This is a genomic window from Marinifilum fragile JCM 15579, from assembly GCF_001310955.1.
In the GTDB taxonomy this organism is placed as follows: domain Bacteria; phylum Bacteroidota; class Bacteroidia; order Bacteroidales; family Marinifilaceae; genus Marinifilum; species Marinifilum fragile.
In genome coordinates this window covers 57,672-115,342 of sequence record NZ_BAZX01000005.1, presented here as the reverse complement: position 1 = coordinate 115,342, position 57,671 = coordinate 57,672, and the positions used below count along the sequence as shown (strand labels likewise).

General features: G+C 35.4%; 58 protein-coding genes and 1 pseudogene (2 of these 59 cut by a window edge). 23 read left to right on the top strand and 36 right to left on the bottom strand.

Going from position 1 to position 57,671, the window contains the following annotated elements; translation table 11 throughout:
- The 4 genes from JCM15579_RS06365 to nusB form a co-directional block, all read right to left on the bottom strand.
- Positions 1-112 carry the beginning of a CdaR family protein gene (locus JCM15579_RS06365; RefSeq protein WP_054717398.1) on the bottom strand. The gene continues 902 nt to the left of window position 1, outside the view, so only the first 112 of its 1,014 coding nucleotides appear in the window; the start codon lies at positions 110-112; its stop codon lies off the left edge, out of view.
- Positions 113-162: 50 nt separating this feature from the next.
- Positions 163-480, bottom strand: a complete 318-nt coding sequence (gene yajC / locus JCM15579_RS06360; RefSeq protein WP_245625849.1) for a preprotein translocase subunit YajC — start codon at positions 478-480, stop codon at positions 163-165.
- Between the two features lie 61 nt (positions 481-541).
- Positions 542-997: a DUF1573 domain-containing protein gene (locus JCM15579_RS06355; RefSeq protein ID WP_054717395.1), complete on the bottom strand. Its 456-nt coding sequence runs from the start codon at positions 995-997 to the stop codon at positions 542-544.
- A gap of 124 nt (positions 998-1,121) precedes the next feature.
- On the bottom strand, positions 1,122-2,072 hold the full coding sequence (gene nusB / locus JCM15579_RS06350; protein ID WP_054717391.1) for a transcription antitermination factor NusB: 951 nt from the start codon (positions 2,070-2,072) through the stop codon (positions 1,122-1,124).
- A 286-nt stretch (positions 2,073-2,358) separates the two neighbouring features.
- On the opposite strand from nusB, the gene JCM15579_RS06345 reads away from it, so the two are divergent.
- The 3 genes from JCM15579_RS06345 to JCM15579_RS06335 all read left to right on the top strand — a co-directional run bounded on the left by JCM15579_RS06345 (position 2,359) and on the right by JCM15579_RS06335 (position 5,791).
- Positions 2,359-2,754: a DUF3276 family protein gene (locus JCM15579_RS06345; RefSeq protein WP_054717387.1), complete on the top strand. Its 396-nt coding sequence runs from the start codon at positions 2,359-2,361 to the stop codon at positions 2,752-2,754.
- A gap of 319 nt (positions 2,755-3,073) precedes the next feature.
- Positions 3,074-5,578 (top strand): ferrous iron transport protein B, encoded by a 2,505-nt coding sequence (feoB, locus tag JCM15579_RS06340; protein ID WP_054717384.1) that lies wholly within the window; start codon positions 3,074-3,076, stop codon positions 5,576-5,578.
- 3 nt (positions 5,579-5,581) lie between these two features.
- A complete protein-coding gene (locus JCM15579_RS06335) occupies positions 5,582-5,791 on the top strand; it encodes a FeoB-associated Cys-rich membrane protein (protein ID WP_054717381.1) in 210 nt (69 codons plus the stop codon).
- Positions 5,792-5,908: 117 nt separating this feature from the next.
- On the opposite strand, the gene JCM15579_RS06330 is transcribed toward JCM15579_RS06335, so the two are convergent.
- Together JCM15579_RS06330 and arcC are read right to left on the bottom strand one after the other, a co-directional pair.
- A complete protein-coding gene (locus tag JCM15579_RS06330; RefSeq protein ID WP_054717378.1) occupies positions 5,909-6,910 on the bottom strand; it encodes an ornithine carbamoyltransferase in 1,002 nt (333 codons plus the stop codon).
- 92 nt (positions 6,911-7,002) lie between these two features.
- Complete coding sequence (gene arcC / locus JCM15579_RS06325; protein ID WP_054717376.1) at positions 7,003-7,959, bottom strand: carbamate kinase; 957 nt, start codon at positions 7,957-7,959, stop codon at positions 7,003-7,005.
- Between the two features lie 435 nt (positions 7,960-8,394).
- On the opposite strand from arcC, the gene JCM15579_RS06320 reads away from it, so the two are divergent.
- From JCM15579_RS06320 to JCM15579_RS20010, 7 genes are all read left to right on the top strand, one after another.
- Positions 8,395-9,075 carry a hypothetical protein gene (locus JCM15579_RS06320; RefSeq protein WP_054717373.1) on the top strand — a complete coding sequence of 227 codons (681 nt, stop codon included), beginning with the start codon at positions 8,395-8,397 and terminating at the stop codon, positions 9,073-9,075.
- 127 nt (positions 9,076-9,202) lie between these two features.
- The gene (locus JCM15579_RS06315; RefSeq protein WP_245625848.1) at positions 9,203-11,317 is read left to right on the top strand and encodes an FtsK/SpoIIIE family DNA translocase; all 2,115 of its coding nucleotides are present in this window, start codon (positions 9,203-9,205) and stop codon (positions 11,315-11,317) included.
- The gene (locus JCM15579_RS21380) at positions 11,307-11,597 is read left to right on the top strand and encodes a DNA translocase FtsK (protein ID WP_245625847.1); all 291 of its coding nucleotides are present in this window, start codon (positions 11,307-11,309) and stop codon (positions 11,595-11,597) included. The genes JCM15579_RS06315 and JCM15579_RS21380 overlap by 11 nt, the downstream gene beginning before the upstream one ends.
- A 108-nt stretch (positions 11,598-11,705) precedes the next feature.
- Entirely contained in the window at positions 11,706-12,347 is a 642-nt protein-coding gene (gene lolA1 / locus JCM15579_RS06310; RefSeq protein ID WP_054717370.1) for an outer membrane lipoprotein periplasmic chaperone LolA1, read from the top strand.
- A gap of 560 nt (positions 12,348-12,907) precedes the next feature.
- Positions 12,908-14,092: an Lnb N-terminal periplasmic domain-containing protein gene (locus JCM15579_RS06305; RefSeq protein ID WP_054717367.1), complete on the top strand. Its 1,185-nt coding sequence runs from the start codon at positions 12,908-12,910 to the stop codon at positions 14,090-14,092.
- On the top strand, positions 14,092-14,850 hold the full coding sequence (locus JCM15579_RS06300; RefSeq protein ID WP_054717363.1) for an acyl-[acyl-carrier-protein] thioesterase: 759 nt from the start codon (positions 14,092-14,094) through the stop codon (positions 14,848-14,850). Before JCM15579_RS06305 ends, JCM15579_RS06300 begins: the two co-directional genes overlap by 1 nt.
- A gap of 12 nt (positions 14,851-14,862) precedes the next feature.
- Positions 14,863-15,408, top strand: a complete 546-nt coding sequence (locus tag JCM15579_RS20010; protein ID WP_083464564.1) for a HupE/UreJ family protein — start codon at positions 14,863-14,865, stop codon at positions 15,406-15,408.
- Between the two features lie 89 nt (positions 15,409-15,497).
- On the opposite strand, the gene pyk is transcribed toward JCM15579_RS20010, so the two are convergent.
- Both pyk and aroQ read right to left on the bottom strand, forming a co-directional pair.
- Complete coding sequence (gene pyk, locus JCM15579_RS06285; RefSeq protein ID WP_054717352.1) at positions 15,498-16,913, bottom strand: pyruvate kinase; 1,416 nt, start codon at positions 16,911-16,913, stop codon at positions 15,498-15,500.
- A gap of 130 nt (positions 16,914-17,043) precedes the next feature.
- On the bottom strand, positions 17,044-17,469 hold the full coding sequence (aroQ, locus tag JCM15579_RS06280; RefSeq protein ID WP_054717349.1) for a type II 3-dehydroquinate dehydratase: 426 nt from the start codon (positions 17,467-17,469) through the stop codon (positions 17,044-17,046).
- A gap of 185 nt (positions 17,470-17,654) precedes the next feature.
- Here aroQ and xerD point away from each other — a divergent pair, with 185 nt between their 5' ends.
- Together xerD and JCM15579_RS22245 are read left to right on the top strand one after the other, a co-directional pair.
- Complete coding sequence (gene xerD, locus JCM15579_RS06275; RefSeq protein WP_054717346.1) at positions 17,655-18,560, top strand: site-specific tyrosine recombinase XerD; 906 nt, start codon at positions 17,655-17,657, stop codon at positions 18,558-18,560.
- Between the two features lie 410 nt (positions 18,561-18,970).
- Positions 18,971-20,627 (top strand): annotated as a pseudogene (locus tag JCM15579_RS22245) (phosphoenolpyruvate carboxykinase (ATP)).
- 38 nt (positions 20,628-20,665) lie between these two features.
- Here the strand turns inward: JCM15579_RS22245 and JCM15579_RS06265 are convergent.
- On the bottom strand, positions 20,666-21,391 hold the full coding sequence (locus tag JCM15579_RS06265) for an NRDE family protein (protein WP_054717342.1): 726 nt from the start codon (positions 21,389-21,391) through the stop codon (positions 20,666-20,668).
- Positions 21,379-21,900 (bottom strand): DinB family protein, encoded by a 522-nt coding sequence (locus tag JCM15579_RS06260; RefSeq protein ID WP_157471359.1) that lies wholly within the window; start codon positions 21,898-21,900, stop codon positions 21,379-21,381. Before JCM15579_RS06260 ends, JCM15579_RS06265 begins: the two co-directional genes overlap by 13 nt.
- Before the next feature lie 165 nt (positions 21,901-22,065).
- On the opposite strand from JCM15579_RS06260, the gene JCM15579_RS06255 reads away from it, so the two are divergent.
- On the top strand, positions 22,066-23,106 hold the full coding sequence (locus tag JCM15579_RS06255) for a hypothetical protein (RefSeq protein WP_054717336.1): 1,041 nt from the start codon (positions 22,066-22,068) through the stop codon (positions 23,104-23,106).
- Between the two features lie 51 nt (positions 23,107-23,157).
- Here JCM15579_RS06255 and JCM15579_RS06250 read toward each other — a convergent pair whose 3' ends face one another.
- The 9 genes from JCM15579_RS06250 to JCM15579_RS06210 form a co-directional block, all read right to left on the bottom strand.
- Positions 23,158-23,481, bottom strand: coding sequence for a hypothetical protein (locus JCM15579_RS06250; protein ID WP_054717333.1), 324 nt, complete (start codon positions 23,479-23,481; stop codon positions 23,158-23,160).
- Between the two features lie 119 nt (positions 23,482-23,600).
- A complete protein-coding gene (locus JCM15579_RS06245; RefSeq protein ID WP_054717330.1) occupies positions 23,601-24,542 on the bottom strand; it encodes an OmpP1/FadL family transporter in 942 nt (313 codons plus the stop codon).
- 332 nt (positions 24,543-24,874) lie between these two features.
- On the bottom strand, positions 24,875-25,489 hold the full coding sequence (locus JCM15579_RS06240; RefSeq protein WP_172677376.1) for a rhodanese-like domain-containing protein: 615 nt from the start codon (positions 25,487-25,489) through the stop codon (positions 24,875-24,877).
- Between the two features lie 31 nt (positions 25,490-25,520).
- A complete protein-coding gene (locus tag JCM15579_RS06235) occupies positions 25,521-26,111 on the bottom strand; it encodes a YeeE/YedE thiosulfate transporter family protein (protein ID WP_054717323.1) in 591 nt (196 codons plus the stop codon).
- 25 nt (positions 26,112-26,136) lie between these two features.
- On the bottom strand, positions 26,137-26,658 hold the full coding sequence (locus JCM15579_RS06230; protein WP_054717319.1) for a YeeE/YedE thiosulfate transporter family protein: 522 nt from the start codon (positions 26,656-26,658) through the stop codon (positions 26,137-26,139).
- 33 nt (positions 26,659-26,691) lie between these two features.
- Positions 26,692-27,633, bottom strand: coding sequence for an NrfD/PsrC family molybdoenzyme membrane anchor subunit (gene nrfD, locus JCM15579_RS06225; RefSeq protein ID WP_054717316.1), 942 nt, complete (start codon positions 27,631-27,633; stop codon positions 26,692-26,694).
- A gap of 12 nt (positions 27,634-27,645) precedes the next feature.
- Positions 27,646-28,179, bottom strand: a complete 534-nt coding sequence (locus tag JCM15579_RS06220) for a 4Fe-4S dicluster domain-containing protein (protein WP_054717313.1) — start codon at positions 28,177-28,179, stop codon at positions 27,646-27,648.
- A gap of 3 nt (positions 28,180-28,182) precedes the next feature.
- Positions 28,183-30,420, bottom strand: a complete 2,238-nt coding sequence (locus tag JCM15579_RS06215) for a molybdopterin-containing oxidoreductase family protein (RefSeq protein ID WP_054717298.1) — start codon at positions 30,418-30,420, stop codon at positions 28,183-28,185.
- 324 nt (positions 30,421-30,744) lie between these two features.
- Positions 30,745-31,323: a molybdenum cofactor guanylyltransferase gene (locus tag JCM15579_RS06210; RefSeq protein WP_054717295.1), complete on the bottom strand. Its 579-nt coding sequence runs from the start codon at positions 31,321-31,323 to the stop codon at positions 30,745-30,747.
- A gap of 117 nt (positions 31,324-31,440) precedes the next feature.
- On the opposite strand from JCM15579_RS06210, the gene msrA reads away from it, so the two are divergent.
- The gene (msrA, locus tag JCM15579_RS06205) at positions 31,441-32,058 is read left to right on the top strand and encodes a peptide-methionine (S)-S-oxide reductase MsrA (RefSeq protein ID WP_218186078.1); all 618 of its coding nucleotides are present in this window, start codon (positions 31,441-31,443) and stop codon (positions 32,056-32,058) included.
- A gap of 257 nt (positions 32,059-32,315) precedes the next feature.
- Complete coding sequence (locus tag JCM15579_RS06200) at positions 32,316-32,993, top strand: hypothetical protein (protein ID WP_054717292.1); 678 nt, start codon at positions 32,316-32,318, stop codon at positions 32,991-32,993.
- On the opposite strand, the gene JCM15579_RS06195 is transcribed toward JCM15579_RS06200, so the two are convergent.
- The 4 genes from JCM15579_RS06195 to JCM15579_RS06180 form a co-directional block, all read right to left on the bottom strand.
- Positions 32,951-34,027 carry an AMP-binding protein gene (locus JCM15579_RS06195; RefSeq protein ID WP_054717287.1) on the bottom strand — a complete coding sequence of 359 codons (1,077 nt, stop codon included), beginning with the start codon at positions 34,025-34,027 and terminating at the stop codon, positions 32,951-32,953. The genes JCM15579_RS06200 and JCM15579_RS06195 overlap by 43 nt on opposite strands.
- A complete protein-coding gene (locus tag JCM15579_RS06190) occupies positions 34,027-35,070 on the bottom strand; it encodes an o-succinylbenzoate synthase (RefSeq protein WP_054717285.1) in 1,044 nt (347 codons plus the stop codon). Before JCM15579_RS06190 ends, JCM15579_RS06195 begins: the two co-directional genes overlap by 1 nt.
- 189 nt (positions 35,071-35,259) lie before the next feature.
- A complete protein-coding gene (locus JCM15579_RS06185; RefSeq protein WP_054717282.1) occupies positions 35,260-36,162 on the bottom strand; it encodes a 1,4-dihydroxy-2-naphthoate polyprenyltransferase in 903 nt (300 codons plus the stop codon).
- Positions 36,163-36,320: 158 nt separating this feature from the next.
- Positions 36,321-36,692 carry a twin-arginine translocation signal domain-containing protein gene (locus JCM15579_RS06180; protein ID WP_054717278.1) on the bottom strand — a complete coding sequence of 124 codons (372 nt, stop codon included), beginning with the start codon at positions 36,690-36,692 and terminating at the stop codon, positions 36,321-36,323.
- A gap of 427 nt (positions 36,693-37,119) precedes the next feature.
- On the opposite strand from JCM15579_RS06180, the gene JCM15579_RS06175 reads away from it, so the two are divergent.
- From JCM15579_RS06175 to JCM15579_RS06155, 4 genes are all read left to right on the top strand, one after another.
- On the top strand, positions 37,120-37,695 hold the full coding sequence (locus tag JCM15579_RS06175; protein WP_054717275.1) for an HD domain-containing protein: 576 nt from the start codon (positions 37,120-37,122) through the stop codon (positions 37,693-37,695).
- Between the two features lie 531 nt (positions 37,696-38,226).
- Entirely contained in the window at positions 38,227-38,598 is a 372-nt protein-coding gene (locus JCM15579_RS06170; protein ID WP_054717273.1) for a lipocalin family protein, read from the top strand.
- 4 nt (positions 38,599-38,602) lie between these two features.
- Positions 38,603-41,695, top strand: coding sequence for an AsmA-like C-terminal region-containing protein (locus tag JCM15579_RS06165; protein WP_172677375.1), 3,093 nt, complete (start codon positions 38,603-38,605; stop codon positions 41,693-41,695).
- Positions 41,696-42,614: 919 nt separating this feature from the next.
- The gene (locus JCM15579_RS06155; protein ID WP_054717265.1) at positions 42,615-43,358 is read left to right on the top strand and encodes a hypothetical protein; all 744 of its coding nucleotides are present in this window, start codon (positions 42,615-42,617) and stop codon (positions 43,356-43,358) included.
- Positions 43,359-43,513: 155 nt separating this feature from the next.
- On the opposite strand, the gene JCM15579_RS06150 is transcribed toward JCM15579_RS06155, so the two are convergent.
- The 10 genes from JCM15579_RS06150 to JCM15579_RS06105 form a co-directional block, all read right to left on the bottom strand.
- Positions 43,514-43,687 (bottom strand): cold-shock protein, encoded by a 174-nt coding sequence (locus JCM15579_RS06150; protein WP_172677374.1) that lies wholly within the window; start codon positions 43,685-43,687, stop codon positions 43,514-43,516.
- A gap of 50 nt (positions 43,688-43,737) precedes the next feature.
- Positions 43,738-43,929 carry a cold-shock protein gene (locus JCM15579_RS06145; RefSeq protein ID WP_054717261.1) on the bottom strand — a complete coding sequence of 64 codons (192 nt, stop codon included), beginning with the start codon at positions 43,927-43,929 and terminating at the stop codon, positions 43,738-43,740.
- 54 nt (positions 43,930-43,983) lie between these two features.
- The gene (locus JCM15579_RS06140) at positions 43,984-44,175 is read right to left on the bottom strand and encodes a cold-shock protein (RefSeq protein WP_054717259.1); all 192 of its coding nucleotides are present in this window, start codon (positions 44,173-44,175) and stop codon (positions 43,984-43,986) included.
- Positions 44,176-44,203: 28 nt separating this feature from the next.
- Positions 44,204-45,361, bottom strand: coding sequence for a DEAD/DEAH box helicase (locus tag JCM15579_RS06135; protein ID WP_054717257.1), 1,158 nt, complete (start codon positions 45,359-45,361; stop codon positions 44,204-44,206).
- 764 nt (positions 45,362-46,125) lie between these two features.
- Positions 46,126-46,623, bottom strand: a complete 498-nt coding sequence (locus tag JCM15579_RS06130; RefSeq protein ID WP_054717255.1) for a GNAT family N-acetyltransferase — start codon at positions 46,621-46,623, stop codon at positions 46,126-46,128.
- A 227-nt stretch (positions 46,624-46,850) separates the two neighbouring features.
- A complete protein-coding gene (gene menB / locus JCM15579_RS06125) occupies positions 46,851-47,675 on the bottom strand; it encodes a 1,4-dihydroxy-2-naphthoyl-CoA synthase (RefSeq protein WP_054717253.1) in 825 nt (274 codons plus the stop codon).
- Entirely contained in the window at positions 47,672-49,414 is a 1,743-nt protein-coding gene (menD, locus tag JCM15579_RS06120; protein WP_218186077.1) for a 2-succinyl-5-enolpyruvyl-6-hydroxy-3-cyclohexene-1-carboxylic-acid synthase, read from the bottom strand. The genes menB and menD overlap by 4 nt, the downstream gene beginning before the upstream one ends.
- A 96-nt stretch (positions 49,415-49,510) precedes the next feature.
- Positions 49,511-50,614: a chorismate-binding protein gene (locus JCM15579_RS06115; RefSeq protein ID WP_054717251.1), complete on the bottom strand. Its 1,104-nt coding sequence runs from the start codon at positions 50,612-50,614 to the stop codon at positions 49,511-49,513.
- A 3-nt stretch (positions 50,615-50,617) separates the two neighbouring features.
- On the bottom strand, positions 50,618-51,034 hold the full coding sequence (locus JCM15579_RS06110) for a PaaI family thioesterase (RefSeq protein WP_054717249.1): 417 nt from the start codon (positions 51,032-51,034) through the stop codon (positions 50,618-50,620).
- 107 nt (positions 51,035-51,141) lie between these two features.
- Complete coding sequence (locus tag JCM15579_RS06105) at positions 51,142-51,333, bottom strand: cold-shock protein (RefSeq protein ID WP_054717246.1); 192 nt, start codon at positions 51,331-51,333, stop codon at positions 51,142-51,144.
- 544 nt (positions 51,334-51,877) lie between these two features.
- On the opposite strand from JCM15579_RS06105, the gene asnA reads away from it, so the two are divergent.
- Positions 51,878-52,915, top strand: a complete 1,038-nt coding sequence (gene asnA / locus JCM15579_RS06100; RefSeq protein WP_054717244.1) for an aspartate--ammonia ligase — start codon at positions 51,878-51,880, stop codon at positions 52,913-52,915.
- Positions 52,916-53,060: 145 nt separating this feature from the next.
- Here the strand turns inward: asnA and JCM15579_RS06095 are convergent, their stop codons facing one another.
- The gene (locus tag JCM15579_RS06095; protein ID WP_054717240.1) at positions 53,061-54,212 is read right to left on the bottom strand and encodes a S8 family serine peptidase; all 1,152 of its coding nucleotides are present in this window, start codon (positions 54,210-54,212) and stop codon (positions 53,061-53,063) included.
- Positions 54,213-54,485: 273 nt separating this feature from the next.
- Here JCM15579_RS06095 and JCM15579_RS06090 point away from each other — a divergent pair, with 273 nt between their 5' ends.
- The 3 genes from JCM15579_RS06090 (at position 54,486) to JCM15579_RS06080 (ending at position 55,760) form a co-directional block, all read left to right on the top strand.
- Complete coding sequence (locus tag JCM15579_RS06090) at positions 54,486-55,010, top strand: SRPBCC family protein (RefSeq protein WP_054717237.1); 525 nt, start codon at positions 54,486-54,488, stop codon at positions 55,008-55,010.
- Between the two features lie 6 nt (positions 55,011-55,016).
- Positions 55,017-55,232: a YgaP family membrane protein gene (locus JCM15579_RS06085; RefSeq protein ID WP_054717234.1), complete on the top strand. Its 216-nt coding sequence runs from the start codon at positions 55,017-55,019 to the stop codon at positions 55,230-55,232.
- A gap of 168 nt (positions 55,233-55,400) precedes the next feature.
- Positions 55,401-55,760 (top strand): DUF3795 domain-containing protein, encoded by a 360-nt coding sequence (locus tag JCM15579_RS06080; protein ID WP_054717231.1) that lies wholly within the window; start codon positions 55,401-55,403, stop codon positions 55,758-55,760.
- Positions 55,761-55,799: 39 nt separating this feature from the next.
- On the opposite strand, the gene JCM15579_RS06075 is transcribed toward JCM15579_RS06080, so the two are convergent.
- Together JCM15579_RS06075 and JCM15579_RS06070 are read right to left on the bottom strand one after the other, a co-directional pair.
- Complete coding sequence (locus tag JCM15579_RS06075) at positions 55,800-56,312, bottom strand: hypothetical protein (RefSeq protein WP_054717228.1); 513 nt, start codon at positions 56,310-56,312, stop codon at positions 55,800-55,802.
- A gap of 173 nt (positions 56,313-56,485) precedes the next feature.
- On the bottom strand, positions 56,486-57,671 hold the 3' portion of the coding sequence (locus JCM15579_RS06070; protein ID WP_054717225.1) for a sensor histidine kinase. The gene runs 164 nt beyond the window's last position; the window shows 1,186 of its 1,350 coding nt (coding positions 165-1,350); its start codon lies beyond the right edge, outside the window; it ends in the stop codon at positions 56,486-56,488.

Below are 57,671 nucleotides of genomic sequence, written 5' to 3'. Positions count from 1 at the left end.
AGAAAATTGTTGATAAACCAACAAAGAATAAATAAACCAATAGTTTTTTATTCGATGTTATTTTTTCTTTGTTAAAATATCCTTTTAGTTTCTGAAAATCGAGATTATTCAAGGTACTTAGTATTTAGAAAAGCTGTGCCTTAATCGGCACAGCCTGATAAATTATTTTTGAGCAACGTCACTCATGTCTTTAACAACCGCAGCTTTATCAACTTTCAAACGGTTTTGTCCTTCTACTTCCATAATAATTGCACGCTCCTGAATTTCCAGTACTTTTCCATAAATACCGCCAGTAGTAACAATTTTATCACCTTTCTTTAATTCATCACGGAATTTTCTTAATTCCTTCTGCTTTTTCATCTGAGGACGAATCATGAAGAAATAGAATACTACGACAATTAAAATCAAAGGAATAAAAGAAGTTAAACTTCCCTGACCTTCTGCAGGCTGAGCCATCAATAAGATGTTTAGCATATTCATTTCAATCCAAATTTAATGGTCTTTCGACCGATTTATTATAAAATTACAAATCATTTAATAACTATTCCACATTAGCTGTAAGAATCAGCTTTTTCTTTTTCTGTAAAGTATTACTGTAAATTGTAATTACTTTGTATTGCTTACCATGGCGCCCTTTAGAATTGAACTCAATGGTTATTTTCGATTCTTCTCCAACCTTAATAGGTTTCTTTGTCCATTTAAAATTGGCACATCCACAATCACTTTCTATACTTTTAATGATTAGGTTGCTTTCGCCGATATTTTTAAAATAGAAATCACAAACCCCAATTTCTCCTTCCGAAATCTCCCCAAATTTATGTATTTCTTTACTAAACTCAAACTTAGGATACTTACCTGATTTCACCGATTCTACAGAGTCCACACCAACAGGTTTATTTTCTTTAGATGAACCACCTGCACAGCCTAAAACAAACACAAAAATCAACAGTTGTGCTAAAACCACCCACTTCCTATTTCTAAATTTTAATGCATTCATACTTTAATTTTCGGATTTCGAAAGTACAAAAATTTCAATGAATCTATTCACATCAGTTCATATAAAACAAAAATGCGCATAATCCATTGATTAGCGCATTTTAATTATCTGTTAAAAGTTAAGATTATACTTCTCCAACTAATCCTCTACCAACTTTCTTAACTTTTCCATTTTCTTTTAATTCCTTAACCAACTTATCAAGTATACCATTAATAAAGTTGCTTGAATTTGAAGTACTATAAAATTTCGCAATTTCAAGATACTCATTAAAACTTACCTTTACCGGCACATTCGGAAATTCCTTTAACTCGGTAAGAGCCAACTCCATAATTAGAATATCCATAAAGGCTATTCGTTCCAAATCCCAGTTCTTGGTATTTTTCTGAATCATTTCCACATGTTCAGTGTGATTCACTACTGCTTTGCGGAACAATGTTTTCACGTAATCTTCATCTTCAGCATCTTTAAACAAAGACATAAGCGAAGTGTACTGATCATCATTCTCATTTAATCCTTTGATGGTTTTAATCACCATGCTAATGATAAACTCAATCTCATCGTTCCAATAAATACTTTTTTCTTCCATTAAAGAATAAAAGTCATCATCAGCCGCAACTAAAGTCAAGAAAAATTTCTCTACAAACTTTTTATCGTCTTGATAAGAATTTTTCTCAGCATTCATATAATTAATATACAAATCTGATTTCACCAACTTATCAAATAACAATCGAATATAGTCCTCCTGATCTGTCCAAGTAATTGTATTGGATTCAGCATAGCTATTCAACTGAATGTTTTCAGCCAATTGCTTAATTACTTTGTTGTCTATGAACCTGGTGTTAGGATTGAGATCCTCGTGAGTAGGGATAATTTTTGCTTTTGCAGTATCAATCTTTTTTTCTGAAACAAAAGCCAGCTCTACAATCAGCAGAAGCAAATAATGGTATAAATCGTAAGCTTTTCCAATGCTGAAAAACAATTCCTTTTCAGCTTTTGCAATTGTGCGATCTTGGTTTTTATAGTACGCATACAATAATTGCAATACTTTCACTCGAAGTAATCTTCTACTAATCATATCCTTAAAGAACTTTTACAAATTTGTCATTGTGGCTGCAAAATTAGACTTTTTTTATAACTCAACAAGTAATTTTAAAAAAAACAGTAAAAAGAATTAAAGATCAGACTACCCTTTACTTTACATATAACAAAATCCTGTAAGTCTATAAAAGCCAATTGAAAAGGTTTGCATACTGAATTTAAATTACTTTTTTACGATAATAAATTACTAACACATAGCAATTAGTACGCAGATTTTTTTATTTTTGAAGACTATAAACAGAATAAATTAAAATTTATTTGAAATGGAAGGTTACGACAATAAAGATGGATATGAAAAAAAGAATCGCGATGAAATTTTTTCGAATGCGGTTAGGGCAGGAAAAAGGACGTACTTTTTTGATGTAAAAGCAACAAGAAAAGACGACTATTATCTAACAATTACAGAAAGTAAAAAGCGCTACGACAAAGAAGGAAACTATTCTTTCGAGAAACACAAAGTATTTTTATATAAAGAAGATTTTGACAAATTTTCTGAAGGATTGTTAGAGGCTTTGGATTTTATCAAATCATCAAATATGGAAACCAACGAAGTAGAAGAATTGTTCGTAACCGAAGAACAAAATAAACGCTCAGAACTAATTGAAGGATTAGAAGCAGAAGCCTATTCAAACGTTGAATTTGAAGATTTATCGGAATAAATATCATTTTATAAAACTTAAAGCTGCTTTTAACGAGCAGCTTTTTTTGTTTCGTGCACACTAGCATTCAAAAATATCTCAAAACTGTTACATTTGCACTGGCATATTTTTATTAAGTCCAAATATATAGCCCAAAACTATTAAATGATTAATAAAAATCCCTATTAATAGGGATTGTAATTATTGAAAATTTCCTATACGTTTGACCAACATTTAGGAAAATTTGTGATGCATATAAATAGAAAAAAACATCACCTGATGAATACTAAATTACCTGACAAATCAGGGAACAACGAACAACACGGAAATTTAAGAACGAATGAAGCTATCTGAGTTAACAGATAATCAAAAAGGAATAATTACCAAAGTATTAGGACATGGTGCATTTCGAAAAAGAATTACCGAAATGGGCTTTGTTAAGGGGAAAAAAGTTACTGTTATAAAAAATGCCCCCCTAAAAGATCCTGTAGAGTATGAAATTATGGGGTATGAAGTTTCTCTGCGCAGAAGCGAAGCTGCATTAATTGAAGTAATTACTCAAAAAGAAGCAAATCACATAAAAATATCCGATTTTGAAGGAACAATTAGTGATGAAATTCTAAAAACCTCAGCAAAAGAAAAAGGCAAAAAAATAAATGTAGCTTTAGTTGGAAACCCTAATGCTGGAAAAACAACATTATTCAACTTTGCTTCCGGATCCAAAGAACATGTAGGAAACTATAGTGGGGTTACCGTTGACTCAAAACAAGCTCAAGTAAAGCAAAATGGCTATCTATTTGATGTGACAGATTTACCTGGAACCTATTCTCTTACTGCATATACTCCGGAAGAATTATTCGTTAGAAAATACATCATGAATGAAAGTCCTGATGTTGTGATCAATGTTGTAGATGCTTCAAACCTGGAAAGAAACCTATATCTAACGACTCAACTTATCGACATGGACATTAAGGTAATATTGGCCTTAAACATGTATGATGAACTGGAAAAAAAAGGGGCTACTTTCAATTACAAGGAACTTTCAAAAATGTTAGGAATTCCTATTGTCCCAACTGTAAGTTCAAAAGGTAAAGGAGTAAAAGAATTATTCGACAAAGCGATTGAAGTATATGAAGACAGAGATCCAATTGTTCGACACATTCATATCAATTACGGTAAAATTGTAGAAAGTGCAATTTTAAAAATACAAACTGTAATCAAGAAAGATCGAAAGTTATCTTCCAGCATGTCGCCTAGATATCTTTCGATAAAACTTTTAGAAAATGATGAAAGTGCTCGTCATATTATTCATGAAAGTGATCTTCATTTTGAAATAAAAGCAGTAGCCAAAGAACAAATTGCAAAGATTGAAAAAGAATTTGGTGAGGTCTGTGAAACGGTTATAACAGATTCTAAATATGGCTTTATTGATGGAGCATTGAAAGAGACTTACAAGGAAAGTCCTATCAAGAGAAGAAGAAATACCACATTGATTGATACATTTATCACTCATAAGTTATTTGGATTTCCAATCTTCCTAGGCTTTATGTTTTTAACATTCTATGCTACTTTCAACTTAGGAGAATACCCTATGAGTTGGATAGAAATGGGTGTAGAAGGATTAAGTAACCTACTGGATAATTTAATGGCAGAAGGTCCATTAAAAGATCTACTAATTGATGGAATTATTGGGGGTGTCGGAGGAGTAATTGTTTTTCTTCCTAACATTCTTATCCTATTCTTTTTTATTTCATTTATGGAGGATACGGGTTACATGGCACGTGCTGCTTTCATCATGGATAAATTGATGCACAAAATAGGGCTGCATGGAAAATCATTCATTCCTTTGGTTATGGGATTTGGATGTAATGTACCTGCAATGATGGCTACCAGAACACTTGAAAATAGAAGTGACAGAATCCTCACAATGATGATTATTCCATTCATGTCATGTAGTGCTCGATTGCCAGTATACATTCTAATCATTGGTACTTTTTTCCCTGAAAACGCAAGTGTAATGCTTTTCGGTATTTACATGTTAGGAATTATACTAGCAGTTTTATTTGCCAAGATTTTTAAAGCCAGCTTCTTTAAATCAAAAGACGCACCATTTGTAATGGAATTACCACCCTATCGAATACCGACTCTAAAGGCAACTACTAGACACATGTGGAGCAAGGGAGTACAGTATTTAAAGAAAATGGGTGGTGTTATTCTTGTGGCCTCAATAATAATCTGGGCATTGGGATATTTCCCATTGGAAGTAGATTACTCCAAAGATTACAATAGCTTAATCGCACAAAATGAAGTCAATACTAAAGAAAAGCTGGAAAATGCAAATGAATCTGAGAAAGTTTTCATTCAAGAACAAAGCGATGTTAAAATAGCGAGTTTACGTAATGATATGCTTGAAGAAAAACAGGAAAATTCATACATAGGCAGAATCGGGCATTTTATAGCTCCTGCCATGCATCCTTTGGGTTTTGATTGGAAAATGTCGGTTAGTATCCTTACAGGTATTGCAGCAAAAGAAGTGGTTGTAAGTACAATGGGAGTTTTATACCAGGAAGGTGAAGATAGTGACGAATCAAGCGAGAGTTTAAGAAACAAGTTAAGAGAACAAGAATTTACAGGAGACTACCGAACTGGCGAAAAGGTTTTTAGTGCTTTAACTGCCCTATCATTTTTGATTTTTACCTTGATTTATTTTCCTTGTGTAGCTGTAGTCGCTGCATTAGTTAAAGAGGCAAATTGGAAATGGGCTGCATTTGTTGTATTTTATACAACCGGACTTGCCTGGTTAGTCTCATTTATAGTATACCAAGTCGGAAACTTAATAGTTTAAATCATGAGCATTCAACTCATACTAACATACCTGATTATCATTTATGCTGTTGGATATACATTCTACCAATTGGTTCAAATGATAAAAAAACAAAAAGAATCTGCTTGTGGTGGCGGGTGTAGTGGTTGTGATTTCAAAAATGAATTAAAAAATAAAGGAATTCATGCAATTTCAATTGACAAGAACAACAAGTTTACATATCTTAAAAACTAATAAAATTACACAAACCTATTAACAAGTAAATTAGGTGTGATTATTTAATCATAACAAAAACAAAAAAAGGGATACCAATTGTTATCCCTTTTCATTTATCTTGTAATTAAAGCTTAATTATGCTCCTAAAGTAGCAACCATTACAGCTTTAATAGTGTGAAGACGGTTTTCAGCTTCATCAAATACGATAGATGCTGGAGATTCGAATACTTCTTCAGTAACTTCGATTCCATCTAAACCAAACTTCTGGTAAACTTCTTCACCTACCTTAGTTTCTCTATTGTGGTAAGCAGGAAGACAGTGCATAAATTTACACTTTTCGTTGCCAGTCATAGCCATAGTCTCTTTGTTCACCTGGAAAGGCTTCAACAATTCGATTCTTTCTTTCCAAACCTCATCTGGCTCGCCCATTGATACCCAAACGTCAGTATAAAGGAAATCACAACCTTTAACACCTTCTTCTGTGTTAGCAGTAACAGTTACCTTAGCACCTGTTTCTTTAGCGATTTCAAGACATTGAGCCACCAATTCTTCCTCTGGTTGAAGATTCTTAGGACCAACGATTCTTACATCCATACCCATTTTAGCAGCACCTACCATTAATGAGTTAGCCATGTTGTTTCTTGCATCACCTAAGTAAGCAAAAGAAACTTGGTGTAATGGCTTATCACAGTGCTCCATCATAGTAAGGAAATCAGCCAAAATTTGAGTTGGGTGGAATTCATCAGTTAAACCATTCCAAACTGGTACTCCAGCGTGCTTAGCCAATTCCTCAACAACAGTCTGACCGAAACCACGGTACTCAATACCATCATACATACGACCTAGTACGCGTGCAGTATCAGCCATAGATTCCTTAACACCAATCTGAGATCCTGAAGGTCCCAAATAAGTTACGTGAGCTCCCTGATCGTAAGCAGCTGTTTCAAAAGCACAACGCGTACGAGTAGAAGACTTCTCGAAAATTAAAGCAATGTTCTTACCCTTTAGAGTTTGAACCTCGTTACCAGCATATTTAGCTCTTTTTAAATCTCTTGCAAGATCTAACATGTACTGAATTTCTTTTGGAGAAAAATCCAAAAGCTTCAAAAAACTTCTGTTTCTAAGATTGAAAGCCATTGTTATAATTTTAATAGGATAAACAAATATTTGTCAAAAATAGAGTCTTGTGCCAACATAACAAAACGAAGGCACAAGATTCTTATTTAATTTTAGTTCTCGTATTCCATAGTAATTTTACTACCATACTTTTTGTCCTCAAGCTTAGTAGCTTCGGTAATTACCGATTTCTTACCTCCGTTCTGAACAAACTCCAGGCAAGCTCTAATTTTTGGAGCCATACTACCTTCAGCAAACTGACCATCTTCCATCAATTCCATTGTATCCTTGTAGTCAAGGAATTCCAAAATTTCTTCGTTTGGCTGTTTAAAGTTCTTGTAAATATATGGAACATCAGTTAAGATGTAGAATTCATCAGCTTTGATTCTTGCACCAATTAATGCAGAAGCTAAATCTTTGTCGATAACACCTTCCACTGGGCAAATCTGACCATCAGCATCCTCATAAACCGGAACTCCACCGCCACCAACGGTAATCACGATATTTCCTTCGCGAGCTAACTTTGAAACGATTTCTTCGTTCATTACTCTCATTGGTCTTGGCGAAGGTACTACTCTTCTCCATCCACCATCAGCTTTTACCTCTTCTTTAAAAATCCATCCTTTATCAGCAGCCAATGCATCAGCTTCTTCTTTCGTATAGATCTTACCTACACGTTTTGTTGGATTCTCAAATGCTGGATCATCTTTATCCACAACAACCTGAGTAACCAAAGTAATAACATCTTTCTTGATGCCATGTTTCTTTAGAACATTTCTTAAGTTACGCTCGATCATGTAACCAATACCCCCTTGAGAATCGGCAACATCAATATCTAATGGCATTTGAGGAATATTATACAATTGCTCACCTGCATCATTTCTCATCAAAATATTTCCAACCTGTGGACCATTACCGTGAGCTAATACAATATCATATCCTTCTTTAATAAGGAAAATCAAATTTTCAAGAGTGTCTGTTGTATTTGCATTTTGCTCTTCAACAGTACCTTTCTGATTGCCTCGAAGCAACGCATTACCTCCTAAGGCTACAACTGCTAATTTATTCATTACTTTTCGCTTTATGTTTTTCTTGTTAGTTTTGCAAAACTAAAAAAATTAATTACAAAACAAGAAATTTTGCTTTTTTTTAAAAACTTTTTCAAACCCTGTTTTTCAACACATTACAGCGGAATGATTTTTACTGTTTAGTAGTTACACATGTAAAATAATGAAATTCAAAGCAAACTGAAAACTTGATATCACTCGTTTGCACAACCCGAATTAAAAAATGCAGTTATGTTTATATTATTAGATTTTACAAGCAAATCAATTTCAGTCCACATTTTAGCATAAATTAAAACCAAAAAATAAATTAATCGTAGAAACTTTAAATTCTTTAAGAAAGAAGATTAGTTTTATCGTTTATTTTAGGATGTTTTATACATTTAGGAAGTATTTCAAAACAACTTTACCGGACAATCTATACCAACTAACTCAAATTTTATGAGGCTACCCATTTTCCTTTTTTTATTTGCAATAATCTTAAGTTCTTGTAATAGTAAATCAGGAAATAAGACCAAAGCTGACGAAGGACTTATTATTTACGATGTTAGTTATTACGCTTCGGAGAAAGAAAATCCTATTGTAGCATTACTTCCAAATAAAGTAGAATTACGGTTTAAAAAAAATAACATCAGTTTAACTTCTGAAGGATATCTTGGTTTTTTTAGCACAAAGTTTATTTCAAATTTCGATTGTGATAAAAGCCATATTCTTCTTAAAGTCCTGAACAACAAGTTTAACTACGAATTTCCCAAAGAAGAAGTTGCTTTTATTTACAATCAACTACCTCCTAGCAGAATAAAACATTTGGATGAGATTAAGACAATAGCTGGATACAAATGTAAAGTTGCCGAACTTTTTTTCGAAGATGAAACAATAAATCCTATTAAAGTTGCGTATACAGAAGAAATTGGCCTTGAGAATCCGAACAGAAATACACCTTTAAATGAAATAGAAGGTGTTCTTATGGAGTTTGAAACTACAATGAATAAGATAAAAATGAAGTTTACTGCTCAAAGCGTAAGTTTAGAAAAAATAGCTTCAGAAGAATTTAATGTTCCTGCAGAATACGTTCTTTCAGACAAAGCAACTTTGAAAAAATATATTGTAGATTTCAACTAGTTAAAGATTTTATCCAAAAATTAATCTTTTGCACACAATTAAAACTGTGGATTTCCAAGCCATTTTTATTACTTTTACATAAATTTCGCAACAGCGTGACATCAGCAACACACTGAAAAATAAACGAATGGCTACAAAAAAGAAATCAAAACCTAAATCCCGAAGAAAGATATTCTCAAAACCCAAATTTTTAAGTGATGAAAGAACTCGTTTCATTTTGGGAGTTACTCTTTCACTTTTTACCATATATACAAGTCTGGCATTTGTATCCTTCTTTTTCACAGGAGGTGCAGATCAAAGTAAACTAGATATTAAATGGCTCGAATTAATTACGGATTCTGAAATAAGAGTAGAAAACTGGACGGGTAAAACTGGAGCATATCTCTCAAACTTATTCATCAACAAAGGGTTTGGAATTGCATCATTTTCCTTTCTATATGTAATGGTAGTTCTATCCCTACGTTCCTGGGGGCTAAAGATTCAGTCCATCAAGAAAAGTATTCTTTACACCCTACTTTTTAGCATTTGGTTTTCAATAGGAATGGCTTTTGTTTTTGTGGATTCCACAAGTGATTCGTTCCTGTTTCTTGGTGGCATTCATGGCTTTTTCATTAGTGAATGGCTGGTTTCCACTATAGGTAATGTTGGAACTTTATTCCTATTAATATTAAGTCTCCTTTGTCTATTAACATTCGGTTTTCAAAATACTGTAGGTTTCTTTAAAAGATTGGTTAAGAAGAAAGAAAAAACCTCAGAAACCATCACTGAAAATGAAGATTTAGAAGAAGAGATAGCTGACGAAATTAGAGAACAACCAGAAATCACTGAAGAAATAGAACTTGAGACTCCAAATTTCGAATCTGAAATTCTATTAACAGAAGAACCGGAAATACCTGTTGATGCTACCAAAGAAACTGCATTAAACGAAACTGAAAGTGAAGATGGTGTAGAGTTGAAAATAGAGACAGTAAGAGAACAGGAAGAAACAGTTCCTCTTAATCAAGAGCCTTTAGAAGATTTCGATCCAACCTTGGATTTATCCAGATATAGATTTCCAACTATCGATTTATTGGAAGATCACCAGATAAACAATTCGGTTGTTAGCAAAGAGGAATTAGAGAGCAATAAGAATAAGATTGTTGAAACGCTTCGTCATTACAAAATTGAAATTGTACAAATTAAAGCAACCATTGGACCTACGGTTACTCTTTACGAAATTGTTCCTGCACCTGGAGTTCGAATTTCTAAGATTAAAAATCTGGAAGATGACATTGCATTAAGTTTGTCAGCTCTCGGAATTCGTATCATTGCTCCTATTCCGGGAAAAGGTACAATTGGTATTGAGGTTCCTAATCGTACCCCTGAAATTGTTTCGATGAAGAACATCATTGCATCCAAGAAGTTTCAGGAATCAAAATTTGCTTTACCTGTTGCATTGGGTAGAACCATTTCCAATGAAACATACACCCTTGATCTAACCAAAATGCCTCACCTTTTGGTGGCAGGTGCTACTGGTCAAGGTAAGTCGGTTGGGTTGAATGCCATTATTACATCTCTTTTGTATAAGAAGCATCCATCACAACTAAAATTTGTTTTAATCGATCCTAAAAAGGTTGAATTAAGTATTTATTCAACCATAGAAAAGCACTTTTTAGCAAAACTTCCTGAAGAAGAAGAGCCAATCATTACAGATATCCATAAGGTAATTTCTACATTGAATTCCTTGTGTATCGAAATGGACTCTCGTTACGATTTGCTGAAAAAAGCGCATGCAAGAAATATCAAAGAATACAATGCCAAGTTTATAAAACGAAAATTAAATCCGGAGAATGGTCACAGGTACTTGCCATACATTGTGGTAATTATTGATGAGTTTGCTGATTTGATTATGACAGCCGGCAAGGAGGTTGAAGCTCCGATTGCCAGAATTGCCCAATTGGCTCGTGCAATTGGTATTCATATGATTATTGCAACACAAAGACCTTCTACAAATATCATTACGGGTGTGATTAAGGCAAACTTCCCTGCCAGAATTGCATTTAAAGTAGCCTCTATGATTGACTCCAGAACCATTCTGGACAGTCCTGGGGCCAACCAATTAATCGGGCGAGGTGATATGTTGGTATCAATCAGTAGCAGTTTGGTGCGTGTACAATGTGCCTTTGTTGACACCCCGGAAGTGGAAGCAATTACCGAATTTATTAATAATCAACAATCCTACTTCTGCCTTGATGCTGCCTGAATATGTTGGAGAATCATCGGAGAGTGGCGCTGGAGATATCGATCTTCAGAAACGCGACGCATTGTTCGAAGAAGCTGCTCGCTTGGTGGTGACTTCACAACAAGGGTCAACTTCGGGAATTCAACGCCGATTCTCTATTGGATACAACCGAGCCGGGAGAATTGTTGACCAATTGGAAGCTGCAGGAATTGTAGGGCCTTTTGAAGGAAGTAAAGCTCGTCAGGTGCTTATACAAGACGAATATTCATTGGAACAACTATTAAACAACATTGCAAATTAGGTCTGGCACAATAATTGAATATCTAATTGAATTAAATACAAATCAGGAAAAATGAACCGAACATGTAAATTGAGTGTTACATGTATCAATTAAAATAAAATTAAACACATGAAAAACTTTTTTTGTTTACTCTTACTTGGACTTATCAGCCTTAATGTATCAGCACAAGATGCCAAAGCAAAAGCTATTTTAGATAAAGTATCAGAGATCAATAAAGAATATAAAAGCCTAAAGGCTGAATTCACTTACTCAATGGATAATGATGAAGAGGATATCCACGAAGTATCTGACGGAAGTATTGTACTAAAAGAAAACAAGTATAAATTAAACTTAATGGGAACCGATATTTACTTTGATGGAAAAACACAATATACTCATATTATTGATGCAGAAGAGGTAAGTATTAAAGAGCCTGGTGTAGACGAAGATGAAGCATTAAATCCTGCTAAGATCTTTTCGATTTACGAAACTGGCTTTACTTATAAATATGTAAACGAAGTAACTGAAAATGGAAAAAAACTTCATGTTATAGATTTGTTTCCAACCGATAATGAACGTGGTTTCACTCACATTCGACTAAAAATCGATCAGGCTACAAACCAAATCAGTGCTCTTAAATCAGTTGGTAAAGATGGAAACGATGTAAGCATTATTCTTAAAAAGTTAACTCCTAATGTTACATTAACCGATAAGGATTTTGTATTCGATACTGCTGCAAATCCTGATGTAGAAGTAAATGATATGAGATAAGATTGTTTTAATCCATATTCCAATCCTCTGTTTTCACAGGGGATTTTTTATGCAAAAAAGGAATTGCAGAATTGCACACCATAAAATACTTCATTTTAAAAAGTCAACCGATTTCAAGAGGAAAAAGAATGAAATTTTGGTCCGAAGTAATTTTTCCTACTGCTAACACCCAACTTTTTGAAAAAAAATAGAATTGTGCACTACGAAAAAGCTTTTTTTGAAAAAGTTTGACCATTTGCAAGAAGAAATAGAATGAAATTTTGGCCCGAAGTGATTTTTCCTACTCCAAAACCCAACTTTTTGAAAAAAAAGTAGAATTGTGCACTACGAAAAGCATTTTTTTTGAAAAATTTGACCATTTACAAGAAGAGATAGAATGAATTTTTTGTCCCAAGTAATTTTTCCATCTTCCAAAGCAAACAAATTAAAAGAGAACGACCCTTTTTTCAGTAATCCCATGATTTCCTTCAATATATATGCAACATGAGCGTTTTATAAGATCAACACCATACGAAATAATGGTATTTTGTATATCTTCGATCAGATAAATATTCATACTTATGAAAAGATTTAAATTCTTTATAAGCCTATTAGCAATTGGCCTTCTATCATTCTCTAACACATATGCAAAGCAACTTTCCGAACAATCAGAAGTAAGTCTTCTAACCTGTTCGCCAGGTGATGAATTGTATTCTCATTTTGGTCACTCTGCATTGCGTTTTCACGATCCTTTAAACCAAATTGACCTTGTTTTTAATTATGGAACATTCAATTTTAACACCCCAAACTTTTACATGAAATTTGCCAGAGGCAAATTAATGTATCGTTTAGCATTTGCTCCTTACCGCGATTTTTTGCCTGAATACATGAGATCCGGACAAGGAGTTACTGAACAGAAATTGAATTTAGATCTCGAAACAAAAAGAAAACTATTTGCAGCGGTAATCGAAAATTACAAACCTGAAAATAGATATTATCATTACGATTTTCTCTTTGATAATTGTTCTACGCGAATACGAGATATCATAGAAGCCAATGTAGATGGTAAAATCATCTATAAAGAAAATAATGCTGAGCCTAAAAACTTCTGGAACTTATTGGATCATTTTATGGAACGAAGTCGATGGATTTACCTTGGTATCCATTTAATTCTAGGTTCACCATGTGATGTTGAAGCCACACCATACCAGTATATGTTTTTACCTGACAACATGATGTATGCTTTTGGCGATGCTACAGTATTGAATAACGGAGAAAGAGTCCCACTGGTTAGTAATACCACCGAAGTATTAAAACCAGCTTTGGATTACAAAATGACGGAATGGTACAAACGCCCAGGTTTTATATTCGGAATACTTTCACTAATCGTTTTATGGGTAAGCATTCGCACTTTAAAAAGCAAGCGCAATTATTTCATTATCGATCATGTTTTATTCGGAGCAACTGGTCTAGTTGGTTGGGTAATTATTTTCCTTTGGTTTTTTACCGATCATCAGGCAACCGGACCAAACTGGAACATTCTTTGGGCCTTACCATTTTATTTTCCTGTGGCAAACATCTTGCTGAGCATGAAAAATAAAGCATCATACTTTTTCTTCTTTGCGAGCTCGGTACTATTGCTAATTATTTTGGCCGCATGGTCTATCATTCAACAATCATTACCAAATGAGATTTTACCGATTGTGGCTTTATTATTCGTACGATCAATCTATATCGTTAAAAAATTAAAAATCAAGTTGATTTAATGGATACTCTAGAAATTAATCAAACAAAATTCACAAAGACATTCAGAATTGGCTCTTTCGATACTGATTTTAATGGAAGAGTAAAACTGACATCCATATGCAATTACCTGCAAGAAATTGCTGGCATGCATGCCGATGCTTTAAACTGGGGAATCGATAAATTAATGCAACAAGATTTATCGTGGGTGTTGACACGACTAAAAGTTAAAGTGATTGATTATCCAAAATGGACCGATGAAATAACTGTTGAAACCTGGCCTACAGGAATTGAAGGTTTGTTTGGGAACAGAGATTTTAGAATTCTCGATAGAGAAGGCAATGCTATTATCCTGGCAAGTTCATCATGGTTAATCATTAATATCAAGAATAAAAGACCAACTCGCCCCCACTCCATTATCGATGGTACCAAATATGAAAATGCTGAAAAGGTATTTGAAACTTCATTGCAAAAATTAAATACTAATGTCGATGAAAATCCAAACCTAACTATTGATGTGCATTTCAGTGATATTGACATTAACCAGCATGTTAATAATGTGAAATACATCAAATGGATTGTAGATTCTTGCCCGATTGAGAAATTAAGCTCTGGCTTGATTGACGAATTGGAAATTAATTTCCTGCACGAAGCCAAGTACAACGATCAATTAAGCATTCACAATAATTGCAGTAGTAATAACGACCGCGAATCTCACTTTGTGATTCGTAACAACAAAAGCAATGTAGAAAATTGCAGGTCTATTATTAAATGGAAATAATTTAAGAACAATATGCAACAATTTTTATCTGGATTCGAATCCGCTTTTTCATACCTAATCTCATTCTCTCTTTTTGATCATTTTTTAATTCTATTGCTTTTTGGCATCGTTTTTCAACTAAAAGATTGGAAAAATCTATTTTCACTTTTCCTTGCCCTTGGCATTGGATCTCTCGTGGGATTGCTATTAGCATGTTTTAAAATCACACATTTCTCCTATTCAACCATCAGGTTGGCAACAGCAATTTCATTATTAGTTGTCGGAGTTCATCATATGATTTCAAACAACTTATCGGCAAATGCCATTCGATACAATTTTTTCGCATTAATCGGATTGGTAGTTGGCACCAGCATTAGCTTACATTACCTGAAAGCATTTGGCAGCAACTTAAAATTCATTCACCTATCAGGATACAGTCTGGGAGTATTGGCTGCTTACTTAATAGTTATATTGGCAGGTTTGTTGATTTCTGCTTTAATCATTGCAGTATTTAAAACCGACAGAAAAAGTTTCAACCTTTCCATTTCGGGAATTGGCATTGGGATAGCTTGGTTCTGATATATTTGAGATACTAAGCCTCAATAATACAGGTTAAAAAAAATGCGAATCGAGATGATTCGCATTTTTTTTGCTTCAATATTATTTTGTTACACCTTATGTGTCAACTGATCTACTTTACTGATTTCCATAAATGAAACTCCTTTAGATGGACCAAAACTTCCACCGATGATTATCACCATATCATCTTCTGTAAAGTATTTCTTTTCCATTAAAGTATACATCGATTGCTTCACGTACTCATCTCTACTGGCCAATAATTTTCTATAGCCTGCTTCGACACCATACGAAAGAGCCAATTCGCGCATAACTCTTTTTGAATAACACAAAGCATAAACAGGAGAAGTTCCTCTGTAGGCTGATAAATAACGACCTGTTCTTCCTGTTAAGGTATCGGTAACAATTGCTTTTACAGGAAGCAATTGAGATGATTTTACTGCAGAACGAGCCAAAATTGCCGTTAATTCCTGGTTACTAGGAACAAAATTCTTTCTTGTATCAGGATATAATTCTTTCTCTACCTCAATCGCAACTTCTTTCATGGTACGAACCGACTCAACCGGGTAATCTCCATAAGCCGTTTCTCCACTTAGCATGATTGCATCCGTTCTGTTGTATATTGCATTCGCAATATCGCTAACTTCCGCACGTGTTGGTCTAGGATTTTTAATCATTGAATGAAGCATCTGTGTTGCAATAATCACAGGTTTTTTACGCTCCATACACTTTCTAATTATTTTTCTTTGAATTACAGGTAATTTTTGCGCTGGAATTTCAATTGCCAAATCACCTCTTGCAACCATCACTCCATATGCATGATCAAGAATTTCGTCAATATTATCAACACCTTCCTGATTTTCGATTTTTGCAATGATTTTTACTTTGGAATCATATTTATCCAGTATTTTTTGAATTTCCAGAACATCCTCTTTATTTCTAACAAATGAATGTGCTATAAAATCAATATCCTGTTCAATGGCAAAATCGATAAAAGTTCTGTCTTTTTTAGTAAGTGAAGGTAATTTAATAGAAACACCCGGTACGTTTACGCTCTTTCGATTTTTAATCGGGCCCTCATTTTTAGCTTCAACTACTAAGAAGTCATCGTGCTTCTCAACAACTAATAATTCCAGCTCTCCATCATCAATTAAGATCCTTTTACCAACTTCTACATCAATAACAAAATCTTCGTAGCTAACCAACAGACAGTCATCTACCTCTTCATCTTCTTTTTTTCCTTTAATTTTTATCCTATCACCACTTTTAAGGAATAAATCATCCTCAACATCTACCGTTCTGATCTCAGGACCTTTTGTATCCACAAGTAATGCGATCTTGTCTGAAACAGCTCTGACATTATCAATTACTTTTTGTGCATCGGCATGTGTTTGATGTGCTGTATTAAGCCTTACAACATTCATGCCCTCTTCAAAAAGTTGTGTAAGAAATTCTACATCGCACCTCTTGTCAGAAATCGTTGCAATAATTTTCGTATGCTTCTTCATAGAAAAACTCTTTCATTATTAGTTTTGGCAATACAAAGATAGTCAATAATACTACAAGCTTATAGGTACATATTTTATAGCATAAATTGCAAACGATGTAAAAAAAACTTTTGTCACAAAAAAAATAACTTTAGTCCAAACGGGATAAAAGAGCTTCTATCGCCAAACGATAAGAATCCAATCCAAACCCAGCAATTGTGCCAATACAATCCTTTCCAATCATGGTTTTACTTCGGAAGGGCTCTCGCTTATGCACATTAGATATATGCACCTCAATAACAGGCGTATTTACAGCTGCAATCGCATCTCCAAGCGCTACAGAAGTATGAGTATAAGCCCCGGCATTTAGAATAATACCATCATAATCGAAACCTATACGATGTATTTCATCAATCAATTCGCCCTCTATATTAGATTGATAATATTCAAGTTGAATTTTTCCGTAGATCTTCTTTAACTCCTCAAAATAAGTTTCAAACGAAACTTCTCCATATATAGATTTTTCGCGCACTCCAAGTAGATTTAGGTTAGGTCCATTTATTATCAAAAAATTCATCTTATCAAAAATTTTTAAGGTTAAACATAAATAGTATATGAAATTTTTGTCAGCTTACGTAATATTTTTTTAAATTGCACTCAGGAATTATCATAAACAATTCGTATATTTAAATGCTTGAGTAAAACTACAAATTATAAAGCAAATTATTTACAACTATAACTACATACTAAAAACTGGATAAAATGAAATGGACAACAACAATTGAAAATTTTAAGACCTACCTCACCTTAGAGAAGTCTCTCTCTAAGAACTCGGTAGACGCTTACATTAATGACATTACTAAATTAACTACTTTCTTTAGAGAAAAGAATATCGAGGTAACTCCTGAAGAAGTAGTACTTCAACATTTGAAGGATTTTGTAGCTTGGATTAACGATGCAGGTACTAGCCCTCGCACACAAGCACGTGTAATTTCTGGTATTAAAGCTTTCTTTAAGTATTTATTATTAGAAGAAATTATCGAAAAAAATCCAACTGCTTTATTAGAAGCTCCAAAAATTGGACGTAAACTTCCTGACACTTTAACTACAGACGAAATTGACGTTTTGGTAAAAGCTGTTGACATGAACAAGTCAGAAGGACAAAGAAACCGTGCAATTCTTGAAACTTTATATTCTTGTGGATTGAGAGTATCAGAATTAATCGACTTAAGAGTTTCTAACCTTCATTTCCGTATGGGATTTATTAAAATTCATGGAAAAGGAAACAAAGAACGTTTAATTCCAATTGGAAAGAAAGCTAAAAAAGAAATCAAATTGTATCTTAAAAACTATCGCGGTAAATTAAATATCGATAAGGATAGTGAAGATATCTTATTCTTGAACAGAAGAGGTCGTAAGTTATCACGTGTAATGATCTTTACCATTATTAAGAACTTATCTAAGAAAGTTGGTTTGAAGAAAAATGTTTCTCCTCACACTTTCCGTCACTCTTTTGCATCTCACCTTGTAGAAGGTGGTGCTGATTTGAGAGCCGTACAAGAAATGTTAGGTCACGAGTCAATTTTAACAACTGAAATTTACACACATTTGGATAGAGAATATTTGAAAGAAACAATCAAGAATTTCCATCCAAGATCTAAAGACTAATTAAATTTTCTTTCCATTTTTTAATGGAATCTGAAATAAATGTCATTTTTAATACCTCCAAGGCAGTTGCTTTGGAGGTTTTTTTATAACTTTTAGTAAGAAATCTTCCTGCTAGTCTATATCTCAGGCATCCGACACTCTTAATCATAATTTTAAATTATTTAGAATTAATGATTTTTACGCAAACGTTTGTAGCTCAAAGAAAAGATGAAATTATTTTAAACAAAAAAGAGGGGAAAACTGAAAAAAAGAAACGATTTTAACGTCCCTAGATCAATTTTCCCCATGGTAAAAGTAGTAAAACTTACTGAGAAATAATACATTAAAAATTACAAAAAAATATGTACATAGTAGGATTTATTCATATATAGTCATACTTTTGAAGCTCCAAACCAAATATTAAATGTCACATGAACGCTATTGAAGTTAATATGATTGCAGAATTACAAGAATCATTAAAAAAGCATTCCAACATTCAAGAGAATCTTTCAAGAGAATCTCTAATTACTCAAGCAGTAGAAAATAAAGAAGCAGTTTTAACAAAGAACGGCTCACTTGCAACTTGGACACCTCCTCATTCTACAGGTAGAAGTCCTAAGGATACTTATATCGTAAGAAATCCTGAAAGTGAATTAAATATAGACTGGTCATCAGCCAATAATATCGCTATGAATCCGCAAACGTTTTCGATGATTTTTGAGGACGCTTTAAAGATGATTGATGAAAAAGAAACAGTTTATATCACGGATAGAGTAATTGGTGCAGATTCAAAATATGCATTGCCAGTAAAAACCATTACTGATAAAAGTTTAAGTCAGGTTTTTATCGACAACATGTTTAGACCAGTACCTAATGACCTTGACAAATCGATTTTTGCAAATGATGAATTTCATTTGATTGCTTTACCAAACAACAAATTAAATAAAGATCGTTACAAAGGTCTGGTAAGAGAACTTCCCAATGGAGAAACATCTGACATTTGCGTAGTTGTTGATTTCGATCAGAAAATAGGGATCGTTATTGGTTCTTCTTACATGGGAGCAATGAAAAAATTGATGTTCACTGTAATGAATTACTATTTGCCATTTAAAGGTGTTCTTCCTTTGCACTGTTCAGCAAACGAAGGCAAAAATGGTGATTCTGCTTCTTCTAGGTCTTTCGGGAACTGGTAAAACCACTTTATCAGCTGATCCTAACAGAGCTCTTTTAGGAGATGATGAACATGGATGGAGTAACGATGGTATTTTCAATTTTGAAAATGGCTGTTATGCTAAAATGATTGATATCAAGCCTGAAAATGAGCCTGAAATTTATGACGCTGTTATGCACGAAGATGATTATACCAAACATGGTGCAATTATTGAAAATGCAATGATTTATCCAAACGGAGAGTTAGATTTCTTCGATGATCGATTTACTCCAAACTCAAGAGCAAGTTATCCTCTTCGTTTCTTAAAAAATATTAAGGAGAGTTCAACTTCGGGGAATCCAAATACAATTTTATTCCTTACAGCCGATGCATACGGTGTATTGCCTCCAATCTCAAAACTGACTAAAGAGCAAGCTATGCTTTGGTTCCTTATGGGATATACCTCGAAATTAGCTGGAACTGAAACCGGAGTAACAGAGCCACAGGCAACTTTCTCACGTTTTTTTGGACAACCATTTATGCCTTGTAATCCAAATATCTACGCTGAGATGCTTGGTGAGAAAATGGAAAAACACAATACCAATGTTTTCTTAATTAACACTGGCTGGAGTGGTGGTTCATACGGAACAGGTTCTCGTATCAAGTTAAAATATACAAGAGCAATGGTTGATGCAGCTTTAAGTGGAAAATTAAATGATGTAGAATATACTGAAGACCAATTGTTCCATGTAAATATTCCTACTTCTTGTGAAAATGTTCCAACTGAAATCTTAAATCCAATTAATACTTGGGAAAACAAGGAAGATTACAAAAAAACAGCTGAAAAGTTAGCTGAGAAATTCTCTTGTGAATTTGATAAATCATATGGAAAACAAGATATTTCACAGGATATCATTTCTCAATGTCCTGGAAAATAATTACTCTACTTGTTATTTTATTTCTAATAAAAAGAGTCTCAATTGAGACTCTTTTCTTTTGTCATATATTTCTCTGTTACTTCTTTTGTACGAAGATCTTCATACCTCATTCTTATTCCTAATTTATCATGTATTATTTGGGTAATACTGGTAGTTTTAACCAGTTCCTTTCTATTCATGACCAATCCATTAAACAAATCGTTACAACCAGCATTTTTGTGAAAATCAAGCACTTTAGAGTATGATATATCATCCATCATTTTCCAATCTACAAACCAAGCCTTTCTCATTTTTTTTGCTGTTTCATCATACAAAGTTGATGATGACCAAATTTCAGCTCTTTTCGGATCAAGTTTCTTATAATGAACCGAGCTACCATCCCACCTCACTTCCTCCATTAAAATTTCCGAATTATATCTTACTACAACCATTGTAAATGGTTCTATTCCCACAAAATCAAAATTCAATACAAACTCAATTGTATTTTTGAATTTTTCATACTCTAAAACAACAAGTCCTCTACTCTTTTTATAAGGTGGTTCATGTTTATGCTTTACGAAAGCCCCATTTAATAAACAAACACTGAAATATTTATTACACAACATCCAAGTTCCATTTCCTTCTGGATCTTTTGGATACAAGCTTTCAATATTATTATTGATATACTTATCTGGAGGCAAAGCTATTCTATTAGGATCTTCATCTCTATTTGTGGTAAAAATGAAATTCTTATTATCTATAGGTATATATGTTAATGTGCACATAAATCGTCTCTATACCTTATTGTTGAGTAAGCTATCCCAAAATTTTTATGCAATTCGATATCTGGAAACTCTTTTTCAATCGCAATACGAATAATTGCCATATGATGAATTGCATGTTCAATATTGTATACCAATTCTCGTTCTAAACTTGACGGAATTGAAATACTATTTTTCCCTTCACTATCATAACTAACAATCAACATTAATTTTTTATCAGTTTGTGCATTTTCAACCCAATTAAGGGCTTTGCTTAACCTTTGAGAAGCCAACACTAAACTGGTTTCGGTTTCGATGCAATGCACTCTATCATCATAGCTTATTGGTTTATTCTCTTCATAAGCTTCAATTAAAATGTCATAAAATTCAATAATATGACGCATATGCTTGCCTATGGTATTTTGAGACAATAGGTTTAAAGCTTCACAATATTGCAAAGGAGTTATATTTTCACACAAATGGATAAGTTGACTTAAGATTTCTCTATTAGCTATAAAAATATGATTCTGCATAGATATGGTACAAATGGTTATAAGTACAAGATATCAAATTGTCAATATATATCATAGCCTTAAGTAATTTTAACCAATACCTATATGATTTTATTCAAATCAACTTTTAATAAAAACAGAAATTACTACCTTGAAAAATCATTTTAATATTTACACAGAAAAACTATGAGTAGAAAAATAAAAATCCCGTTCATCATTTCTAAGTGGTTTCATTTCGAGTTTTGGCCATTTTGGTTTTTCTACATCCCAATGTTTTTTTACGGATTTTACCTTGCTATTAAAGCTAAATCATTTGCTTATTTCACCCCAGCCAATCCTGCAATGAAATTTGGAGGTGCATTTGGAATGGATAAAATGAGTATCCTCAGTAATCTCGACAAACAATACATTCCCAAAGGATTTGTAGCACATTCCAAAATTGAACCATCCGAGATGAAACAACTTATGATGGATCATGAAATAGACTTTCCTATTGTATGCAAACCAAATGTTGGAGAAAGAGGTGTTGGGGTCGAAAAAATTGATTCCGAATCTGATCTTCTTCCTTTTTTAAAAGATATGCATAAAGACATTCTTTTTCAGGAATTTATCGATTACCCCATTGAATTAGGCGTATTCTATCATCGTTTCCCTATTTCAAAAAAAGATGGAATCACTTCCATTGTAAGAAAGGAATTTCTAACGATCACAGGTAATGGAAAATTAAAATTTTCGGAATTGGTAAAGGCAAATATCAGGGCTTCGAGCAGAATATCCTATCTAAAAAGAAAATACAATTCTAAATGGAATCAAATAGTTCCTGCTGGCATTATTTACAAATTAGAACCCATTGGAAATCATAATCGAGGAACCAAATTTCTAGATGGAAACAACTTAATAAACGATCAGCTAATTTCTGTTTTTAGGAAGATTTCAAAACCGCTGGATGGATATTACTATGGTCGATTTGATATGAAGGTAAACAGCATTGAAGACTTGTACAAAGGAACAAATATCAAAATTATAGAATTAAATGGTACCAATTCTGAACCAGCACATATCTATGATCCTGACTTTCCTTTATTAAAAGCATATAAAGTGATAATACAACATATGAGATTGGTTTATGAAATTAGTATGGAAAACAGAAAACTTGGTTTCGAACCTGATTCTTTTAAAGAAATTATGAGTGCTTTATACAAGCGAACTTTTACCAAGAAAGCATAAAAAAGAGAGGATTTCATTGATAAATCCTCTCTTTTTTATAATAAAGTTCTGTTAAAATGTGAATGCAATATCAATTTCTAACTGATTCATATCCAACTTGATAGTTTGATTGTGACCGGTTGGCATACCTGTATTTGCATCAAACTCATAATCCATTGGATTATATCCTTTAACTGATGCTGGTAATGCATAACAGAATGCTACATGTACTGCTTTTCCAGAATCTCCAATATTCTTACTAAATCCAAACGAAACATGATCTTCAATCACACCAGGAGCAAGAATATTAAACAATACTTCTGAGCTTTGAATTGGTTGTTCGGCATGAGAATATCCTGCGCGTAATGTCCAGTCTTTAATACCTGAATATTCCATACCAAATTTCAAAATGTTGATATCTTCCCAACCAAAACCAGCTCCATTATCCGCTCCAAGTGGTACATGATTTGGATTTGGAGTATAATCTGCTGGATTATTTGGATTTCCACCTGGATTCAGAAATGCAGGAGCAATGCCATTGGATCCATCGGATTTGAAACAGAAGCAACGTCAGTATAATTAATTCTCTTGAAATCTGCCATTACAGCCCAGTCTTCATTAATTTCATAAGCCAAACCAATGGTCCAAGTTGAAGGAATATTGAAGTCACCTTGCTCAGCAAATAATCCTGCATAATCATCAAATTCGCTCATATATAACATTGTCTGATAACTAGCTCCAAGAGTTAGACCTTTGGCCAATTTACCCATATAACCAAGTTTGAATCCAAAACCAGTAGCTTTATCCATACCATTATCAGTTAACTTATCAGGAGCACTTGAAAATGGTGCAAAAGCTCCCAAACCTTTAGCTTCAAACATTTGGTATGCAATTAAACCTGTTATACCAAGGCTATGGTTTTTAGCAATATTTCTTGAATAAGATACTCCAAGAAACATCTGCATTAGATTTACTCCAGTATCCCCATTACTACCAAAAGTTCCCATCTTACTTCCATCTGGGAAAGTTGTAGGTGGATAATCCGTGTTCATTCCACCATTTCCAAATAAAGCGATAGAGAAACTACTTTTATCATTTAGCATCCAGTTTGCACCTATTGAAGGAATAACAAACATCTTGCTATCACTTTTAACAGTTCCCGGAAGTAAACCAAAAGTGCCAGGCATCATAGAAGGATTACCCGAAACCGTATATTCTCTATTTGGATTAAACAATCCAACACTAAAAGAATATTGCTTTCCTAAAGAAACCAAACCTGCTGGGTTTCCATTGATTAAAGAGTTTTTATACCATGCGATACCAACGCCACCCATACCTTTACTTTGAGTACCGTACCCACAGCTAAAATAACCGTCGGTTGCCATCACCTGGTTAGATGCCAACATTCCTGCAAATACGATGAATGCCGCAAAAATAATTTTAAAAGTTTTTTTCATCTTCTGTAATGAATTAGTTTGATAATTAGGATTTGAAAACAAAATACCAACTCTTTCCACATCTATATATGTTGTATATCATATATCTATATATCAAACCTACCATATTTTTAACTATCTAGATTTCAATAGTTTAATTTTAATAATTTTTAAAGATTTCCTTAATTTTTATTCAATGTAAATAAGCAGATTATCAATTACTTACATAATCACTAAATCAGATAGAGATTTCTCATCGATACATCCGACTTTTATCTATTCATTTCACAACGGTCATAAAAAAACCTTTTCGAAATTCATCGAAAAGGCTTCTATTTTTATTAATCCTTATACTAACAACCTCCTGCAGCACGCTTTTTCTTCTTGCGTTTTTTAATGGTAGGTTTTGGATTTTTCTCAGTATTAGTATTTGTCACCATAGCATTACCACCCCCTAAGGCAGCACTTGCTCCTTTTCTAAAATCATATTTTGCAATTTCATCATCTGCCATAACCGATTTTGGTGCCTCTGGATTTAAAATGGTTTCTGCCCAATAGTTCAAACCTCCTTGCATTACAAAATTGTTTTCGTATCCTAGTTGTCTTGCCAACATCCAAGCTTCATTTGCCTTAAGATTTCCATTTGAATAGAAAACATTCATCTTTACTCCTTGATTGATATATCCTTCATATTCATTAGAAAGAATCTGGGTTAAAGGGATATTAATGGCTCCGGGTAAGCTATATTTTTCAAATTCAGCCTGGCTGCGAACATCAATTAGCTGAAGACTTGGATCTTTTTGAACCAACATATCGGCAATCTCATCAGTACTAACAAATTGAGTTCCATCTTTCACCTCACCTAGTAAGTCTTCTGCTGTTAATTTAAATTGTTTAGTTGTATTTTCGGGTATCGCTGCAATAATTATCCCTAAAGGAATAAATACAGAAGCTAATATTAATCTCATTTTCATTTCAGTGATTTTTAAAAGTTTACATCTAGTACTCTTCGCGTGGGAACTTCTTTTCTGCCCATTCACCAACCCAAAACATGGCAAATGCCATAAGAATAAGACCAAGTGCAAATACACCTCTCGGAATATCCAACAATTCATTCATTGTAGGCGTTCCTAGATAATTCGCTTTATACATCTCTTCGAACAAAGGATAACCTTCAGTAAAGAAAACAATACCTAAAATTAATCCTCCAATAAATGCAAGGGCATCAAGCTTACCAATAGAAAATGCACAGAATGCAGTTCCCGGGCAAAATCCTCCCATAATGAATCCAATCCCCATTACAACTCCACCAATCAAAGCGGAAGTTACATAAGTTGGGTTGATGTAGACAAAATCCAAATCGATCCAACCAAAAAGACTAAAGAATAACATTCCTACCATTGCAGTAATGGCAGCTGTAAAAAACACTTTTAAAACAGTTGTGTCGTATCCATAGAACATTCCAGCCAATTTTCTACTTGACGAAAATCCACTTCCTTCCAACACAAATCCAAATCCGATTCCAATTAAAAACGCAATGAACAAATTGGTATCCGGTGAAATTATCTCATTAACAATTAATGGTGCCATAATCTATTTGTTTATTCATTTATAATTAAATCCAATTTTTTCTAAAGAAGTAAGCCAACATAAAAGCTGTACCAAATATTGCAGCCATTGTTAAAAAGCCTCCAACTGAAAGTACTGCCATTCCGCTTAAAGCAGATCCACTGGTACAGCCACGTCCCAACTGGGAACCAAAACCAAAGAACATACCTCCTAAAATGGCAAAAATTATTCTTCGTTTAGATGAAATTTTTGGAGAGTGTTCTACTTTAAACTTCAAACGTTTAGCAAATGCTCCAGATAAAAATCCCCCAACAAGAACACCCATCATTTGAAATACCAACCATGATTTCATTGGATTTTCATGGTTCTCATTATAGTTTTTATAGAAAGCTGAATTTTCAGCATGACTCGGAGCAACAGTATTTACTGTAGATACCACGACACTTTTAATAGCTCCACTTGCTCCTAATCCACGACCAGAAACAAAATTTGCTGCCAAAAGCACAAGTCCCAACAATACTCCACCGATGTACGGATTAAAGTATTTCGTTTTTTTCACTTCGCTCATTTTATAGTGTTTTAAGTTTTTTCAAAATTTAGCTTAGTAAAGCCATCTACTAGCCTGGCCTGCATTGGCTATAAGAAATCGAAGCATCACACTTCCAAAAAGTACTAGAACTACCGGAATTGCAACAGGTATCTTAAATCCTTTCAATTCCATTCCTTCAAGAATAGCAGGAACAATCATCCCCAGAAATACAACGAAAATCCAGAATGGTGCAGTATATTCTCCACCTAAAAATAGATTTGCAGCATCTATCTGAACTTGAGTACTTGCCAAAAATCCCATAAACATATGGATAATAAGGAAAAGTTCAATTCCTATAATCATGAGATCCAGTTGCGCAAACCTCTTTCGTTCTGAATGGTTCTTTGACATCCAAATAACAACTGCGGCTCCAGCCGACAATCCAGATGCCAGGAACAATGGACCAAGAATAGACGTATTCCAAAGTGGACGAGCATTAAATGCCGAGAATAGAATCCCAGTATAAATCCCTAGTATAGCTGATGAAATCAGCATGATCCATGCTAGTGTTCTTTTTTGTTTGTGGAAAAATTCCATCAACTCCTCAATCACATCAAATTTCCAGTTCCATTTAGGAAATAAGTCTTTGATATGCATTGCAGTCCAAATGATCGAAATCGGCGTTACAACCATGAGGGTCCAAGCTCCCCAAGACATAGGTGACTCCAGTCGAATGGTTGTATATAACCTCCAGAAATACAATTTGTGATGCAAATCTAAAAACAAAGCAATCAATCCTAGTACCAATGCTATTGGAGCCAGCATGGGAGCAATTCGAACTGCTGTTTTGTATTCATTTTCTTTATTTCGAATCGTATAAAGAGCAGCAAAAAACATCAATCCTGCAGCCAAACCTCCCAAAAACAGGTAAGTTGGAATCTCCCAATGCCAAACATGTAATTGAGGATCGATTAATGGGTTATTTCTGCCGCTTACAATTATTTCTTCTCTCATTTTATCACGGTTTTAGATTAGGAAATACAAGTGAGGTTTCGTTCCTGCCTCGGGTATTAAGGTTTTATATTTTCTTTTTTTCAGAACTTGTGAAACTTCACTTCTTGGATCATCCAGATCACCAAAATACATACACTTTGTTGGACATACTGCCACACAAGCTGGTTGCATACCGTTCTTCACCCTGTGTAAACAGAAGGTACATTTATCAACATATCCTTCTGGATGAACAAAACGTGCATCATAAGGACATGACGTAATACAAGCACTACATCCAATACATTCATTTTTAGTGACTAAAACAGCACCTCCTTCTGAGTAATGGCTTGCTCCTGTTGGGCAACAACGAACGCAAGGCGAATTCTCACAGTGATTACATCGCTCTGAACGCAGTTCCATTTCCAATTGAGGATAAGTACCATCCATTACTTCAACAACCCAATCGCGGCAATACCCGATTGGCACATCGTTTTCGGTTTGGCAAGCTACTACACAGTCGCTGCAACCTACACACTTTTTAGTATCAATAGCCATTGCATATCTCATAGCTTACACCTCCGATTTTTTTATATCCGTTCTAAATGTTACAAAGTTTCCTCTCATTCCGGTACCTCCCATTATAGGATCAGTCATCACATTGGTAATCATTTGAGTATCGCTAACTCCTTTACCAAAGCATCGCTTCATTCTCTTATCAGCATGACCAAAACCATGTACCATATATATTGAATCGAATCGAATTCTTTCGGTTACTCTTACTTTTATTGGGAATTCAGAAATAACTCCGTCCTGATTTTCCAGGTGAACATACTGTCCGTTACTTAAATCCCATTCTTTGGCAACCTTAGGATTAACCCAACAACTATTCTCATCCATTAAATCGGTTAAGTTCGGATTATTGGCGGTACGACTAAAAGTATGCATTGGAGCTCTTCCATAAATCAACCTATAAAAACCTTCAGCTGGTTCTGGATGCGGTGTATATACTGGCATCGGATCAAAGCCTTCCTCCTCCAGTGCAGTTGAGTACAATTCAATTTTTCCTGTATTTGTATTGAATTCAACATTTTCACCATCAGCAAAATACAAATCATCGAATTCTCGTTCCAAACGCTTTACACCAATTCTCTGCATCTCTTCCAGTGAAGTACCAACCTGCTTCAATTCCCAATCTAATTCCTCTTCAATGGTTTCAAATGGGAAATAATCTTGAAGGTCTAATTTCTTGGCCAATTCTTTAGCCATCCAGTAAGCTGGTTTTGTATTATACAGTGGATCAACTGCTGGCATTCTCAAGGCAATACTTGGCACTCTTCCTTGCGATATTCTTAATGCATCATATCTTTCCAGGTAAGTACATTCTGGCAATACAACATCTGCATAGCCCGTAATTTCCATTGGCATAGTATCAACCACAACTATTAAATCCAATGCTTGAATTGCCTTTATCGTTTTCTGCTGATCTGGAAGTGTATTAATAAGATTTGTCCCATTAACGATCCAAGCTTTAACAGCATAATCCATATCAGGACTTGGAATAGATGCATCACAAACACCAGATGCTAATGCCAGATCAGCTAAGTTGTATTTCCCACCCATCGCATCACGCCAATTTTTCTTTGGCTTAGGAAATGCGGGAAGTTTATGATGTGTCACTTCTGCCTTTTCAGGATTGTAGAATCCACCTCTTCTTCCCCAACTACCTAATAAAGCGTTCAAAATAGCAACAGCTCTTAAACGCTGGGTATCATCTCCATACCAAGTAACATGACGACCTGGATGAACAATTACTGCAGGAGCAGCATTGGCCATTTCTCTGGCTGTTTCCCTGATCTGTTGTGGCTTAATCGTTGTTACACCATAAGCCCACTCAGGTGTATATCTTTGAACATGATCTTTTAACTGCTCGAATCCAAATGTGTATTTTTTAACGTATTCTTTATCGTACAACTCTTCGTTGATAAGAACATTCATCCACGCAAGCAAAAGTGCATTGTCGGTAGCTGGTTTAATTGGCAACCAATGTTTTGATTTGCCTGCAACAGTTGAAAATCGAGGATCAACAGTAATAATAGTTGCGCCTTTATCTATTGCATCAGACATTTCCTGTACTTGTCCATTGTGCATGTTTTCACCAAGGTGCGATCCAATTAATACCAGACATTTGGTGTCTCTAATATCTGTGTTCTCTGGGGAATTGATTCCTTGTCCAAAAGTGGAAATAAAAGCAACTTCTCTTGGACCGCGACATTGAGCATAAGAAGGGGCAGCAATATTATTTGAGCCAAAAGCTTTCAATAATGTACCAAAATACTTACCTCCAGATCCATGAGTAAACAAGGCCGTACTTTCAGGTCCGTACTCTTTTTTAATCTGCTTCATTTTTGAGGCAATGTATTCGAAAGCCTCATCCCAACTGGCCTCACGATAAGTTTGCTTACCTCTTTCTTCGGTTCGAATCAAAGGAGTTTTTAGGCGGTCCTCATCGTAATACATTCCGACTCCACCAGTTCCCCGTGGACAAAATCTACCATTACAATTAGGATCGAGGTCATTTCCTACGATCTTTTTAATTCTTCCATTGTCATCCTTATAAACCCATCCTGCACATTTCCAGAAACACACCTCACAGTAGGTAGGGGTTCTCTTGAAATCAAATGGTCCTTTAAAATAGGATTTATTCTCCTTTACCAGGTTATTTGCAAAGCTCTCAAGCAAGCCTCCTCCAAATATTAACCCAGCGGCACTAAGGGAACTAATTTTAATGAATTGTCTTCTGCTCTTCATTTTGTGAAATCTTTTTTTTCGAAACACATATACACATCTAGAAAACTATATCTATGCATGTAAACATATATTAAATGAAGATCACGATACATGCTCTACAACATATTTTTTGGATTTGTAATTAATCTAAACAAGTTAATCTGTCCAAATCCTCTGATTTAAACACATATGCAACTATTTAGATTTCTACTAAATTACATTTGAATCTATTTTTCTTTAATAACAGACAAAAACATCCTTTATTATCAGGTAGTTTGAATAGATAATCACAAGATATACGATTAGATAATGGCGAACAAATTCTTTATTCTTTATAAAGTGTAATTACAGCTGATTCAATTCACCTGGTGAATTTACATTTGAAAGCATATCGGCTGAATAATAATTCAATCCCTTTGAGATGAGGAAACCCTTGCTACAAAACAATTGTAACAATTTCATCATTTTATATTTTCCATTGCGCAATTCCTCTCCAATGATATCCCGACAAGAAGATTTGTAAATGGCAACCAATGGCTGTTTCTTTCCACTTTCATCAACAGCATAAATCATATCCGCATCAGCAATATTTTGGAGTAAATCAACAAATAATTGGGAAGGAACCTTAGGTACATCGCATGATATTACCATATAATAATCAGCACTTATGGCCTTCATAACGGAATAGATACCACCAATAGGACCACAGTCTTTTATCTCATCTTCAATCACCTGAAGTCCATATTCGTTGTAGCAATCTTTATTGGAACTGATTACAACCTGATCACAAATTTCTTGTAAACAATGAATTGAGTACTCAATTAAAGGTTTATCATTCCATTTTACCAATCCTTTCTCTGTTCCCATCCTGGAGCTTTTCCCCCCGGAAAGTACTATTCCAGCAATATTCTTGTTTTGAATCATATTCAAATATAAGTAAGAATCATTAACTCAAATACTCTACTTTAAGATCTTTTAACTTTGATATCATATATTCAAACGCTATCTTTAGAATGATTATAAATAACTAAACCGGATAGTATGAAAAAGTTAATATTGATAGCTGCTCTTTTCATTTCCGGAGTAATATTCGGTAAAACAAGTATGAATACGGAAAATCAATCAAAAAAAATGGAAATTGCAAGCTTTGGTGCGGGATGTTTCTGGTGTGTAGAAGCAATATTTCAAGAACTTAATGGCGTTGAAAAAGTGGAATCGGGATATATGGGTGGAGAAACAAAAAACCCTACTTATAAAGAGGTTTGTAGCGGAGAAACTGGACATGCCGAAATTTGCCAAATCACCTATGATGCCAATTTAATTAGCTTTGAAGAACTTCTTGAAGTATTTTGGCAAACACATAATCCAACAACATTAAACAGGCAAGGAGCGGATGTTGGAACCCAATACAGATCGGCAGTGTTTTATCATTCTGAAGAACAAAAACGACTTGCTCTTGAGTATAAAGAAAAGCTAAATAAGTCAGGAGCCTGGGATGATCCTATCGTTACAGAAATCACTCCTGCTTCAAAATTTTATATTGCAGAAAACTATCATCAGGATTATTTCAACAATAATTCCAACCAGCCGTACTGCAGCTTTGTGATCAAACCAAAGATGGAAAAGTTTAAAAAAGTATTTAAAGACAAACTAAAATAATACAATGGGGCTGTTTCAAATAGATGATTCAGCCCTTTTTTATTATTATAATTACTCGATACTTCTTATAAATATTCAATTCTCAGGAGTTAATCTGACTTATGATATAGTATCATTTTTTTATTCCCAAGGCCTGCAAACGTGTGCGAAACCTAAAAATTAATCATCAATCAAATCCTACAATTCCTTAATACATTAAGCAATAGCACTTTTAGTTTTTGTTTCTATTTTTAGAATAGACAACTAAAATAACCTCTATGAAAAAATTTTTACCCCTATTGTTAATTTTGATAATTAACATTCCTTCGGGATTTTGCTCTGATAATTCTGTTCAAACCCAACAATTCCCAAATTATGGCATTTTGCATTATTTTGTTCCTTCGCCGAGTGTAAAGAATACAAACGCCTTTTTGTATGACAATGATTATTTCCTACCTGGAAAAATAGTAACTCACAATAAAAATATCATCTCCCTAAACGGCATGAGATATAATATTGCTGAAGATGCAATTGAATGTCAAATCAATAAGCAATACTGTAGAATTTCATCTCCAAATAAAATTAGCGAAGTAGAAATTAACGGTACTCAATACGTTTACAAGAAATATCTACAACATGGTGATTCCATTCAAGGGTATCTTCAAAAAATTTACACAGGTCAACAGAACCTATATGTGAGACATTTTATACAGAAATCTAAAAGTTCGGATGCGAAATGTGATATAAGAAGTATGTTCTTTATAGAAAAAGATGGTGGATTACCTCAAAAAGTGCACTCTTTAAGGTTAGAACTACTAAAAATTTATAAGAATCAAACAAGCTCAGCAAATTTGTTTATGAAGAGTAACAATTATAATTGGAATGATTCAAAGGCACTGATTCTACTGGTAAATTATTTGGAAGAACTTGCTGCCAACAACGTAGCTTCCCGCTGAATTTTATTGGTTGATGTTCTTTGAAATTCAGAGACATAAAATATATCACGAGCCTGTTCGAATTTATCGAGCAGGCTTTTGATTTTATTTTCCAATTCCTTTTTCTGATTTTCCTCACCATCCTTCCATTCAATCAGAAGAACCACTTTTTGTCCCAAATGCTCATCCGTTAGTCCAGCAATAAAAAAAGGCTGATTGATTATTGTTTCAAGCTTCTTTTCGATTTGCTCAGAAAACAATTTTATACCGCCAGAATTAATCACATTATCGAATCTTCCTTTCCACTCGAACTTGGATTTATCAATCAATTCAACAATATCATTGGTAAGCAAAGGTTCATCTAAAATTACTGGCGCATTAATTTTTAAACAACTTCTTTCATCTATTGAGAAGGTCGCATTCCCCATCGCCTGGTAGGCTTGAGATCTATTTTTCCCATTTAATGCTCGAATGGCAACATGCGAAACTGTTTCAGTCATTCCATAGCCAATAAAACATTCGGTAGTTAAATCCTGTAAATCATTCTCCAGAACTTGATCTACTGCCCCACCGCCTATCAACAACTTCTTGATTTGTTGAATGCCCTTCTCTAATTTCAAACTGTTCTTTACCTGCAAAGGAATCATGGCTGCAAAATCAATATCAGAACTGATATTTTCTAGAGGATGTCCGTCAGGGGCAACCGGTAACAAGTTCAATTGCCACTCAAAAGCACGCACAATCATCATTTTGCCAGCAATAAAATTAGCAGACAAACAAAAGAGAGCATTCTTTCCTGCTTTAAAATTGAAAAACTCTCCCGTAAGTTTGGCCGAGTTTCTCATTTTTTGCTTTGATAAGTACATTGCCTTTGGCACACCTGTAGAGCCCGAAGTTTTGGCTTTTACCTGATCAGAATCATCCAACCACTCTAAAATAAACTTACAATAGTCTTTTTCCCATTCGTTATCCGAATTTGAAATAATATCCCTACAATAGCTTAAAAGCTCAATTTCTTTGTAGTTTTTACCGTTTATTGTAAGTTCTCTGTTCATTATATTTTATCCCAGCCTAAATTCGTATCGTATTTTAAAAACCCATTATCGATAATCAATGGAGAAGCAATGTTGTTGGTATAAAGTTGTCCCGTCCCCAAGCCCTGAGGCATAGGATTATTCAAAGTGTATGTCCATTGTGCGATTGCATTCAAACCAATATTCGATTCCAAAGCCGAGGTAATCCACCAAGGAATATTTCTATCATTGGCCAGATCAATCCACTCTTGAGATCCTTTAATCCCGCCAACCAAACTTGGCTTTAAAATGATGTACTGCGGAGCTATTTTATCCAACAACTCTGCCTTAGCAGGTGCATCGTAAACTCCAATTAATTCCTCATCCAAAGCAATTGGCAGAGGTGTATTGGCACACAGATTAGCCATTTCTTTTAACTGACCTTGCTTTATAGGTTGCTCAATAGAATGCAGATCAAATTGCGCCAAAGCCTTCAATTTTTCCAAGGCAGAATCGGGAGAAAAAGCACCATTAGCATCCACACGCAATTCAATTTTATCTTTATCGAAGTCTTTGCGGATAGATTCCAACAAGCTTAATTCTTCCATAAAATCAATGGCCCCAATTTTCATTTTGATACAATCAAATCCCATCTCTAATTTTTGTTCGATCTGTTCTTTCATAAAAACAGGATCGCCCATCCAAATCAATCCATTAATAGGAATTCTATCGGTACCATTGCTAAAATCAGAAGGAAACAGAATTTTGGAACCTTTTGCCTTAAAATCCAGGAATGCAGTTTCCAAACCAAAATAAATAGATGGCCATTCTCTCAAACCACCTTCCAAAAAGTACCAGTAATCGCCAATTTGGTCACAAAGCTCTTGCAGCTTCTCTTCATACCCTTCTCGATCATCCGGGCTTAAACCTTTAATGACAGAGCATTCTCCTATTCCAAGTATTTCAGGTTGTTGGTCGTCCCACAAACGAATAAACCAGGAATCTTTTTCAGTTAAAACCCCACGAGATGTTCCACTCGGACGTTTAAAATTTAGAGGGTAATGTACGTAATCTGCTTTAAGCATCTTTTTCAGTTATCAGTGAAATCAGTAAACAGTTATCAGTAAATAGTAATCAATTCCTTATTCATCTAGTGTAGATACAATAATATAAAATTACCATACCAATAAGATTATAACATTTTCAAGTTCAGTTTTTCCTTTTAAGGGAAAATGCCGACAGGCAAAAGGGTGAAGAACCAAAAACATAAAACACTAAAGTAATAAGCCGATTCCAAAACTCAAACTAAACAAGAGAGTTGACAAGGCCAGTTTTTTTAACTCAGGATCTAACTCTCTCGCTACCTTGTTTTTTATTACCACCGTTGTATGTTTAATCAACAAGGGTAAGCTAATCACAAATAGAAGCTGATAAAATGAATTCCAGTGGATAAAAATGTATGCACAAGCCGAAAGCACTGCAAAGCCAATCAAGAACAAATGGTACTTTTTAGCAGTTTTAGAACCAATTTTCACCACCAAAGTTCTTTTTCCAGTAAGAGAATCATTATCGATATCGCGCATGTTGTTCAAATTCAAAACCCCCACACTTAGCAATCCAACCGATGTTGCTGGCAAGAAAATGGTCCAGTTTAAATCGCCGGTATGCAAAAAATAGGTCCCCATAACTCCAGCCAAGCCAAAAAACAGGAATACAAACAAATCTCCAAAGCCACTATATCCGTATGGATTCTTTCCCACCGTATAATTTATGGCTGCTCCTATGGCCAGCAATCCAACTCCCAGCATGATTAATGCCTGAGTATAATTCAATAATTGCAATGCTTCCCACAACAACCAAAGTCCTGATGCCAGCGATAACAAAACAAATACAATCACCATTCTGGTCATCTCCTTTTTGGTAATCACACCACTTTGAACAGCTCTCTCCGGACCAACTCTATTCTCATTATCAGCACCCGAAATGGAATCTCCCAAATCATTAGCCAAGTTCGATAATATCTGTAAAAACAAGGTGGTTAAGGTCGCCAGCAAAAATATTTTAAGGCTAAATTTGTGATCGGATGCAGCCAGTAAACTGCCAAGAAAAATATTAGAAAGTGCTAAAGGCAAAGTCCTTAGTCTAAATGCATGAATCCATGCTTTTGTTTTACTCATCTTTATTTTAGAATTGATCAGGTTGTAAATTTAATAATTTTGCAAAGACAAGGCATTACTGTGCCCTTGAAGTATAAAAACAAAAAAGCGATGCAATGCACCGCTTCTTATAAGTACAGACGCAGCATGCTACGTCAATAAATAATTGATATGAAAGGTTATGCTTCTAATTCGGGAGTTATGGAGTTGGCAAATCTTTTCGATACTTCAATATATTTGGATTTAAAATCATCATGCTTGATGTATTCTTTAATCTGCTCTTGCCACCCATTAGCCTCTTCCGATAGCTCCATTATTCTTTTCTTGTTGGCAATATTCTCTTTGTTTTTCTTCTCTTCCTCAACAACATCAATGTACTGATCTACCCATTTTTCATATCGAGTAAGGAAAGCTTCTCGATCTTCAACATTCGAATATTTGTTCGGATTAACATCAGCCAATACCTCAGTATCAATCAAAGCTGCAGCTCCAACCGTTAATCCTAATTTCTGTAAAAAACCTCTTCTGTTTGTATTATTCTGATTGCTCATAAGTGTAATTTTAATTCCAAGTATATCTTGTTACTACTCTCTTAAAAAAGCCTCAAGTTACAAGATGCAAACCCTAAGAAAACAATAAAAGACTTTCGGGTCTTAAAACTACTATTTAAATTCAGTTTAAACAATAGGCAGACGCGGATTTCTATGATGAATGTGTGATACAGCTTGATTTTGTTAATTATTTTTTTGATTTTAGAGCTGCTATCCACCTCGTCTTAAAATCTCTCAAATTATAAGTATCCTCTTCTTACACCCTTTTGCCTGTCGGCATTTTCCCTATAAGGGAAAAAACGCTTAACGCAACGAGTCCACAATTTTCATACAATTCATCGTTCATAACTCATAATTTATAATTATTCACTATTTTCAAGTTCAAATCCGTTTACTGATCATTGTTCACTGATAACTAATTACTGTCATGACTCATATTCCCAACAGAGAAGAAGCACTGAAACTGCTTACCACATACACCAAAAACCCAAGTTTAATCATCCACGCTAAGGCAGTTGAGGCTTGTATGCGATACTACGCCCGCAAACATGGCGAGGATGAAGAAAAATGGGGAATTATTGGTCTGGTTCACGATATGGACTGGGAACAGTTCCCCGATCAGCATTGCCAAAAGACCCGCGAGATACTGGAAGCAGCCAATTGGCCCGAAGAATATATTCGTGCGGTGGAAAGCCATGCCTACCTGACTTGCACCGAGGTGGTTCCACAAACTCTCTTGGAGAAAACGTTATATGCCGTTGACGAGCTAACAGGCCTCATTAGAACCACTGCCCTGATTCGCCCTTCCAAATCGGTATTGGATGTGAAGGTGAAATCGGTAAAGCGCAACTGGAAGAACAAGCGCTTTGCTGCCGGAGTAGACCGCACGGTGATTGAACGTGGTGCCGAAATGCTGGGTATGGAAATTCCCGATTTGATTCACGATTGCATTGAGGCCATGAAAGAGGTAGCCGAGGAATTAGAATTAAAAGGCAATTTATAATCAGAGTTTTAAAATTACTTTTATCCTCAAGCCGGAAGGCTCATCCTTTTTCCATTGATGAAAAAGGATGTAAAAAATCTAGGGCGCGTAAGGTCAAACTACTTCTACTTGAAAACTTTAAGTGCGGCGGAGTGATCTTCGAACAAGTTCTCAGCTTCTCCGTCTTACTAAAGGTTTTCTTCGAATAAGCAGCCTGACCTTCCAATGCCCGAAGAATGCGCTCTAACCAATTAATAAGTTTTATACTCACCATATTCAGTTCCTCGTCACAGAAGGTAAATTAGCAATTAATCAGCTCACTTCACGGACCAACATCAGCACACAAGCGAAATAAATAATCCTTTTGAATAGGCTAAATACAATTTATCAATAGTTTTTGACTTTTGTCAACAATTTGACAGGAAATACTACTATTTTTGTACTGATTTTTACATCAAAAATCGAATAATTCTTAAATACAAATGAGACATATGAAACAAGCATGATTCTTTAATCTAGCGGCTTTCATATGTAAAAAGAAAATAAACACATATGAAAAGATTTGCACTTATTTTTGTAAGCATTGCTGCAACAGTACTATCCATGACTTCATGTTCGAGTGATGACGATGATGTTAATCCAAATTTTGATGAAAGCTTAATTATTGGAAAATGGAAAAGTGGTACACTGTATGAAAGATACGACCTTGATTATTCAGGAGCCACCTGGGATACTGCCGATGATGTAACAGAGGCGGAAGCACAGAATTTTACCTGGACAATTACCAAAGATCAGTTGGAACAAATTCACATCATCGAAAATGGTGGAAAGGTTCCAAAAGTATACACCATTACCAATCTAACGGCAACTACTTTGGAGTACGAAGATGCTTACGGAAAATCAAAATCATTCAGCAAAATATAATACAATGCGAGTATTGAAAAAAGTTGGACTGGCTTTTCTGGTTTTGCTTGTTGTATTGACAATAGCTACAGCTGCATCCCTGTGGTATCTTTTTACACCAGAAAAAATAACTCCATTAATTAATAAGCAGGCTAAAAATTATTTGACGTGTACTACTACTATCGAAAAAGTTGAGCCAACTTTTTTTAGTACCTATCCGTTTTTTGGACTCGAGCTTACGAATCTTTGTTTGAGTGAGAGTCCCAAGGATACCATCTTCTACTCCGCAAAATGCTTTGCCTCGGTAGATGTCATGTCCTACCTGTTTGATGACAAGATCATTCTGAACCCATTTCTTATGGCTGAAGGTAATGTGAATGTGAGAATTGATGCTCAGGGACGAATGAATTTGGATGTGTATAAAGGCAGCTCTGATTCTGAGGAAACGGATTCCGAGCCAATGTCTCTTGGCGATATAGATATCAGCAATGTGAAAGTGAAGAGTTTCAATGTTACCTTTATCGATGATTTGGCAAAGAGACAGGCTAAAGTTCAGAATTTAGATGCCAGCCTGACCTTGAAATACACCCAAAATAAACAGTTGGTCGATTTGGACATGCAAGCAAACAGCCTGCTTTTTGAAACAGCCGACTCAATGGCTCTTCATATGGATGCTCAAGGCTGTGATCTAAAAATCAAATCGAATGGTAAGGACAAAAACCTGTACCATTCCGATATCAAGCTTGCGTGCAAGGAAATTTCTCTTGCCATGGCCGGTGATGAACTTTTATCGCACATAAAAATAGACACCCACCTGCCTTTTGACTTGAACATCTCGAAAAATTCTTGCGATTTACAAAAGGCAAAACTCACCATTAAGGATGAGCAGGAAATCACTTGCAGCGGTATAATCAGCATGAAGAAAGATGAATCGCTGGCAACAGATCTGCAATATGCTACCAATGAATTAGATGTTGAAAAGGTGTTGGCCCTGGTTCCCAAAGCATATGCCGAACCCTTAAAAGACATCAAAGCAAAGGGGCTTGCTCAAATATCAGGATCGGTAAAAGGACAGCTATCCGACACCAGCATGCCACTGGTAAAAGCGAAGATAGACTACAGCAAAGGAGAGGTGAAATACACGGGTTATCCTACAGTGAAAGATCTTCAATGCTCATTGGTCACAAATGTGGATTTGAATGGAAAGCAGCCTTCCGATATCAACATCAGCAACAGCTATGCTCGTATTGCAAACAGCTCTGTTTCTGTGAAAGGAAATATTGCCAATTTACTCAAAAGTCCGGTGTATGATTTGTATACCAAAGGCAATTTTACTTTGGTAGATTTAAAACCCTTCATTCCAAAAGATCAGAATGTAGTTCTTCAGGGATCGCTGCAGGGAAATGCACATGCGCAATTTTCTCAGGCCGATGTGCTCAAAGAAAAATATCATCGCATTAAATTAAGTGGGGATTTTAAGGCTCAGGATTTTCATACCATCTATAATGATAGCATAAACCTGAATCTGGACACAGCTAATATTAAGCTAAAATTGCCAGGACACAACAAGGCCAACAAGGATCTTTTGTTTGCAAATATTGAACTTGATGCTGCAAATATGGATGTGCAGTTGTCACCTCTTATGAGTGCGGCGACTGAAGATTTGCAGCTTTCTGTGAAGGTTAACAATCCTGCCAAAGGCTTATCGGCACCAATCAGCTCATGTACCTTTGCATTTGCCAGCCTGCGTGCTAAAAGCGATACCTTATCGGTTTATGCCAGCAATGCCAAGGGAGAACTTGCCTATGTTCCAAGTCTTAAGGGGAAACAAGAGATTGCCCTTATCAATTCTACAATGAATAGTGAAAAGCTAGCTGTTTCGGGCAAGGATACCGTTCTTTTCGATACCAAAGCGCTATATGCCAAAACCAATCTGAAGTACGACGAATCGCAGGAAAATGTGATGCTAAAATGGAAGCCTGAAGTGGACATTCGTTTCTCTGACGCAATTTTCAATTTAAGTGAAAAGCTGAAGGGACAAATTCCGAGTATTTCATTTGCCCTTAACCAGGATCACATGAAGATTGAGAAGGCGAGTTTAATTTTAGGAGATTCCGACTTTAGCCTTAGTGGTGAACTTACCGATATCAACAAATATCTGAACGAAGAAGCTTTACTGAAAGGAAAATTTAACCTGACTTCGAAAAATACCAACGTTTACCAGCTGATGGATATTTTCAATGGCATGGGAAGCGAAGAAACTGCCTCTGATAATGAAGCTGTGAAATCGGAAGACGATCCTTTTATGGTACCCAAAGGCGTAGAAATTCGATTGAATACCAATATTGACAGGACCATAGTAAGCGACAATGTGATTGAAAATATCAAAGGAGGTTTAACCGTAAAGGATGGTACTTTGATTCTGGATCAGATGGGTTTTACCAGCAAGGCGGCCAATATGCAGCTAACGGCAATTTATCGTTCGGATAGAAGGAACCATCTGTTTACCGGTATCGATTTTCATCTTTTGGATATTGATATCGCCGAGCTGATTGATTTGATTCCTACGGTTGATACCATGATTCCGATGCTTAAATCCTTTAAAGGAAAAGGTGAATTTCACCTGGCGGGAGAAACCTATTTGAAAAGCGACTACTCTCTTAAAAATTCAACCATTAGAGGTGCAGCAGCATTTCAGGGTGAGGAACTAACATTAATGGATAGCGAAACCTTCGACATGATTGCCAGCAAACTAATGTTTAAGAAAAAAACAGAGAACGTGATCGATCGCTTAAGTGTAGAGATGACGCTTTACAAGGATGAAATAGACCTCTACCCTTTCTTGATTGAAATGGACAATTACAAGGCGGTGCTATCGGGACGTCACAACCTGGATAATCATTTTAATTATCACATTTCGGTAACCGATACTCCTCTGCCAGTTCGATTGGGATTGAATGTAAGTGGTACACTTGAGGATTTGGATTACAAGCTGGTACCATGTAAGTACAAACATCTTTACAATCCTGAAAAGCAGGGAAAATTAGAGCAACAAACCTTGCGTTTGAAAAATCTGATTTCTACCTCGCTTAAAGAAAATGTGAAGGCCTATAAATAGAAGGTATAGCTCATTCGACGAAATAATAGATCCTGGTAACTTCGGTTGCCGGGATTTTTTATGCACAAATTTATTTAACCACGAAGAACACAAAGGGGATTCACAAAGGACACAAAGGTTTTGATCTGGACAAGAATTGGAAATCTCTTGAGGGTCTCACTCCAAAGTGAGGCTCTCAATAAAATAGAATTACTATCGATATCTAACCACAAAGAGCACGAAGGTTTTTCACAAAGGACACAAAGGAATAGTTTTTATTCCGTGTTGGAAGTCATCCCGAGGAAGCGAGGGATCTAATCCTTTTTGTGATCAGTGCACAATGATCGGTATAAATTAAAATCAAATCTTGTTTTTCACCAAATCTGGATTTCTGAGAGCTTCAAAACCTGAAAATGGTAGTTCTCCCGATTTCTGAGCGAAATTTTCCTTGATTTTTTCGAAATCTGAGTTTCTGAGTCGATTTACAAGGCATTTTTGAAAAATCTGAGTTTCTCAAAGCAAATTTTATTGCAAAATGGATTTCTCTGGATTTCTGAAAGCATTTTGTCTTGTAATTTTTAAAATCTGAATTTCTCACTCCCATTTTCAAGGAAATTTTCGTTTCTCTGGATTTCTCACTACAAATTCAATCGTAAATTTCTTGATCTAGCTTTCTGAGAAGAAAATTCCTTGATTTTTCTAAAATCTGAGTTTCGCACTCCTTTTTTAAATCTGATTTTGTCTTCTTTTTATTTCTCAGTGAATTTCCATTTTGTTAATTTAAAAACCAATCAATTTAACCATTATTTATCAAGAAACATACACTGAAAAACAAAAGTTTACATTTTTAAATATTTTATAGTTTTTTCTTTTTTAAACAAAATCAATTTTATTAAGTTCATATCGCCCAACGACATCTTTTAATTTAAATTTATCTTTAATGGATACAAAATTATTAAGCAGCTGTACAGGAGGCGAGGCTCACGATGCTAATAGTAATACCCGTTCTGTACTTTCAAAAATCGATTTTAGCACAGACATCAACCTAACTGCAATTGTTACAAAGCTTGAATCGACAGAAGCAAACCTTCTCAATTCAATTGGAATTGAAACCAAATCGGAATTTACCATTGAGACTTCAAAACTAGATTCTAGTTTCGATTCCAGATTAATCTGCTTTAAGATGTTTGTCGACTCGAATATGCATCTCGACAATTCAGATAAAGCAAGCAAGGCCAATAAAGTTTGGGCTAAAATAGAAGCCAACAATCCTTTCATGTACAAATTAGGGTATGAAGAACAAATGACCAATGCATTGTCTTTGTTTACCGAATTGGATCAGGATGAGTATCAGAGCATAATGGCTGATCTTTTTGGTGTAAAAGAGAGTTACGAGTTAACAAAAACAGCTTACACTAATCTACAAAACATGTATCGCAAGGGGCAAGAAGTAAAAGCATTAAAAAAGCAGATCATTCCTTCAAGCATACTAAAGAAAGATGTAGTGGAAGTGATTAATGAGAAGCTGCTTCCTTACCTGGGAATTTTAGCAGACAATCAGCCTGAAACTTATGCTGATACATACGCAAAAATCACACATTACATCGATTTAATCAATCAAAAAATCCGGACTCGAAGAAGCCGAGCTACTGCCGAAGAAGAGGTTAGTAGCGAAGTGGAATAAGTCATAGACATTTTAAAAGTTTTATGGAGACAAGGCTGAGAGGTCTTGTCTCTTTTTCATCCTAAGCCAGGGTATTCAACCAAATAAAAAAAGCGACTGATTAAAAAAAAGTCGCTTCTCAATCAATATTCTTAAAATATTAAATTACCTCAACATTAATGGCATTCAGCCTTTTCTGCTCGCTCGGTTTCATATTGCACTTTATCATTTTCTCTAATTTCATCAATTAAACCTGATGAGTGTACGAAAATATCTTCGCTTGAATCATTTGGAGCGATAAATCCAAATCCTTTTTCGTTGTTGAAAAACTTTACTGTTCCTTCTTTCATAATGGTACTATTATTTATTGTATTACTTATTTAATGAATGTACGGGCCCTTTAAATGACCTCAACATTAACCGCATTCAGCCCTTTTTTACCTTGCTCGGTTTCATACTGTACTTTATCATTTTGTCTAATTTCATCAATTAAACCTGATGAGTGTACGAAGATATCTTCGCTTGAATCATTTGGAGTGATAAATCCAAATCCTTTTAAGTCGTTGAAAAACTTTACTGTTCCTTCTTTCATAATGGTACTATTTAATTTATTGTATTACTTATTTTAATGAATGTATGGGGGCATTTAAATGACCTCAACATTAATCGCATTCAGCCCTTTTTTACCTTGCTCGGTTTCATACTGTACTTTATCATTTTCTCTAATTTCATCAATTAAACCTGATGAGTGTACGAAGATATCTTCGCTTGAATCATTTGGAGTGATAAATCCAAATCCTTTTAAGTTGTTGAAAAACTTTACTGTTCCTTCTTTCATAATGGTACTATTTAATTTATTGTATTTCTTAATTGACGAATGTGTATGCTATGCCTGTGGTTTCTGCCCGGCCTGTTCTACCAATTCTATGAATATAACTATCCATTGTTTGAGGTAATTGATAATTAATCACATGAGTAACTCCTTTAATGTCAATCCCTCTGGCTGCGACATCTGTCGCTACCAAAATTTTTGTTTTGCCTGATTTAAATAACTTGATGGCCTTTGATCGGTAGTTTTGTGATTTATCGCCATGGATAACATCCGATTTAATCCCAGATTTCACAAGCTGCTTGCTCAACCTATCTACTGTTCGTTTTGTCTCAGCAAATAAAATCACCTTTTTAAATGAAGCTTTATTGACAAGATTAAATAAGACGTCAAATTTATTTTCATCATGGCCCACACGAATTATATTTTGATCCACATTATCACTTGATTTTGTTCCACTAGATACATTTATCCTTAATGGATTTTTGATGATCTGCTTGATCAAATTTTCCTGGGAGGAATCCATCGTAGCCGAAAAAAGCATCGTTTGTTTCCTGCTGTTCATTTTCGAGACAATCTTTTGAATGTCCCTGATAAATCCCATATCGAGCATTCGGTCAAATTCATCCAAGACCAGAATTGGTGTGTTGCCAATCTTTAAAGCATTTCGGTCAATCAAATCATTTAACCTTCCTGGAGTACCTACAATCAAGCTTATTTTTCTTTTAGCCAAGGATAGGTCTTTGCTTACACTTGTACCCCCTATGAAGCAAGCCGATGTAAGATCTGTACCCCTTGTTAAAGATTTAAATTCATCCTGCACTTGCTGAGCAAGCTCTCTGGTAGGCACAACAACCAAACCTGTAATGTTATTGCCTTCAAGCATTTGTTGTACTATAGGTATCAAAAAAGCTCCTGTTTTACCTGTTCCGGTTGCAGCAATTCCAATTAAGTTTTTTCCAGATATTAATGGATCAATACACTTTTCCTGAATCTCGGTAGGATTCTTGTACCCTTTTTGAGCAATGTTTTTACTCAAGATTCGATGTAAGTTTAATTGTGTATAATCCCTTTCCGAAACATAAGGTTTAACGGTAGTTTGAGAAGCTTTTTTAACCAGCATTTCAGGATTTAATTCTGAAGCTGACTTTTTCTTAGACTGTTTTGTCTTGTATCTATCTCTTTTATAATTCATAAATATATTTTAAATGTTGAATTGGGATTGCTTTTGATTGCTTGCAACTCCCGGGACTCCTAGCAACGGAGTGTTTTAAAGTGTTTTTCTTTTGCAGACAAAAAGGAGTTATTGGAATGGAAAAACAATCCAAATTCTTTTGCTGACTGTTTTTTTAGATGTGTAGTTTATAATGTAAGTGAGAGGAGGAAAGAAAAACATGATGTTCTATTGGATTCGTCAGGTCTTCTACCAACCACGACAATAGCATGCTTTTGGGTGCGAAATTACAGATGGAGTGAACAACAAAAGCAACATGAAAATGTTTTTTAAAACCATTACTTTTATTGTTGTATCTACTTCTTTTAGTGCTTTTAAGATATTCCGAAACACGAACTTGTAGTGTCTTTGAAAAATCAGAGCTTACTATCTTTGAGTATGTTAATTTTTTAATGCGAAAAGGAATTAGTTAAACAATATTTACTTCAAAAATGGGTAAAAACGACATTTGATTGTGAAACCAAACAAAAACGTTGAAGTAAAATCTAATGAAGAAATGCTTAACGAAGAGCTACTGAATTAGTAGGATATTTTTACTATTTTATCAAATCCGAAGTTTTCTTATTTACTTCAGACAATGCAAATGTAGTTCTTTTTTTTTAATAACCTAATAGATTTAAAAAAGTTAGGAGACTTTCACCCCTACTACTCACAGAACCTGGTGGAAAGCCTTACTTCCGTTCGCGTATGTTGCTTACTCGTGATTTTTATACAACTTCCATCAATTATGAATTGATCTCCCTTCCATAATACACATGGCTACACCATTCCCCATCAATATTGGCAATATTAGGCAGGCATGCCCAGCGTTCGAAGCCGAACTTTTCCAATAGTTTAATGCTTGCTGTGTTGGGTTCCAGCAGAATGGCAAATAGGTGTTTGATATGGTATTGAGGAGCTTGTTTGATGGCAAAATTCAATAGCTGGCTGCCAATGCCTTTGCCTTGGTGATCATTGTGCAGGTAATAGCTCACCTCCACAGCGGTTTGCAGGGCTCTTCTTCCCTGTCGGTAGGGCGAGTAACACATCCAGCCAATGATTTCATTATTCTCTTCTACCACAAATACTGGATGAGTATCAGGATTGTGAGAGACGAACCATTTTTCACGTTCCTGCATGGAGACTTCTTCCAAATCGGCAGTGCAAAAACGCTTGCGCACGGCTTGGTTGTAAATCTCGTTTATGGCTGGTAGGTCGGTTGGGGTGGCTGGTCTGATATTCATTTTGGGTATTGTTGTAGGGACATGACATGTCATGTCCGAATTACAAAACAAGACAGGCCATAATAAATAACAAAGAGACGCATGATAATAATAAGAACATGCCTTAATAAATAGGAAGCGTCTTAATAAATAAGAAGCGCCTCAATAAATAGGAAACGCCTTAATAAATAGGAAACGCCTTAATAAATAGCAAGGACACGCCATGGCGTGTCCCTACAATATATCATTTATCCTGGGAATTTCGGAAACTTCTGGAATTCAGGATCACGCTTTTCAAGGAATGCATTCTTTCCTTCCTGTGCTTCTTCCATTAGGTAATACATCATGGTTGCATCACCTGCAAATTCCATCAAACCGCGCTGTCCGTCCAATTCTGCGTTCAAACCACGCTTGATCATACGAATGGCCATAGGGCTACGCATCATGATGGTCTTACACCACTCTACGGTTTCGTCTTCCAATCTTTCCAATGGTACCACAGTGTTTACCATACCCATGTCTTCCGCTTCTTTGGCAGTGTACTGCTTGCAAAGGAACCAGATCTCACGAGCTTTTTTCTGGCCTACATGGCGAGCCAAATAGTTCGAACCAAAACCAGCATCGAAACTACCCACTTTAGGACCAGTCTGACCGAATTTTGCATTTTCAGAAGCAATGGTCAAGTCACAAACCACATGAAGAACGTGTCCGCCACCAATTGCATAACCGTTAACCATGGCAATTACAGGCTTCGGCATAGAACGGATAGCCTTGTGCAAATCCAATACATTCAAACGAGGCACTCCGTGCTCATCGATGTATCCACCAACACCTTTTACATTCTGATCACCACCTGAACAGAAAGCTTTGTCGCCAGTTCCGGTCAACACAATTACACCAATATCGCTACGCTCGCGGCAGATATCCATTGCATCCAACATATCGAAGTTGGTTTGCGGACGGAATGCATTGTACACCTCAGGACGATTGATGGTGATTTTTGCAATTCCTTCGAAAAATTCGAATTTAATATCTTCGTATTCCTTAATGGTAGTCCAGTTTCTAGTTGTCATACCTTCTCTTTTATAGTTTTAAAATAATTTATTAGCACTTGATCGTTTATCGTTCTTGGCGTTTTTATCTCCAGAACGGCAGCTCTTTCGTTTGCTGCATAGAATTCAGGCAGAACGTTTTCTACCTCTGTTTCATTTTCTGCGTAAAAATAATCCAATCCGTAGGTTTCTGCCAGCTTATCCGCCTTGTATTCCTGAACGGTTTCGAAATACTCTTCCAACTCATCTACACCCGATGGACCAGATATGAATCGGAAAATTCCCCCTCCTCCATTGTTGATGAGAATGATTTTCAGATTTGGCTGCAGGTATTTGTTCCACAATCCGTTTGAATCGTAGAAAAAGCTGATATCACCGGTAATCAGAGTGGTGGTCTTGCCATTCACCATGGCAGCTCCTGCCGCTGTTGATGTACAGCCATCTATCCCACTGGTTCCACGATTTGAGTTATATGTAATTTGATCGGATGTTTTGAACAATTGCGCATATCGCACCACCGACGAGTTTGCCAGTTGTAGATTTCCCCCTTCAGGAATGGCCTGTAAGATTTTCTCGAAAGCTTTCATGTCGCTCCATTGCAACTTATCCAGGTAAGCCTCGTGAATTTTACCTACTACGGCATCCCTCTCTTTCCAGAGATTAGCATATCCGCTTTGTGTATGATTCAATGCTGGCAACAACTGGCGAAAAAATGCCAGTGGAGACACATCAATGTGGGAAGTCAAATTCTTGAAAGTATCAATAAAATGATCCTCTTTCCCCACAAACCAATGCTCCTTTGGACGATAATCACGCAAGAAAGATTTGATCATTTTCGACACCAATGGCCCTCCAAAATTGATCAGCAAATCAGGCTTGAACTCCTCCAACTCTTCAGGTTTGATGGAACAAACCACCCTGTCGATGCATGGAAAAAAGCTCTCGTCATGCAAATTGGCAACCGATTCGGTCATTACTGCCACATTGGGCTTCCCGGCCAAGAGTTTCAAAAGAACATTCAGCTCTTTTTGCTGATGAAGCAGCCCTGCCAGAATCAAAATCTTTTTACTGGAGTTGAAAACATCGGCAAGCGACTCCACACTCTCCTTGCTCAGTTCATCAACCGATGAAACTTTACGAATCACGCGCTCGTCCATGTCTGGATATTTCTTCACACCATACAAGGGTTCACGCAAGGGAAAGTTAATGTGAACAGGGCCAATTCTACCTCTTTGAGCCTTTGTTAAGGCCTCGTTTGCCATGCGGTTCAAATACCAGCAATCGTCAGGATTGTTGGCATCCAATGGCAACTGGTAGCTGCCTTTCACAAAACCTCTGAAAACATCTGGTTGAGGAATCGCCTGGCTGTCATCCTGACCAATCCATTCCGTAGGGCGATCGGCAGAGATAACCACCAAAGGCAATCTTTGGTAGAAAGCCTCGGCAACGGCAGGTCCGTAGTTCAACAATGCAGTACCCGATGTACAAACCAAACCGACAGGCTTACGGGTTTGCTGGGCAATTCCCAAAGCAAAGTAAGCGGCGCTGCGCTCATCCACAATCACCAAACTTTTAATACGTTGATCTTTTGCAAAGGAAATACTTAAGGGAGCATTTCTGGAGCCCGGCGATACGATCACGTATTCCATTCCTTTGGCCCAGCAGATATCTATCAGTTCTTTCACACCTTTGATATCTGAATAATTGCGCTCCATGTATTTTGTATTTTCTTTTATTGTTGTGGTACTTTCTGAATTCATTCGCTTTTTATTGACCTTATAGGTAAAATGCTTTGTACTTGACACTTTGTACTTTCCACTTCTACCTTTCGCAACTCAAATTTAAAACAAATTCGCTTATTTAATCACTTTAAGCAAAGTTTGCGCTTTAAAACAGGTTTCCATCCATTCTTTTTCAGGATCAGACTCAGCTGTTATTCCTCCACCAACAAATAGTGCCATGCTTTCTTGCAGCACCTTCATACTTCTCAAATTCACAAACAAAGCCAAACTGCCATCAGCATGAATTGGTCCTAAAAAGCCAGCATAATACTCTCTTCTGTGCTTCTCTACTTTTCGGATTAATTCCATCCCCTTGTTTTTAGGCAAACCGCAAACTGCTGGTGTAGGATGTAAAGCTTGAGCAAAACTGGAGATCTGATCGAAACTTAATGCCGTGTTTGCTTTATAGGTAGTTTTTAGATGAACAACATTGCCTGCTTGTGCTGTAAAAGGACCTTGCTTTTGATAATCCTCAATCTGATAGGTAGAAAACAGTTCTTCGATATATTCACTCACATAGGCTTGCTCCTCTATCTCTTTTTTCTCCCATTCAACAGATTGAACTGCCCTATCATCCAACTTCTGCGTTCCCGCTAAGGCTACCGTTTCTATGGTTTTCCCATCAGAATTTAAAAACCTCTCCGGACTAGCACCTATCCACAATCCTACACTCGGTATATCTACCATCGAAACAAAAGCATTGGGATAAGTTTCGTTCAATCGAAGAAAAATAGATGCTGCATCCTTACGTCCCTTACCATTCAACACATGTATTCTGGAAAGAATAACTTTATCAAGCTTTTTATTCTTTAAATCAGCAAGCATTTGATTGATTTGCTCAAAGTAATCCTCCATCGAACTTTCATAAACGTCCGAATCCTCATCAAGCTGATTAGGTAAGCCTGAAAAATCTACAAATTGTGTTGAATTTGAGCTGAACTCAAATTCTGGATCTATAAAGTAGGCATCATGTTCTCCATCCACATCAAAAGGTGCAAATAAAAACCCGTCCTTCCCTTTCAGATCCAGTAAATTGGAAAACTTAGATGGACTGGTTTGAGTACCTATCTTAATTTCTTGATCTCCTGGCAAGGAATAAGCATAAAACGAAAGTCGTTTTTGTATGCATTGCTCTAGAAAATATTGTATTGATTTTTCTTTGTCCTCCAATTGGCTCATTCTCTATTTTTTAATGATCACATTGGTTATTCGACAAATCGACACAAGTTTTTCTTGTTCATTTAGCACATTCACCTCAACGATATGAGTCATTTTGCCTCTATGAACAAACTTGGCCTTGGCGGTAATCTTTCCTTTTCTCAAGCTTCTGATATGATTGGCATTAATCTCCATACCTTTCACATCATAAGCTGCTAAATCAGTATGAATTACAGAAAGTGCGCTCCCAACTGACTCTGCCAGTGCCAAAGTGGCTCCTCCATGAAGTATTTTCATAGGTTGCCAATGGTTCGATGTCACCTCCATTTCTGCCACCAAATAATCTTCACCTACTTCTGTATATATAATTCCTAAATGCTCCATTAAGGTTTCGGAGCACATCTTATTTAAACTTTCTAATGCCTCGGTATTTTTAATCATTCTACAAAAATAATGTTTTCGTTAAGACTTCCCCCACTGCTTACGCATAGAGCCAAAAAAAGCTCAATTGAATTGAGCTTTAACTAGGAAAAATATCTTAATATAAATTAGTCAATTTTTACATTAACTGCATTTAATCCTTTTTTTCCTTCAACAACATCGTAAGTTACGTTATCTCCTTGGTCGATTTTGTCGATCAAACCTGTAACATGAACGAAAATGTCTTCTTGTGTTTCACTGTTTTTAATAAAACCAAAACCTTTAGTTTCATTAAAGAATTTTACTGTACCTGTAGGCATTACTTAAAAAATTTAAAATTATTACGTAGTAAATGTACGTAAATTGATTTAATAACTAAACAAATATCTGATTATTTTCAATTTTATTGACCAAGAATCACCATCAAGCATACAATACCTGATATTCAACACAATACTAACAATATTCTTCAATCAATCTGGCCAATTTGATGAACAGAAGAACAAAATCTGTAAAAATGACTTTTGGCAGTTTAAATATTAATCCTACATTTGTAGGCAAGAAGAACAAAGAAATGAGACATTTTAACAACAATAATAACCTTTTCAATAATTTGATGAATAATTCATCGAAAACGGGAAGGCTATAGTTGTTATCGAACGAATATTTACATGAGCCTTCCCAATTTGGGAAGGCTTTTTTATTTGCAACAAATGATACAATTTTTCAACAATAATAATAACAATAATAATTCTCCCCCAGGGTGAGGAAGTAGCATTGTTATACCATATTACAAGCCTTTCTCACCAAATGAGAAAGGCTTTTTTTATCAACTTATTTCTATTAACTAAAAATTTTAAAATCATGAAAAACTTAATTATTCCTAAGGCTTACAAAAGCATCTTATGCCCTGATACTACTGAAAAAGCAATTAAATTTATCAAGGATCAGTTTCAACTTCAGCTCTCTTCTGAACTAAAACTTCGCAGAGTAACTGCGCCTATGATTGTATTGAAAGGTACAGGTTTGAACGATGATTTAAATGGCATTGAGCGACCTGTAGCTTTTCCAATTAAAGGCCTGGCAGAACAAACTGCAGAAGTAGTTCACTCATTGGCAAAATGGAAAAGATACATGCTTGGCGAACTTCAAATTCCAGCTGGTAAAGGTCTTTATACCGATATGAATGCTCTTCGTCCTGATGAAGACTTTACCAACCTTCACTCCATTTATGTAGATCAGTGGGATTGGGAAAAATCAATTAGCAAGGAAGAACGAAGCATTGAGTTTCTAATTAGAACCGTAAAACAGGTTTATGCTTCAATTAAGAGAACAGAATACATTTTAAGTGAATATTACCCAGCTTTAAGTCCTCAATTGCCTGAAGAAATCACTTTTATTCACTCGGAAGAATTATTGGAAAAGTATCCTGATTTAAGTCCAAAAGAAAGAGAAACTGAAGCTGTAAAGGAGTTTGGAGCAATCTTTATTATTGGTATCGGAGGTGAATTGAAAAACGGAGAACCGCATGATGGCCGTGCTCCTGACTATGATGATTGGACTACTCCATCGGTTAACGGATACAAAGGTTTAAACGGTGATATTATTCTTTGGAATCCTGTTCTTGAACAAGCTTTTGAGATATCATCAATGGGAATTCGAGTAGATGAAAAAGCATTACTGGAACAGCTGGAAATTAAAGGAGAAGAAAAACGAAAAGAGTTAATGTTCCACAAGAAGTTATTGTCTGGAGAATTACCTTACTCTGTTGGAGGAGGAATTGGTCAATCAAGATTGTGCATGTTCTTGCTTCGTAAAGCTCATATCGGAGAAGTTCAATCGAGTATCTGGCCTGATGAACTAAGAGATACTTGCAAAAAAGCAGGAATTATATTCTTATAATCAAAGTAGTCCCCCGCCCTACAGAAAAAAAGAGGCTGTCCAACTGACAGCCTCTTAAAATTTATGAAAAAAATCTATCTGTGGGCGATAGGATCTGCATCTCCGTCAGGATCATTGTTCACATATCCATCGGTATGGATAGGACCTAATAACAATAAACCACAAACGTGAGGCGCAGCATTGATGTTCCACTCATAGTTGTATATCCTCCATTCAAATAGCATGACTTGATATTTACACCTGGAGCACAAACGTCAACCGGTGTTCCATAATTTGAGAATGAAGCAAAATTATCATTGATATCAGAAGCTGATACAGTATAAACATTTGGATGATTAGCTCTAGCTGGAGAATAATATAAAGCATCATCAGATGAGTTACCAGCTGCAATTGAAATCAAAATTCCTAAATCAGCAACAGACTTTACTGTCTCATCGTAAGCATCGTAAGTATAACGAGTTTTTGGTCCTAAACTCATATTAACAGCATCACCAGGCTGACCTTCAGCAGCAATATAATCCAATGCAGCCATAGACCAAGACATGTTACCATTTCCTCTTCTGTCTAAAACACGACAAGAAACAACTTTAGCATTAGGAGCAACTCCAATTACACCAATAGTATTATTCAAAGCAGCAATCGTTCCTGCTACATGAGTTCCATGTCCATGTTCATCGTCTGGAGTAGTTTTACCTTGAGTAATGAAAGTCTTACTTCTTGCAACATCAACATTTAAATCTGGGTGATCCAAGTCAATACCAGAATCAATAATCCAAGCAGTTTTTCCAGTTCCATCACCTGCACCACCAATGCGAGTAATTCCCCATGGGGTTTCTTGTGCTGGCTGAGTAGATCCTCCTCCTGGTTTTCCTAATGAAATCTGAATATCCTTCTCCACGCGCTTTACTTTTGGATCAAGCAACAATTTTGCTACCTGATTTTCATTAAGCTTTACTGAGAAACCCTGAATTGCAGTACTGTAGGTATGCTCAACATTTTCTTCTGAGATTCCATTACCTTTAAGGAATTTAGCTACATGTGACTTCATACGAATCGCTTTCTTTTCGTAGCCTTTTAATCCTTTCAATTCACTCTTCAATACAACATCATCATTAAACTGAACAACGTAGGTGCTCTTTCCACCTTTAATGTCAGATAATTCTGATTTTACCATTGAAGTTACTTCAGGAGTTTCGTTCAACATTTCATCCTCTAGAGAATTGTCACAGGATGTTACTACAGCACCCATTAGTGCTAGTAAAAGCATGGCTTTCATAGAATTTAAAAAATTCTTCATAAAAATAAAATTTAATTTAGTTAGTGATTAAATGGTTAGTTACAATACATTTACACAAAATGATAGTTTTACATTGTCAAATGCATTGTAAATTTGATATACACCTATATATTCTGCTTTTTCCAAAAAGGTAACCCTCAAAAAGATTTTTTTTTTCAAAAATATTACAACATAAAATATAACACATTGATAATTTGAACCTTAATCTCATTATTTATTTTTCTAATTATTTCTTTCTGCCTATATTTAAACTTAATCATTAAAATACCCCCTATGAAAATCTTACTTTACATTATTGGAGCTCTTGCTCTTATTATCGGGATTCTCCATCTTATCGCGCCAAAAACATATCAGGTAGATAGAAAAATTGTTGTTTCAAAAGAGGTTGACACTGTTTTCAAAAGTCTATGCTCGCTAAAAGAGCAACAAATTTGGTCTCCTTGGGCCGAAAAAGATCCTGAGATGAAAATAACCTATAATGGAACTGATGGTTCCATTGGTTCTTTCACCCATTGGATAGGAAATGAAGATGTAGGTGAAGGCGAACAAGAAGTTACGAAGATTGAACCTAATTCTTACATCGAAACCGAACTGAGATTTTTAAAGCCATGGAAATCTACAAGTACTGGCTTTTTTGAAATTAAACCTATTGCCGAAGGAACCGAAATAACTTGGGGATTCAAAGGGGAAAACACTTTCCCCAGCACAGTTATGATGGTTTTTATGGATTTGGATAAAGCCATTGGTCCTGATTTTGAAAAAGGGCTGGCAAAATTTAAAACTTACATCGAAAAATAAACTGCCATGAAAAAAAATATGGGAACTTTAGATCGCATCTTACGAGTAATTGTTTCAATAACTCTTGCAATTCTTTATTTTACAGATATCATTACCGGAACCATTGGCTTAATTGTATTCATTTTTGCCTGTGTAATGTTTCTTACAAGTGTAATTGGTAATTGTCCGCCATATACATTATTGGGAATTAACACTTGCAAGGTCAAGCCAGAAAAAGAATAAAAAAATTCGTGCCAAAAATGATCCTCGAAGCTCTTTTCTCGAGGATTTTTTTGTATTATAAAACATCTTGAAAACTCTGATTTTCTTGGTTATATTTAAACATTCCATGATGCATTACAGCAATCATAACGGCATGCTTTCGTATCATTAAATAAAACCAAGCGACCAATGAACAGAATTCAAGACGAAGATCGAATTGCTTATTGTGGAGTTAATTGCTCAACATGTCCGGCATATGTTGCTACCCAAAGGAAACAGGAGAAGGTGAGGATTCGAATTGCTAAATTGTGGTCTGATGAAGATCATAAATACGAAGCCTGCGAAATTACTTGTAAAGGATGTCATGAACCTTGGGGCAAAAAATTTCGCCATTGTGCCGAGTGTGCCGTAAGAGAATGTGCCAGGCAAAAACTGCTTGACACCTGTGCTGAATGTAATGAATATCCTTGTGACAAATTAGTAGAGTTACATCACACACTGGATAAAAAAATAACCCGGATTAATTTAGATGACATAAGACAAAATTAAAGAGCTGGATGATTCCAGCTTTTTTTTACCTGAGTTCAATTAGAATATTGGCAGGTTAATGGCCAGTCTGCGAATATTAAAAGCATGAATAAGACATTTCTCAACAGATCTATAATTCTCCATTGGTTGCAGAATTACGGCCTCCACATTCTGATTTTTATTATTGAAATACCACGAACGATGATGCCCATCGTGAACAATGTAACGTATTCTTTTTTCCTGATACAAATCCCAAACAATAATAGGCGGAAACTCCTTTCCTTGTTCCAAAATGTAATCATGAGCCGCATCTACCATTTGCAGTTTTTCTTGTTCTAAGCGAACCTGGCTCGCCCATAACACTTTTGGGTTCATTATTTTTGGAGGCAAAACTTTAATGTGATCAGGATTCAATTGAAATTGAATGCTTGCCAACTTGCACAAGTTTGCGGTTGTATTCCCTTTTACCCAATGCGTTCTCCCCAGAAAGGCATTGTAACCTCTCTCTCTTTCTATCGGATCTGTAGAAAGCAATAATTTGGTTATCTCGAATGGGGATTTGATCTGCATCATATATCCTCAAGTTACGAATATCTGCAGACAATGGAATACTGTATTGCAGGGTATTACAATACTTCACACTCTATTAGCCTAACAATGGATTGTACATTAGCTTAAGGATAGACACTGTATTAGCATAAGGATATAGAGTCTATTCTTCCACTGTTCTCATTAAGCAAGTTCGATCAAAACTGTAAGGTAAATTCAGTAAGGCAATTGGGCTTGGAACGCACAGCAATGGTTCCACTGTGCAGTCTCATAATCTGTCTTGACAAGTTTAATCCAATACCAGAACCTTTTTCTTTGGTGGTAAAAAAAGGTGTGAAAACATTGTCAATTACATCTTCTGAAATACCGACTCCGTTATCTCGAATAATGATAAAATTAACTGGATTCACTTCTCCTGTGGAAATGGACAAAGTTTTATTTTCCGTTTCTTTCAACGCATCAATTGAGTTTCTGACTAAATTTATTAATACTTGCGTAATCAATTTTTCATCAGCAATCAATTCCTGATCCTTATCTTGGAAATGATATTTAAATTCTATTTGCTCCGCTTTAAATTCCTCTTTAAAAAGCGTTTCAATTTGCATGAAAAGTTTCTGTATCGGAATCAATTCGAAGTGTGGTTTAGGCAAATGAGTTAGGTTTTTATATTCATCAACAAAAGCCAAAAGTCCTTTACTTCGTTTACGTATGGTTGTCAAACCCATTAAGGTATTGGAAGTCGTTTCTTCCTCATTCCAACCTTCTTTTGATTTTCTCTCATTATTCTGATACAACTCAATCAAACTACCTGATAACATAGAAATTGGACTTACCGAATTGGTAATTTCATGTGCAAAAACGCGAATCAACTTGTGCATGGCATCCATTTCTCCTTCGTCAACTGCATTCTTGATATCCTGGAAAGCAACCACTTTCAATTGCTCATCCTCTAATCTAAAACTCGTAGCTTTAACCGCTAATTTTAAAATCCTGTTTTTAACCAGATAGTTTCTCAACTCTTGCTTACCCGATTTTGTTCTTTTCAAAAAATCAGGAAACTCCTTATCGATACATTCCAATTCGGACACGTTCAAAAAATCCTCCACCAAAAACAAATCCTTAAAAGCAGAATTACACAATTTTACATTCCCCTTTTTATCGAAAGCCAGAAGTCCAATCCCCACCAATTCAAGAGTATGCTGAAAAAATATAAAATCCTTTTCCTTCTCTATTTTAACTTTGCCAAAAGCATTAATAATGTGGTTAAAACTTTGATGCAAATTCTTAAAGGCCTTGTCTTTTTTTTGCTCATTAAACACCAAAGTTGAATCCTGATATTGAAAAGCATCAAAAAAACGAGACAAATCTCTATTTGTTTTATTC

What these genes read in the sequence shown, in the direction of transcription:
- JCM15579_RS06090 (WP_054717237.1), top strand. Translation starts at nt 54,486, where the DNA reads ATGAAAATCTTACTTTACATTATTGGAGCTCTTGCTCTTATTATCGGG.
- menB (WP_054717253.1), bottom strand. Translation starts at nt 47,675, where the DNA reads ATGACAACTAGAAACTGGACTACCATTAAGGAATACGAAGATATTAAA.
- JCM15579_RS06255 (WP_054717336.1), top strand. Translation starts at nt 22,066, where the DNA reads ATGAGTAGAAAAATAAAAATCCCGTTCATCATTTCTAAGTGGTTTCAT.
- JCM15579_RS06230 (WP_054717319.1), bottom strand. Translation starts at nt 26,658, where the DNA reads ATGAGCGAAGTGAAAAAAACGAAATACTTTAATCCGTACATCGGTGGA.
- JCM15579_RS06265 (WP_054717342.1), bottom strand. Translation starts at nt 21,391, where the DNA reads ATGTGCACATTAACATATATACCTATAGATAATAAGAATTTCATTTTT.
- JCM15579_RS06115 (WP_054717251.1), bottom strand. Translation starts at nt 50,614, where the DNA reads ATGAGCCAATTGGAGGACAAAGAAAAATCAATACAATATTTTCTAGAG.
- JCM15579_RS06355 (WP_054717395.1), bottom strand. Translation starts at nt 997, where the DNA reads ATGAATGCATTAAAATTTAGAAATAGGAAGTGGGTGGTTTTAGCACAA.
- lolA1 (WP_054717370.1), top strand. Translation starts at nt 11,706, where the DNA reads ATGAAAAACTTTTTTTGTTTACTCTTACTTGGACTTATCAGCCTTAAT.
- JCM15579_RS06145 (WP_054717261.1), bottom strand. Translation starts at nt 43,929, where the DNA reads ATGAAAGAAGGAACAGTAAAGTTTTTCAACGACTTAAAAGGATTTGGA.
- JCM15579_RS20010 (WP_083464564.1), top strand. Translation starts at nt 14,863, where the DNA reads ATGCAACAATTTTTATCTGGATTCGAATCCGCTTTTTCATACCTAATC.
- arcC (WP_054717376.1), bottom strand. Translation starts at nt 7,959, where the DNA reads ATGAATAAATTAGCAGTTGTAGCCTTAGGAGGTAATGCGTTGCTTCGA.
- JCM15579_RS06080 (WP_054717231.1), top strand. Translation starts at nt 55,401, where the DNA reads ATGAACAGAATTCAAGACGAAGATCGAATTGCTTATTGTGGAGTTAAT.
- yajC (WP_245625849.1), bottom strand. Translation starts at nt 480, where the DNA reads ATGAATATGCTAAACATCTTATTGATGGCTCAGCCTGCAGAAGGTCAG.
- pyk (WP_054717352.1), bottom strand. Translation starts at nt 16,913, where the DNA reads ATGAAGAAGCATACGAAAATTATTGCAACGATTTCTGACAAGAGGTGC.
- JCM15579_RS06345 (WP_054717387.1), top strand. Translation starts at nt 2,359, where the DNA reads ATGGAAGGTTACGACAATAAAGATGGATATGAAAAAAAGAATCGCGAT.
- asnA (WP_054717244.1), top strand. Translation starts at nt 51,878, where the DNA reads ATGAAAAACTTAATTATTCCTAAGGCTTACAAAAGCATCTTATGCCCT.
- nusB (WP_054717391.1), bottom strand. Translation starts at nt 2,072, where the DNA reads ATGATTAGTAGAAGATTACTTCGAGTGAAAGTATTGCAATTATTGTAT.
- JCM15579_RS06105 (WP_054717246.1), bottom strand. Translation starts at nt 51,333, where the DNA reads ATGCCTACAGGTACAGTAAAATTCTTTAATGAAACTAAAGGTTTTGGT.
- nrfD (WP_054717316.1), bottom strand. Translation starts at nt 27,633, where the DNA reads ATGAGAGAAGAAATAATTGTAAGCGGCAGAAATAACCCATTAATCGAT.
- JCM15579_RS06320 (WP_054717373.1), top strand. Translation starts at nt 8,395, where the DNA reads ATGAGGCTACCCATTTTCCTTTTTTTATTTGCAATAATCTTAAGTTCT.
- JCM15579_RS06330 (WP_054717378.1), bottom strand. Translation starts at nt 6,910, where the DNA reads ATGGCTTTCAATCTTAGAAACAGAAGTTTTTTGAAGCTTTTGGATTTT.
- JCM15579_RS06165 (WP_172677375.1), top strand. Translation starts at nt 38,603, where the DNA reads ATGCGAGTATTGAAAAAAGTTGGACTGGCTTTTCTGGTTTTGCTTGTT.
- JCM15579_RS06130 (WP_054717255.1), bottom strand. Translation starts at nt 46,623, where the DNA reads ATGAATATCAGACCAGCCACCCCAACCGACCTACCAGCCATAAACGAG.
- JCM15579_RS06260 (WP_157471359.1), bottom strand. Translation starts at nt 21,900, where the DNA reads ATGCAGAATCATATTTTTATAGCTAATAGAGAAATCTTAAGTCAACTT.
- xerD (WP_054717346.1), top strand. Translation starts at nt 17,655, where the DNA reads ATGAAATGGACAACAACAATTGAAAATTTTAAGACCTACCTCACCTTA.
- JCM15579_RS06240 (WP_172677376.1), bottom strand. Translation starts at nt 25,489, where the DNA reads ATGAGATTAATATTAGCTTCTGTATTTATTCCTTTAGGGATAATTATT.
- JCM15579_RS06170 (WP_054717273.1), top strand. Translation starts at nt 38,227, where the DNA reads ATGAAAAGATTTGCACTTATTTTTGTAAGCATTGCTGCAACAGTACTA.
- msrA (WP_218186078.1), top strand. Translation starts at nt 31,441, where the DNA reads ATGAAAAAGTTAATATTGATAGCTGCTCTTTTCATTTCCGGAGTAATA.
- JCM15579_RS06235 (WP_054717323.1), bottom strand. Translation starts at nt 26,111, where the DNA reads ATGGCACCATTAATTGTTAATGAGATAATTTCACCGGATACCAATTTG.
- JCM15579_RS06315 (WP_245625848.1), top strand. Translation starts at nt 9,203, where the DNA reads ATGGCTACAAAAAAGAAATCAAAACCTAAATCCCGAAGAAAGATATTC.
- JCM15579_RS06075 (WP_054717228.1), bottom strand. Translation starts at nt 56,312, where the DNA reads ATGATGCAGATCAAATCCCCATTCGAGATAACCAAATTATTGCTTTCT.
- JCM15579_RS06150 (WP_172677374.1), bottom strand. Translation starts at nt 43,687, where the DNA reads ATGAAAGAAGGAACAGTAAAGTTTTTCAACAACGAAAAAGGATTTGGA.
- menD (WP_218186077.1), bottom strand. Translation starts at nt 49,414, where the DNA reads ATGAATTCAGAAAGTACCACAACAATAAAAGAAAATACAAAATACATG.
- JCM15579_RS06085 (WP_054717234.1), top strand. Translation starts at nt 55,017, where the DNA reads ATGAAAAAAAATATGGGAACTTTAGATCGCATCTTACGAGTAATTGTT.
- JCM15579_RS06200 (WP_054717292.1), top strand. Translation starts at nt 32,316, where the DNA reads ATGAAAAAATTTTTACCCCTATTGTTAATTTTGATAATTAACATTCCT.
- JCM15579_RS06175 (WP_054717275.1), top strand. Translation starts at nt 37,120, where the DNA reads ATGACTCATATTCCCAACAGAGAAGAAGCACTGAAACTGCTTACCACA.
- feoB (WP_054717384.1), top strand. Translation starts at nt 3,074, where the DNA reads ATGAAGCTATCTGAGTTAACAGATAATCAAAAAGGAATAATTACCAAA.
- JCM15579_RS06220 (WP_054717313.1), bottom strand. Translation starts at nt 28,179, where the DNA reads ATGAGATATGCAATGGCTATTGATACTAAAAAGTGTGTAGGTTGCAGC.
- JCM15579_RS06195 (WP_054717287.1), bottom strand. Translation starts at nt 34,027, where the DNA reads ATGAACAGAGAACTTACAATAAACGGTAAAAACTACAAAGAAATTGAG.
- aroQ (WP_054717349.1), bottom strand. Translation starts at nt 17,469, where the DNA reads ATGAATTTTTTGATAATAAATGGACCTAACCTAAATCTACTTGGAGTG.
- JCM15579_RS06135 (WP_054717257.1), bottom strand. Translation starts at nt 45,361, where the DNA reads ATGAATTATAAAAGAGATAGATACAAGACAAAACAGTCTAAGAAAAAG.
- JCM15579_RS06190 (WP_054717285.1), bottom strand. Translation starts at nt 35,070, where the DNA reads ATGCTTAAAGCAGATTACGTACATTACCCTCTAAATTTTAAACGTCCG.
- JCM15579_RS21380 (WP_245625847.1), top strand. Translation starts at nt 11,307, where the DNA reads ATGCTGCCTGAATATGTTGGAGAATCATCGGAGAGTGGCGCTGGAGAT.
- JCM15579_RS06305 (WP_054717367.1), top strand. Translation starts at nt 12,908, where the DNA reads ATGAAAAGATTTAAATTCTTTATAAGCCTATTAGCAATTGGCCTTCTA.
- JCM15579_RS06140 (WP_054717259.1), bottom strand. Translation starts at nt 44,175, where the DNA reads ATGAAAGAAGGAACAGTAAAGTTTTTCAACAACTTAAAAGGATTTGGA.
- JCM15579_RS06335 (WP_054717381.1), top strand. Translation starts at nt 5,582, where the DNA reads ATGAGCATTCAACTCATACTAACATACCTGATTATCATTTATGCTGTT.
- JCM15579_RS06095 (WP_054717240.1), bottom strand. Translation starts at nt 54,212, where the DNA reads ATGAAGAATTTTTTAAATTCTATGAAAGCCATGCTTTTACTAGCACTA.
- JCM15579_RS06155 (WP_054717265.1), top strand. Translation starts at nt 42,615, where the DNA reads ATGGATACAAAATTATTAAGCAGCTGTACAGGAGGCGAGGCTCACGAT.
- JCM15579_RS06250 (WP_054717333.1), bottom strand. Translation starts at nt 23,481, where the DNA reads ATGGAATATTCAGGTATTAAAGACTGGACATTACGCGCAGGATATTCT.
- JCM15579_RS06210 (WP_054717295.1), bottom strand. Translation starts at nt 31,323, where the DNA reads ATGATTCAAAACAAGAATATTGCTGGAATAGTACTTTCCGGGGGGAAA.
- JCM15579_RS06110 (WP_054717249.1), bottom strand. Translation starts at nt 51,034, where the DNA reads ATGATTAAAAATACCGAGGCATTAGAAAGTTTAAATAAGATGTGCTCC.
- JCM15579_RS06185 (WP_054717282.1), bottom strand. Translation starts at nt 36,162, where the DNA reads ATGAGTAAAACAAAAGCATGGATTCATGCATTTAGACTAAGGACTTTG.
- JCM15579_RS06245 (WP_054717330.1), bottom strand. Translation starts at nt 24,542, where the DNA reads ATGAAAAAAACTTTTAAAATTATTTTTGCGGCATTCATCGTATTTGCA.
- JCM15579_RS06215 (WP_054717298.1), bottom strand. Translation starts at nt 30,420, where the DNA reads ATGAAGAGCAGAAGACAATTCATTAAAATTAGTTCCCTTAGTGCCGCT.
- JCM15579_RS06300 (WP_054717363.1), top strand. Translation starts at nt 14,092, where the DNA reads ATGGATACTCTAGAAATTAATCAAACAAAATTCACAAAGACATTCAGA.
- JCM15579_RS06180 (WP_054717278.1), bottom strand. Translation starts at nt 36,692, where the DNA reads ATGAGCAATCAGAATAATACAAACAGAAGAGGTTTTTTACAGAAATTA.